Source organism: Phormidium sp. CCY1219 (assembly GCF_055795085.1).
The window spans coordinates 1-50,514 of record NZ_JAYFEQ010000894.1 but is presented as its reverse complement, the minus strand read 5'-3'; the positions used below and the strand labels follow the sequence as shown (position 1 = coordinate 50,514).

The window sequence follows — 50,514 nt, the reverse complement described above, 5'->3', positions numbered from 1 at the left end:
GAGGGTGAACCATATGGAGATATCCGCGCATTCTACCACAGGGAAAGCCTCTCGACCAAATATTCAAATAAAAAATGCACCGCATCCATTTGGCGATCGCGGCTGCTATTCATTCGCCGCGAGGGTTCTGATGTGGTGTCGGACGTTGCAATGTCAGCGTTTATATGCAAAAAACCCCCTGGACAGGGCGGCGGAAGCCATTCCCTGTCCAGTAGGTTTTTGCCCACATGGCATTGCAGCGAAATTAAGCCGATGTTTTAATCCGCGCTGAAATTACACCGGGCGATTTCTATTCCCAAAAAATATGGGATTAATATTAGTTGAAATACTCGTTAAACTTAAGAGATTTGAGGACAATTGCGGCTGACCATTAGGAGATAAAATGAAGGGGTTTGGTCAAAGCCGCAGGGTTCAAAGAAGAAGTGAACGTCGATTAAATGGGTTGGGATTACGGTTTGCATCGTCCACTACCCCGTTGGTCGTCATCATCTTGGGGAATTTGAGCTTGCGTGCAGGGCGCGTCCGCTTTCTGGCGCTGGATTGGGGTTTCAGCCAAAAGCGAGGATTTGGCATCAAACGACCCAAAAACGCGCAGATCGCGACGACTGCAACCGGGTTTCGGGTCGTCAATTTCACAATTTTCTTGATTTTTGGTTTGTTGTTGTTGAGAGAATAGTTGTAAGGGAGAATTAAAATCGCTTTTGGAAGAAAAGCGAGACTCCATTGCTTGGGCACTGGTAGCAACACCAGCAAGCAGGAAGGTGGAAAGGAGCACAGAGGTATAGAGACGCATAAAGGAACTTGTCTTTAAAAACTTCTGTTCCCTAATACGCATTTCCCTCGCGCGATCGGGATAAAGAAAATCCGAAAGCGTCAGAAATTTAAAATCCGCCAGTTAGCAAACTGTCCCTGCAAAATTTTTTCAGTAAAGAAAAAGCAGTATTTTTTTTTGATGACGAGAAAACGCAAAGATTGCGGTTCGGCGCTAATCCACGCAATCCGGGTTAATTGCGGATAAAGGTTGAGAATATATAATCCCCTAACCGGGGACTTTAACCTGCTTCCGGTTCTTTTTGCTGCGCCTCTATCCAGTCACAGTGACGATAATGCCGTTCGATCGCTTCAATATTGGGGCGATTGTCTTCCGCATCGGGAAGTGCGATCGCTCTCCCGGCAAGTTTGCCATAGCTGGTTTTCCGCAGGTTGGGGGATAACACCACTTTTAACGTCATTGGCTCGATCGCCATTTGCTGCGCCAAGAACAGCTTGTGAATATCCGCCCTTAAGACCACTCCATTGCCCACCGCATGGGTTCCATCGCCCCCCTGGGATTCCAGCCAGAGAATTTCTAGGGCATCTTCCACGTCACATCCGGTAATGGCACATCGCCCTTTATAGGCGTTTAATAACGGTTGTCGAAGCTGCAGGGGAGGCGACTTTTTCGGAATCGCTGTGAGGAGTAAAATCAAGCCGCCACCAAGCAACACCCCGACGATCGCTCCGCTGGCTAAGGTGAGGAAAAACCTTTGGTTGGATTTGGTGGGGGAGACTTGCGGCGCTTGGGCGATCGCTAAACTGCTGACCATTTGCGACTGGGATGCTTCGGCTTGTGAAAGTGCCGCTTGCAGTTGCTCCACTCGTTCTTTTTGCTGCGTTACCTCTGCTTCCAATCGCGAGAGTTCTGCTTCGTCGGCCCCATAATAGTCGTACAGGTTTTGTTCCGCTTGCTGGAGGTTTTCCCGCGCTTGGGGTAAAGTTTTTTTCAGTTTTTCTACCCGGGCGGTTAAGCGAGCATTATTAATCAATTGACTCTGCTGCACCATTGCCTCCATTAAGGCGGCTACGGCTTGATTTGCGGTTTCGGAATTGTCATCTCGATATAATACTTGCAGCATGCCGGCGGTTTCTTCACTGGGCAGTTTTAATAACAATTTTTGCCGCACTTCTTCTGGAGGAACTTGGATATAATCTGCCACGGCTTTTAGGACATTTTCTGCCAGCAACAGATTGACTAATTCTTCTGCCCGAGAAAATTGCTGTCCTTGTTTGATAATTTGGCGGGTGGTGGGGGTGAGGGAATCCTCGGTAGGGTTGGCTCTCAAGGCACCTACAGCAATATATTTTGGCTGGGGTTCGATTTGAAATGCCATGAACCCCGAGATGCCAACGGAGGCGATAAAGAGGGCGACAGCAAGCCATTTGTATCGCGCGAGGGTTTGGAGATAGGAACGGAAAAAAGAAGATTTCATGGCGATCGCAAATTGGGGGCTTAGGTTACGATGAATCTGTCAGTTTGCACGGTAATGACTCTCGGTTGGCGGTGAAATTTCCCGGCCCACACACCCACTGCAAAATTTCGGAAGCTCGGCCATTGATGACGCTGGAGAGTCGGGAGATAACGCCAAATCACGGACTCTGCCATCCGAGGCGATCGCCGCGAACTTCTTGACTATCAGCCAATGGCTTGATTTTATTCTAACCCACGGCCACTGGCGTGGATTTTAAACTGGCAACTAAGCGGACGCCGTATTCCTCTTCAAACACTTGTTTCTTTTGCTCCAAGCTCCAGAGTTCTAACACGCACTTGTCGTCGGGTTCGGTGGGTTGCAGTTTCAGGTGCAGTTCTTTTTTCTTGGCGTCGTAGTGGCATTCCACGTCGGCGATCGCGCCAATTTGGCGGCGATCGAGGGCAACGGACAATCGCAACAATGCACTCAATTGCGCCACCATTTTCCGATAGTGTTTGGGCAGATTGCGATAATTATCGTGCTTTTTCTTCGGCGCACTTTGCCGATGGTATCGCGCGAGATTGGCGATCGCTTCTACTTCTAAATCCGTATAACCGAGCAGTTCGCCGTTGCGAATTAAATAATACGAGTGCTTGTGGTGGGAAGAATGGCTGATGTGAATGCCGCAGTTATGCAAAATTGCCGCAGTCCATAGCAGTTCCCGTTCGTCTAATCCCCACTCGTGCAAAATGCCTTCAGTTTGGTCGAAAAAGCTGAGAACAAATGCGGCAACGCGCTCGGCAGATTCCAGATTTACCTGATATTTTTGCGCCAGTTTTAAGGTGCTGCGCTGACGAATGGAACTTTGAAACCGCAGGCGGTCTTCGATTAACCCGTGAGCGAGCATCCAATCCACGATCACTCCTTCGCGCAGCGATCGCTCGCAAATGGTCAGGGAGTCTATCCCCAACACGGTCATCGCTTCTTGCAAAATTAATGCCCCTGCCAAAATAATTTCCGCGCGCTTCTCGGAAATCCCGGGCACTTCTACCCGTTCCTCATAAGAAAGCTTCCGCAATTGTTGTACGATGTCTTGCAAGTTTTTTAACTTCAATTCGTACCCCGTCAGCGGTGAGGGTTCGGTGCCGAGTTGCTCGCGCGCGTCAATTGCTGCTAAAGTTTCAATCGTCCCGGAGGTGCCGACCAAACGCGGTTCTTCTTGTTGGGGAAATAAGTGGTTTTGCAGCTCTTCTACCGGACGCTCGAGCATTCCGCGAATGTAGGCTTGCAGGTATTTAAACTCGTCGTTACTGATAGGATCTGTGGTGACAAATTCGCTGGTGAGGCGCACTGCACCGACTTTGGTGCTACTCAGGGACCGGGGTTCGTGACCATCGCCTAAAATTAATTCCGTAGAACCGCCGCCAATATCGATAATAATGTGGGGTTCTTTGTTAAATTCCATGCAGGAAAGCACGCCGAGGTAAATGCGTCGCGCTTCTTCTTGACCGGAAATTAAATTAACGCGCAAATCCAATTCCCGCTCGATTTCTTTGAGAAAATCGCGCCCGTTGGGAGATTCTCTCACAGCGGAAGTGGCGACGGCGACGATGTGTTCGGCATTCAAACTGTGGGCGAGTTCCTGGAATCGACGCAGTGCAGCCATTGTCCGTGCCATGACTTCCGGTTTCAGGTTGCCGGTTTTGGTCTCGCGATCGCCGAGACGCACGGTTTCTTTCTCTTTGGCAATAATCGTAAAGGTGGGTAAGCTTGCATCGATTTGCACCACCACCATATGCAGGGAGTTGGTGCCCATATCGATAGCCGCGAGAATGCGCTGCTGCTCCCGATTTGGAGCGGGAATCCTCATTATCGGAACTGATTTAACCATTGCGATTGTTTGGGGTGCTTATCCCATTTCAGACTTCCAGACTAACGATATCTTAATTAATGGGACAATCGCGAAAAACTTTCAGTGAATCTCATGTTAACGTCACCAGAAAACCAAACCGAACCCACCTGGAAAGCGGTGCTGCGCCTGCTGCGGTGGAATAAACCGGCGGGACGCTTGATTTTAATGGTTCCTGCCCTGTGGGCTGTGTTTTTGGCCGCACGGGGAACCCCGCCAGTGCCCCTGGTGGGGGTAATTGTGTTGGGGACTTTTGCCACCAGCGCGGCGGGATGCGTGGTGAATGACCTGTGGGACCGGGATATCGACCCGCAAGTGGAACGCACCCGCGATCGCCCTCTGGCTTCCCGCAAACTTTCGATTACGACCGGCATTGTGGTGGCAATGGTGGCCCTGTGCTGTGCCGCTATTCTGGCCCTCTATCTCAATCCCCTCAGTTTTGCCCTCTGCGTGGCTGCTGTACCGGTGATTATCGGCTATCCCCTGGCAAAGCGGGCGTTTCCCGTGCCCCAACTGGTCCTCTCCATTGCTTGGGGATTTGCGGTGTTGATTAGTTGGACCGCTGCAGTTTCTCACTTAGAACCAGATACTTGGATTCTCTGGGGGGCAACGATTCTGTGGACCTTGGGGTTCGATACGGTGTATGCCATGAGCGATCGCGAGGACGATTTGCGCGTGGGGGTCAACTCTAGCGCTATATTTTTCGGCGATCGCGCCCCGGAAGCGGTGGGCTTCTTTTTCCTCGGCACGATTGCTTTCCTCGCCTGGGAAGGCGCAACCCGTCACCTCAGTTTTCCCTTCTGGATTGCCTTGGGGTGCGGCGCAATTCTTTGGGGTTGGCAATACCTGCAATTGCGCCAAGACAATCCGCCCAAACCAATTTACGGTCAAATCTTCGGCCAAAATGTTTCCATCGGCTTTCTGTTGTTGGCTGGCATGATTGGCAGTTATTTTATTTAACCAAAATTGGCGAGGGCTGGTTGTATTCGGATAAACGCCGGGGACTTAAAGTCCCCGGCTTATAGCTCAAGTCGTCTAAAGACGACTAATATTAATCGGAGGAAATAGCAGTCAAAAAATGAGTCCGCGTAGGCGGACTTAGCTTGCCAAGGCGCGATTTCAATCGCCTTTCTTGTAAAAAAATGAGTCCGCGTAGGCGGACTTAGCTTGCCAAGGCGCGATTTCAATCGCCTTTCTTGCCAAGGCGCGATTTCAATCCCCCGCTTTCTTTCCCCCCAATATTGTCAAAAAAAATGAGTCCGCGTAGGCGGACTTAGCTTGCCAAGGCGCGATTTCAATCCCCCGGTTTTCTCCAATATTGCTTGCCAAGGCGCGATTTCAATCCCCCGGTTTTTAAACCTGTACCCCTTTACCCTTTAATTTCTCCTTTCCACGTGATGATTTGCTGAGTGGAACGTTCGCCTAACGAACGAGTCACGAGTAACTCGATTTCTACCCCAACTCCGGGTTGCAAGTATTGCGATTCTATGGGTAATTGACCCAAATTTAAGGTCAAGCGATTGTAATTTTGCGTCACCAATTCCGGGGGAATTTTGCCCTCGTAGCGGGTGCGATAGTCTCGGTTGCGGCTAAACCACACGCTGGAGGTGGTGGCGCGATAGGTGATGGCGAATTCGGTGGTTACGATGTCGGAGACTTGCCCTCGGTCAATCAAACTGAGGGTTAGATTTTCGCCGTTGCTGGCAAATTCGACCAAGGTAAGCTCGGTGGCTTCGCTTTCCCGGATGAGGTTAGAAATGATGATGTTGGTTCGGTCGGTTTCCACAAATTGCTGTGCTTGCACCCAAATGTCTTCTGGGAAGAAAAGCTCGACTTTGTTATCCTCGGTTAAGCGAAAGTTGGCGCGAGTATCGGTAAAATTGTAGGTCGATCGCCCTGCTTCCCAGGTTACGCGAACCGGGCGTTCGATGCGATCGCGAAATTCGCGATATTCATCGGCAATTTTAGAACCGGGTGCTAACAGCAAGCTCGCACCTTGGCGGGTTTCCCAGCGATTGCGAGAGAGAACAACGTCTAAGCTGGCGAGTTGGGAGATGGGAACGGCGATCGCCGGGTTGTCTTCCGCTAAGGGTTCCTGGCGGTTAATTAATGTGAGCGTTCCCAGGCGTCCGTTCCCACCGCTGGCACCCCAAGAGCCATTGCGACCGTCTGACCCATCGTAGCAACGAAACTCTCGCTCTCGGCATTGCGGTTGCGAAGTGTTGAGGCTATCTTCGCACACGCGCACATCCCAATCCCGTTCGCGACAGTCGCATCCGTCGCCCCCATTGCCCCCGCGTCCCGATCGCCCGCCTTTTCCGCCGGCTGCATTCACGAAAATGTTGTTTAAATGGTCTCGATTGGTATAATATATAGTGAGAAAACCGCCTTGGCCGCCATCGCCGCCATCGCCGCCATCGCCGCCATCGCCGCCATCTGGGGCGCGCAGGTCGTAATCCACGTTGCGCGGTTGTCGGCGACAGCGGGCATCATCCCCATTGTCGCCATCCTCGCCATCCTCGCCGTCGGTCCCGGAGAGATCCAACAGGATAGAGCTTCCATCGGCGAAAAGGGTTTGGTTGTCCCCGGGACGACCATTTCTCCCATCTCGTCCGTCGAATCCGTCGGATCCATCGTCGCCAAAATCGCGGATTTCTCGACTCCAGACTAACATCGAACACTGGAGGGAGTCGGTGGGGGGCATTAAAAGCGGAACGGAAAGGAAGAATAAAAATAGGCTGAATTTAGCGAACCACGGTAGCTGCATCCCTTTTTCTCCTGGCTTTTGAAGTCAGCATTTTAGACTCTACAAGGATTGAATAGCTCAGTCGGGATGACTTTTACATCAACTTTGTGGGCGGGCGATCGCGCTTTTCCGTTCCGCCAATTTCCGGATAAAGTGTTAGTTTAACCTGGCAAAAATTTAGGGATGCGGATGTTTGCGCGGCTTACTTTAACCGCCATGCGGCGATGGGTTCAGTTTTGCCTTTGGCGGCGATTGGTTCGCGCGGTTCGACTTCTAGCTTTTCTTCCATGCATTGATAAATGCGATCGGAGAGGGTAATTTCTCCGGCTGGGGTGGCTGTTTCTAACCGTTTTGCCGTGTTGACCACATCTCCGATCGCGGTGTAAGTGCGGACGCGATCGCTGCCAAATAATCCTTCAATTACGCTTCCGTAATGCAAGGCACATCCCGCCCCTAATTGATGGGGCGCAAGCAGGGTTTCGGCTGCATTTTGCATGGCGCGGGCGGCGGCGATCGCTTGCTGGGGAGTGGCGTAAATTGCCATAATTTCATCGGCGGTTAAGGTAATTCTTAACGGTTGAAATTTAGCGGCGGCGGGTTCTACTGTGCGATAATAAGAATTAAGCACGGCGGCGACAATATCGGGAGAAGTTTCTTCGCACCAGTGGGTAAATCCGCGAATATCCATAAATAAAATGGCGCGATCGCGTCGCCGAAATCCCAATTCTTCCGGATTGATGACCGCTTGTTTCACTGCATGATTTCCCATTCCCCATTGTGCCAAATTCCGCAACAAACCAGCAGTTTCTTGCAGTTTTTTCCGTTGAGATGTCACCTGTAACGTCTGCAGTCCCAGCAACAATCCCACCACCATCGTACTTTGAATGATAAATTGATGATGGGGAATCCGGAGAATATTGATGAAACTTTCCCATCCGGTGGCCTCGGGGTAAGATTTGTAGATCAGTGCCCCATACAGGGCAATCACCATGCTAGTTCTGGTCAAACTTTCTAGGGGAATAATCCAAGTGGCGGTCTGAGATGGCTTATGAAAGCGGATGAATTGCGAGGTAGCAATCATCACAGCAAAGCACCACAAAATCAGGTGATTCGGTTCGGCAAAAAATTCCAGCCCTTCTAGGGGTAAATCGCTCAGGGTGTAAATCGATGGACCGATAAAGTTTCCCCAAAACCGATGGGGATTGGGTCGAGATAAGTACCAGGCTTGGGCAAACATTGCACCTACAATTAAATAATGCCCGGTGTGGATTAAATAGTCAGTCCAACTCATTAACGCCATTTCTGAGAGCGCGTTAAAAATCAAAAAATGCCCGCTATTCGACAACAGCTCGCTAACAAACGCACCCCAACGGGATCCGTTTAGACGTTCTTCAATAACATCTTGTGACGAATTGCGAAACAACTGTTTTAACACGGCTTTGGCGGTGAATTTTTATGGCGAATCTGCATCTCGATTTTGTGATGCTCCCCACCCCATTAAAGGGATTTGACCAACACGGAGTCTCCTTCAATTTTAACTGTATAAGTGGCTAAAGACTCTGTTGCTGGCCCTTGCAGCACTGTGCCGTCTGCACTGTATTCGGCATCGTGGCAGGGACAGATATATTTGCTCTCGCCGACATTCCATTCTACCGTACAGCCTTCGTGGGTGCAAGTGGGATTCACGGCATTTACGATCGCCGCATCTTCCGGGTTTCTGATAACCAGAACCGAACCGCCGGGAAATTCTTTATTGAGGATTGCACCGTTTTCGTCTAATTCAGTTACGGTGCCCACCGCTTCAAATCCCTCGGACTCTGAAGAATCGGTGGGCGGTGGCGGCGGTGGCGGATTGGAGCTTTCGGTTTGGGCTTGTTCGTTGGGGGAACAAGCGGCGATCGCCACGGGTAAAAAACTGGCCATGCAACCAACACTCACCCAACTCATAAACTCCCGACGATTCATTCCTTTTTCTCCGTTGCTAGAACTACGAATTTTGCCCGAAAATGCCATTTCCCTCCGGCCAACTTCCGGAGATTTTGCTCCGGCGACTTGGGGAAAGCATATCCTCTTATTCTATAATGGCTGAAGGCCAAAATGCCATAACATTTAAGCAAGCGTGCCGATTGGGCTTGCCTTACTTTGGGAAGGGGAGGCGTTCCCCGCATGTGCTGGGAAGGAGTCAAAAATGCCATACCATTTGCCAGAATTTAAACTGCTTTTTTGCCTTTGCGGTGGCGAAACCAGCCCAGCATTTGGATGCCGGTGATGAGGAGTGCGATCGCCCCTAATCCGACTAGCAAAACGTAAATTGGCTTCAAGACATCTCCTAGATATTCCCCTTGGTGAATTACCATAAACAGATGAGCGGTGTCAGGAGACATGCCAAACCAACTTTTGCCCAGGCGGTAGATAATTCCAGTTAGGGCGCTGAGCAGTAAGGGGAGGAAAAAAATCGGGGCTAGGAGGCGATGCAACTGGCGATCGCTGAATTTTTTGGCACGGTTTTTCGCGCGATCGCTTCCGCCTCGGCGCATCAGGGTCAAACCAGTGGCGATCGCGCCAATCAGTCCTAACCCAACCAATAGCACGTAAATCGGTTTGATGGGATTTCCCAAGAATTCCCCTTGGTGAATCACCATAAAAAAATTGGCGGTGTCTGGAGACATGCCAAACCAGCTTTTGCCCAGGCGATAAATGATGCCGGTGAGGGCGCTGAGCAATAAAGGAAAGAACAAAATCGGCGCAATTTTTCGGTGAATTTTGCGAAATAAAACTCGATCCATTGTTTTTTATTCCTCGATGGTTATTCGCGTTGAGGTCATCCCCGCCCTTTCAATCATGTGGGTAACTCTTCGCCAGGGGCGTCAAGTCCCACGCCTGAAGCCTTGCCGGCACCGCTTCCAGTGCCCTGCCCCCCCTTCCAGGCTATTATAAAATACTATTTTTCATTTGTCTATTGTATTGTAACCCACCCTCTGGTAAAATGTTCGCGAATATGGGGCGATTCGGGGGGGTTTGGGGAAAAGAGACAAGAAGCGGGGTTGGAGTCAAATGGGTTGCGAATTCGTCCGATTTTCGCTCGATTTTTTCTCACCTCTATTCCGCCCACTTCCGAGGGGATAAAAAACCGGGTTTCTCGCCGGCAGTGGTTGCCCCAGCTTCACTCGTTGGTTAAGAAACGCCGGCGATCGCTTCCGCCTCGGCAGTTGCGTTTCTCGGCGGTAACCTGGGAACGAGTTAAATTATTTTGCATCCGTGCTTAGGGGTAAAAAATCAGTCATGGAACGAGCAATTTCTCTGTTAGGATTGGTGACATTTGTGGCGCTGTGTTATGCGTTTTCGGTGAATCGCAAAGCGGTGCGCTGGCGCACCGTGGCATGGGGGCTTGGGTTGCAGCTTGGTTTGGGAGTTTTTATCCTCAAAACTCCCGTGGGTTTAGCCCTGTTTGAGTTTCTCGGCGAAACCGTAAACCGCTTTCTCAACTTTGCCGATGCTGGGTCGGAATTTGTGTTTGGCGAGGATTTTACCGAGCATTTTTTTGCGTTTAAAGTGATTCCTACCATTATCTTTTTCTCCGCCTGTATTAGCATTTTGTACCACTATCAGATTTTGCAGCGCTTGGTGCAGGGCATGGCATGGGGAATGATGAAAACCATGCAGACCTCTGGGGCGGAATCTCTCAGTTGTGCGGCGAATGTTTTTGTGGGAATGACCGAATCTCCTTTAATGATTAAACCCTATATTTCTAAACTGACCCAATCGGAACTTCATGCAGTAATGACCGGGGGATTTGCTACCATTGCCGGCGGGGTTTTGGCGGCGTATTTAAGCTTTGGAATTCCGGCAGAACATTTGCTGGCCGCTTCGGTGATGTCCGCACCGGCAGCATTGGCCATTTCTAAATTACTGTATCCGGAAACGGAGAAATCTGTCACCCAAGGAACGGTAAAAATGGAAGTGGAAACTACCTATGCCAATGCCATTGATGCGGCAGCATCTGGGGCGCGGGATGGGTTAAAATTGGCTCTGAATGTGGCAGCGATGCTCATCGCATTTTTGGGATTGTTGGCTTTTGTGAATGCAGTTTTAGGCGGCATCGGCAGTTGGGTAGGAGTGCCGCAACTTTCTTTGGAGTGGATTTTATCGTATTTAATGGCACCAGTGGCGTGGTTGATGGGAGTTCCTTGGGTAGATGCGGCACAGGTGGGGGTTTTGTTGGGGAAAAAGACGATTTTAAATGAGTTTATTGCTTATTTGGATTTGCAAAGTTTAATCCAAAATCAGGCAATCTCCCCACGGGCCATTGCGATCGCCACCTATGCTCTGTGCGGTTTTTCTAACATCGGCTCGATCGCCATTCAAATTGGCGGCATTGGCGCGATCGCCCCCCATCGTCAACCGGATTTAGCTCGCTTGGGCCTGCGAACCATGATTGCCGGTTCCATTGCCTGTTTCACTACCGCCTGCATCGCGGGCATCTTATTGTAAGTCATTGGTCAATCCTCACCATTCCACTCTCTTTCAATGCGTTCTAAATCCTTCGCCGCCCCCAATTCTTGAAAAATGTCATGCGCTTTCTGGTAATGCTGCTGGGCAATGTCTTCGTTACCGCGCTTCCGCGAGAGTAGCGCCAGGTCAAAATTGGTTTCGGCAATCTCCCACCTCATTCCCAATTTTTCCATTTTCCCTAAAGCTTCGGTTAAATATTGTTCCGCAGCATCGAGATTGCCTTTACCCAGTTCGATATCTTCCAATAGTGCTAATGATGTTGCCATGCCAGAGCGATCGCCCAATTCGGCGATCGGTCATCTGCCTGGGTTAATACACATTGGCACTCGGGTGTAAAGCACTTGTTACAATTCTTTTCAACTTTAGATGCATCATCGAGTTTGAGGCAAGTAATGATGCAGGTTTCCCAACGCGCCCTTGTAATTATCGCCGAAGCAACCGCAACCAGCGCCATTGGATTGGTTCATGCCGGTGCGGGTGTGGGGCCGGTGCGTCACCCCCCCCACAAACGTGGCTGATTCTCCCATTGATGAATTGCGGGGGGTGACGCACCCTACCGGTGGGGGGTTCGGATGACAATCGAGCTGAAAAGCAAAATAAACCCTGCCTATCTCAGGCTGGGTTTATTGTTAAATCAGCTAACATTACGCTTCTGATTGTGCGTGGCGCTTGCGAATCATCATTAGAGAACTGGCACCTAACAATCCGAGGATTAAAGAAGGTTCGGGTACGGAAGTGGTCACACCTTTGACGGCAAAAACCACGTCATTGTAATCCTCGTCTCCGCCACCCACGATATCTTCAAACCCCAGGAGCAAGTAGTCGCCCACAGTATATCCGAGAACGTGCGTCAGGTTGTCGGAGTTTAGATTTGGGTCAAACCCGAGGAACTGTTGGCCGCCATTTTTGCCGTTAGACTTCACGAAGAAATCAATAAAGGTGTTTCCGGCAAAATTGCCCAAGCTGGCTCCTTCACCCAGTTTCAGGGGGCCTTTGCTGTTGGAAAGAATGCTCAGGGGGGAAGAAATATCGTCAAAAATCTTGTTTTTCGTGGTTCCGCTATCTACAGAGTAAAATAGCTGATTGCGATAGCCCGCCCCTTCATTGATGAAGAAAACTTCCACATCTTGCACGCCTCCGGACCAACGCAGTTTGCTCAGGTCAGCTTGCGGCAGATTGAGGGTATTGAGGGAATTGCGCTCGTCATTCACCAGATCGTTAAATTGCGTCCAAGCGTCGAAATCTAAGCGCAACAAATCGCTGGGTGCGTTTTCGTATTGTTGGTCATACTGCTGTCTCGTCACCTGAGCTGAGGCACTTTCAGCAGTGAGTAGGGTTGCAGTGGTAGCAACCAGGGCCATTACCCCAATCGCGGATTGGCGAGCGATCGCGTTGAATGTTGAAAGGTTTTTACTTGTATGAATCGCCATGATTCTTTGGTCTCCGTTATCGACACTTTAATGGGTTGAATAAACACTGTGGCTAATTTCGCTGCGTAGCGAAATAGTCTTTGCGTCACTGCACCTCTGTTTACTTCCACTCTAGAGGCAATGTTCCAGCTTAGGCAAGAGGAAAAATCTATCTTGTTCGGATCTTTATAGTTTAGGAGAGCTGTGTAAAGAGTTTGTAAATTTCAAGGGGTTTTCTGCGGCTATGTAGCCTCAACTCATCCCCGGGCATGGGGCATGGGAGGGAAATCATCCCATCCTCGGGATAAGGATATAGGGCGATCGCGCTATGGGGGCGGTGCGTCACCCCCCCCACAAACGTGGGTTATTCTCCCATTGATGAATTGCGGGGGGTGACGCACCCGACGGTGGGGGGTTCGATCGCGGAATCTGGGGCAATCTCACTCTGGGGAGAGAGTGTCTGTGATTTCGATCGCGGTGGCGGTTGTTTGCGATCGCATTGAGGAGTATTTTACATCACGAAAAGCTGAGGTGTAAATCACGGTTTTTACTACTTTTGGGTCACGGCATCCCGGCCTAAAATCGGTCATACTATAAATAGCAAATTAATTCAGACGAAAAAAGAAAGAAGAGGAGTGAAACTCGATGCCTGTTTTATCGACGCCTTTACATCATTGGAAGCAAAAATCTCTGCACGTGATGGATGAAATTCTTCACCCATTGCGCCACTGGTTGGATGCCATTGAAGTTACCAATCCGGAAATGGCGCATTTGCTGTGCAAGTTAATTCCGGCGCAGTGTCCGTTTGAGCGGGACGTGAACTTGTTTGGCCACACTCTGTTTCACATTCCGCCCCTGTGCAAGCTCAATCCCTTTTACGAGGAACTGGTGAGTTTGCGATTCCGCGCTTTATGCTATCTCGCCGATGAATGTGGCGAAGATATTAGTGCTTACTGCTAGGAAGGGAAGCCGGGATTTTTCTTGGGAAAATTGCTGCTGAAAAAGCAGCCTACAATCAAAGTCAGAGTATGCTTTTCGGAAACCGAACCTTTGGGTGCGGTTTCTACCACTAAGGGGGGATTGACTTTCCTATTAAGTTTTGTTACATTAGGTACATAAGCACGACAAAGGTGCATTTTATAGAGATAAAGGAGGTAGCCTGAATGAACGGCAATATCCGTGTAGGCAACTTGTTTGGAATCCCATTTTATATAAATCCTTCTTGGTTTTTAGTGCTGGGCTTAGTCACCCTAAGTTACGGGGGTTGGCTGGCAGGACAATTTCCAATGGGAGGTGCAGTTCCCTGGATGTTGGGCTTTGTGGCGGCGTTGCTGCTGTTTGCTTCGGTGTTAGCCCACGAACTGGGACATAGCCTGGTGGCGATTAGCCAGGGAATCGAAGTGAAATCTATCACTTTGTTCTTATTCGGCGGTTTAGCCAGTTTAGAAAAAGAATCGAAAACCCCGGGAGAATCGTTTTGGGTGGCGATCGCCGGTCCGCTAGTCAGCTTAGCGCTGTTCGGTATATTCACCGCGATCGGAGTCGTCACCAATGTAGGCGGTCCGGTGGGCGCGATGCTGGGACTGTTAGCGTCGATTAACCTAATCCTCGCCCTGTTTAACCTGATTCCCGGTTTGCCCCTCGATGGCGGGAACATCCTCAAGTCCTTGGTATGGAAGATTACCGGCAATCCCTATAAAGGGGTAATTTTCGCCGGACGAGTGGGACAAGCGATCGGATGGTTCGCGATCGTCACTGGCGCACTTTCTATCTTGGGTCTCAGTAACTTCGGTAGCTTCTGGACGCTGTTAATCGGTTTCTTCTTGCTGCAAAATGCGGGAACTGCGGCCCAGTCTGCCACGATTCAAGACAAACTCTCTCACCTCACTGCTGCTGATGCGGTCAATCCCAATAGCCCCATCGTTTCTGAAAACCTGACCCTGCGCGAATTTGCCAACGAATACATTATCGGTCAAACCCAATGGCGCAAGTTCTTAGTCACTAACGAAGCGGGCGCTTTTATCGGGTCGATTTCGGTGGATGATTTGAAACTGGTCTCTACTTCGCAATGGCCTACTACTCAGGTGAAAGACTTGATGAAAACGGTGGAAAATACCACCACTGTCAATTCCGACCTGTCCTTGCTAGAAGTGGTCACTTTGTTGGAACAAAAAGACATTTCGCAACTGCCGGTGGTTAACGATAATGGCGTATTAGTCGGGTTGCTGGAAAAAGCCGAAATCCTTCGCCAATTGCAAAAACCTACGGAAACCAAACCGGCCTAATTCATACGGCGCGACATTAAGTCGTTAGCAGAGAAAAAAGCCTCCCTCGGGAGGCTTTTTTATTGGGGTTTTGAATGATGGAGGGAGGGGCGCAAGGCCAATGACCCCCATCGGTCAGGTCTCGCATCAGTTTCAGTTTATTTTGTCAAGTATCTGGAGTGCAAAAGAAGGTAACATTCTGGCAGCAGTTTCTCGTCAGTTGTTACTTTTTTTGTTACCTTTGCTTTTCTACAAGGGCGATCGCGCCCTTTTCGCCATGCCATCCCGGGGCGATCGCGGCAAATTTTAATGTAACGGTGCAGTTAATCCTTCGCAGGTTAATTCGGAATTCAGCACCAGGTTTCATTATCGCAAACCAAGGTATAAAAGTGGATTTGCGGCTTTTTGGCTGCATAAATTTGCAGTACCTTCGAGCGGCTCGAATGTTTTACATAAAACGAAAAAAAAGTTCAGTAGTTCTTCGGCATCCTTTCTCTACCCTACGGATGAACCTGTGGATTTCACGGAAACAAGCAGGGGCGATCGCTTGTCACTGAGATTGAGATGAGTTAAATTTAGGAAGGAACCAATAATGAGAAAATCGGCCACAATAAGCAAAAAGACTAATTCATTGGTGAGGAGATTTTGTCTAACACAGAAGCAGGGGTAACGATGAGCGTTTTAGCAGAAAACAAGCATTGACCCGGATCGAGCGCGATCGCTGTCCCGAGAAAAGCCATCACAGAAAAATTGCCCCATTTTCGTCTTTTTGAGGCAGCTCGTCTAAGGAATAATTATGAAAAGCCGTAGTTTTTTAATCGCCGCCCTAGCGGTATTGAATTTAACAATTACTCATCATAAAAAAATCCTCGCCCAACCCATCGCCCCCACCCCGGAAGATACGGGAACCCGGGTGACGCCAGAGGGGGATGAATTTCACATTCGTGGGGGAAAATTATCCGGGGATGGAGCCAATCTATTTCACAGTTTCGAGCGCTTTGGTTTAGATGCCGGACAGAGCGCGACTTTTCATTCCAACCCGACAATTTTCAACATTGTGGGACGAGTGACGGGGGGGAATGCTTCGATAATTAATGGACTCATTCAAGTCACGGGAGGAAATTCCAATTTATTCTTAGTGAATCCAGCGGGAATTGTCTTCGGACTGAATGCATCGTTAAACGTACCGGCGGACTTTTTTGCCACTTCCGCCACGGGCATTCAATTGAGTGAAGGGCACTGGTTTAACAGCATTGGCGACAATCAGTGGGCGAGTTTAGTCGGCACTCCCTCGGCATTTGTGCTACCCGACAATGCAGGAGCGATCGCCAATTTCGGCCACTTATCCGTGCAACCGGAACAAAACTTAACCCTTCTCGGCACCCAAGTCTTGAATGCCGGCACCTTATCCGCACCCGGAGGAACCATCACCCTAGCAGCGGTTCCGGGAGAACATCTGGTTCGCATTTCCCAAGAGAATCATCTGCTGAGTTTAGATGTATCTTACCCTGCGCCTCTCACCGCCTCTACCAACGCCTTCACCTCCCTGTGGTTGCCGGAATTGCTCACGGGGGGTAGTGTGAGTCACGGCGATCGCGTGGAAGTGCGGGCGGATGGCACGCTCGCCATTTCCGGTTCCGGGATTGCCCTCGACCCGCACACCGGGGATGCGATCGCCACTGGCACCCTGGATGTAGCTGGCGGTCCGGGCAGTCCGGGGGGCGGTATATCCGTGCTGGGAGAGCGCATTGCTTTGATTGGCGCGAGGGTGGATGCCTCGGGACGCAGTGGCGGTGAGGTGTTCGTGGGGGGCACTCGCCAAGGACGCGGCCCGCTGCCCAATGCCTTGCAAACCTTCGTCAGTGAGGATTCTGTGGTCAGTGCCGATGCCCGCACCGATGGCGATGGCGGCCAGATCGTGCTGTTCGCCGCCGAAAGTGCGACAATTGGCGGCACCCTCACCGCAAGGGGCGGCGCGCGTTCCGGCAATGGCGGGTTTATCGAAACCAGCGGATTGCAAGGGTTAGCGGTGAATACAGTGCCCAATGTAGGTGCGATCGCCGGGTTAGCAGGGGAATGGCTGATCGACCCCTATAATATCGAAATCGTGCCCGGGGCGGGGTCTAGCAATATTAACGGCATTTCCCCATTTGAATCCGCCGGCCATAACGCGCAATTGGGCGTAGACCTGATTCTCCAAGCATTGGACTCCGGAAATGTGACCATTGCCACCGGTACGGGAGGCCCGGAAGCGGGGAACATTACCCTCAGTACCCCGCTAAATTATAACCTGACCCTGGAAAGAACCCTGAAGCTGAACGCTCACAATAATATCGTCATCGACGAGCCGATCGCTGGCGCAACGGGCAGCGCCCCGTTAAATCTGATTCTCAACGGCAACAATGGGAACCTCGCCGGGGGTAATGGGTGGGTCAACGTGAATCGCCCGATTTCTACCTCGGGAGGCAATCTCACGATACGGGGACGGCGACTCACTGCCACAGAACCCGGTGGCGGTGGCGTGAACCTCAATAGCACGATATCCACCTTGGGCGGTAATGTTACCCTAGAGGGCGTGGCGCAAAATGGCGGGCATCGGGGCATTGTGATTACCTCCAACGGCGCGCTCGATTCCGGTGGGGGTGAAATTTATCTCTCGGGAACTGCAGCAAATTACAACGCCTTTCAAGGGGTGCGAATCGAAGGCCAGATCGCCTCTAGTGGCGGAAATGTCACGATCGTCGGCGAGTCGGTGCGATCGCAGGGGATTTTATTCAATGGGGGTAGCGTGCTAGACTCCGGCGGCGGCGATATTTCCCTGATTGCCGAAAATCAAAACTATATCGCCATCCACCTAGAAAACACCACCCTCACCTCTGAGGGAGGTCAGATAAGTTTAACCGGTAAAACCCAGGACACGGCAGAACCGGGGGTGCGCCTCGACCCCGGCATTTCCCTGGATTCCGGGGGAGGTGCGTTGGAGATGACGGGAGAAAGTGCTGGCGGTATGGGAATATCGATCGCCACTCCCCTGGACTCCCAAGGCGGCGCGATCGCTTTAACCGGCACCAGCAACGGCACGGAACCGGGGGTAGGGATTACCGGGGCGATATCCTCTAACGGGGGTGCGATCGCGATAACCGGCAGCAGCAACGGCACTCTCGACCTGGATATCCAAAGCGCGATCGATGCCGGAAGCGGCACGATAAATCTCACTGGCGATACTGTAGAGTTTTCCGGCACGAATCTCTCCCTCAGCGGCAGCACCCTGGACATTCAGCCGCTCGATCCCGCCAACGACCTCACGATTGCCAATACCGACTCTACCCCAGTAGAGTATCGCTTCGACGGCATTACCATCGGTGCAGAGACTTCTTCCGGGACGATCGCCCTCACCGGGGACATGCAGTTTAGCGGTTCGCTGCAGGTGCAGTCCCCGGAAACCGACGGCGAAATCGACTTATCCGCCAGTTCCCTCACGACAACTGGTCACGCCGTAACCGTCAGCGCCGGGGGAAACATTCGCGCTGGTGAGATGAACTCCAACGGCGGCGCGATCGCCCTAACTGCCGATGCCGATAATACCAATGGCGGAGGGGTAAATCTCACGAATGGCGCGATCGCCACCGATGGCGGCGAGTTCATCGCCACTGGGGAAAGCATTACCCTGGATAACAGCAGCATTGCCACCGACAGCGGAAATATCTCTCTCACGGGCACCGGCAGCGGCGGCATATTGCTGCAAGATAGCACCCTGAAAAATGGGGGGCGGATGACCCTGACTGGCAATTCCTTCAATTTCAACGGCACCACGCAACTCGCCGGCACGGGGGTATTGCAGATTCAGCCTCACAATCCGGACGCGGATCTGACCCTAGGCAGTATAGGCAATCGGGTTCAGTTGGATGAGGGAGAACTCAATGCCTTACAAGATGGATTCGAGCGCATTATTATCGGACATGACAGCGGGAGTGGCGCGATCGTCATTTCCGAGGCGATCGCCTTTCGCGACCCGGTAACAATTCAGTCCCCCCAAGGGGACGGGTCGATTACCGCTACGGCGGCGATTTCCGGCGAAGATAATAGTGCGATTCAGCTAAATGCCGCCACCGATGTTACCACCCAAGATATCGCCGCCAATGCCGGCATCTCGATCCGTGCGGGCAACGAACTGAGAACCGGCAATCTGGATACTTCCTCCACCGAATCCACGGGCACTGGCGGTCCGATCGCCCTGAACGGTACAAATCGCATCGTCACGGGAAATATCGCTGCCTCGGCAACATCGGGCAATGGCGGGGCAATTTCGGTGGCGAGTGAGGGTGAGGTAACGCCGGGAAATATCACCACGAACAATAATAGCATTACCCTCGATGCAGCACTCTCCCTCGATCGCAGTATCGCGATGGATGCCGGGGGCGGCAACCTGCTGTTAAACGGCACAGTGGATGGGTCTCACGAACTGTACCTTTTCACCCAGGGGACGGGGACGATTCTGCTGAATGGAGATATCGGCAGCACCACTCCCCTGCAAACCCTGTGGGCGAAAGCACCGACAACCTTAGCAGGAGATGCCAGTGCGAATTTTCTCTACTTCAACGCCCCGTTAAATGCGATCGGCGATCCGATCCTCAGTGGCAATGCGATGGACTTTACCGATACGGTGACCGGATCGGGAAATCTCACTTTACAAACGCTTTTACCCGATCGCGATATCCGCCTCGGGGACGTGAATAACCACACCCCCGCCCTAGATTTAACCGTTACCGAACTGGGGTACTTGCAAGAAGGCTTTGCTTCGATTACTATCGGACGTGCCAATGGCATCGGCCAAATTTCCGTTGCCGATATTTCCCTCAGCGATCCCTTCACCGTGAGATCGCAAACGGGAACGATTCATCTGAGCGGCGCGATCGCCGGCAGCGACAACGCATCGCTCACCTTATCCACCGACGGCGGCATTCAACTGCACGACAATATTGCAGTAACCACCGAAGGCGAGAACATTACTTTCGATGCCTCCCTAAATGGATCGCACGCCTTGCAGGTCAGTGCCGGCACCGGCACGGTGAGCTTCCTGCGCCCGGTGGGAGATACCACTCCCCTGACAGATTTAACCGTGACCGCCGACGAAATTAACCTGCACGATCCTCTCCGGGGTGAGGGACACTTGGTGCTGCAACCGAGTACCGCCAGCTTAGATGTGGCCCTGTCGGTGCAAGAGACGGGAGTGGATGGGGACAGCAGCACTTTAGACCTGACGGTGCCCGAACTGGCCCAGGTGCAAGATGGGTTTCAGTCGATTACCGTGGGGCGAGAAAACAGTATCGGCACCACGCGACTCGGCGCAACCCAAGTGAGTACGGAATTTAGCGACTCGGCGATCGTGCGCGGCGACACCCTGGCGTTAAATGGCACGATCGCCACTACGGAAGATGCTTCCCTCACCTTCACAGCAGCGAATATCCGGCTGGAAGGCGGCACAGAAGTGCGAGGCAACAATCGCGATATTATCTTTGGCGGCACCGTAAATGGCAATTACCCCCTAAGTGTGGATGCTGGCACCGGCAACCTGCGCTTCGATCGCGAAGTGGGAAATATAACCCCCCTGTGGAGCTTGCAGATTCGGGCGCAGTCTGTAGAAGCGGCCTCCACCATCGCGATCGCCGCCGGGGGAATGAATGTGACCTCTAACGGCACGATTCGCCTAGATGGTGCGATATCGGTGGCCGATGGCGGTGCGGTAAAACTCACCGGCGAGGGGGACATTCTCACCCGCGAGATTACTGCCAACCAGATTGACCTCCGCAGCATCTCCGGGGCAGTGGATACTCGCGATGGCACCCTGGATACCCGTGCCAACTCTGTCGAGGGCGCAGAAGTGGAAATCAAAGCATCGGGTAACATTTCCACCGGGGATATCCAGACCGCTTCTACCCGCGATCGCGGTGGCGCTGTTTCCGTCTCCAGCACCAGCGGCGATATTACCCTAGGCGAGATAGATACCACTGGCGAGACCGAAGGCGGTTCCCTGCGGGTGGAGACCCCGGGAAATATCGCGATCGGCGAGATTGCCACCGGTTCGCCCTCGGGCAGTGGCGGCGCGATCGCCCTCGGTTCGGAAACTACCCTAAGCGATATCATTACCACTGAGGATATAAACGCATCCGGCGCGATCGATGGCGGGTCGGTGGATATTTACGCCCAAACTCAAGTCACCAGCGGCGCGATCGATACCTCCGGAACCGCAGGCAATGGCGGCGATGTGTTTATCGATCCGGATTTGGATGTGCAAGTGAGCTGGATCGATGCCGAAGGGGGCATAGATGGCGGTAACGTGGAAATTATCACCCGTCGGCATTTCCGCGCTACCGATACCTTGACCGACGCCAGCGGCCAACCCGCCAGCATTTCTACCATCGGGGGCGATCGGGGCGGTTCGATTATCATTCGTCACGGCGGTGGCGGCGAGATTCCTTTTGTCGTCGGCGACCCCAGTGTGAATGGTACCGCCGGACGCCTTGTTTCTGGCTCAACTGCGATCGACCGCAACACCATCGGTTCCGATGCTAACGCCCCGGGAACCTTTTTATATGACTATGTAGAAGGAAATATTCAGATTCTACCGAATGTCCAACCCCCGACCCGCGATACTGCTTCTGCTGAACCGTCAGAATCGGTTCCCGAAGAACCGGCAGAACCCTCACAACCCACGGTCGAGGAACCAGTAGAACCCTCCCCTGCGGCGTCCGAAGAATCGGTAGAACCCTCACAACCCACCGTCGAGGAACCGACAGCGCCGTCACAACCCGCACAAACCACAGATCTACCCCCTACTCCCCCAACTGTAGAGGCATCGAATTCGCCGCCATCGGCAGACTCGGCGTCTCCATCTTCTCCCACAGAAGAACCGCCATCCGGGGAACCCCCACCCGCAGAAACCGCAAGTGCGGAAATGCCTTCGGAAGAAACTGTGAGTGCGGAAATGCCTTCGGAAGAAACTGTGAGTGCGGAAACGCCTTCGGAAGAAACTGTGAGTGCGGAAACCTTATCCGCAGAAACACTATTGCCAGAGAGTTTATCCGCTGAGGAATCTGTAGAAACATCCACTGAACCATCGCGATCGCTTTCCTTATCCTTGCCAGAACTCTCTGTCGGGGAACAAGAGACTGAAATGTTAGCAGCAACCGAAGCGATCGCGCCAGCTACGCCAGCAGAAAATTCCTCGCCTCCGCCCATCGCACAACCGACGCCAGCAGAAAATCCCAGCAATGGGGATGATGCTGAAGTCGAGATGCAGGCAGAAACCCACCGCGAGGCGATCGCGCCGTTGGAAAATCCCGGGCACATGCCGCAAGAGCAGGTTTTGCGGGTAGACCCCAGCGTGTATCGCGACTTGCCCAACGAGAGCGGAACCTCCGCCCCCAGCACGTCCCAAGTATCGGGGCGTGATACATCGCCGACGACCAATGGTAGAGCATCCTCGGCGTCAGATTCCACCTCTACTCCGACTTCCGAGGGTGGATCGGTTGCCCTCGATGACGCATTGGCGGAGAATAATACCGAGGGGGCAATTTGGGCGATCGAACAAAGTTGGAATTTCGAATTTCAGGAACATCTGGGAGTGACGGCGGAACTGCCGCAGCAAAGCGAGATCCTGGGGAATTTCCAGCGCAGCTTAAAAACTCTTACCGCTGACACTGGCAAGCAATCGGCAATTTTATATGTAGTTACGCGCCCCGATCGCTTGGAACTGGTGTTGGTGCCGGCGGTGGGCGACCCGATCCGCAAAACCGTCGCCGATGCGCCGCAATCGGCCTTATTTCCGGTGATTACCGAATTCCGCCAGCAGGTCACGGATCCGAAGCGACGCAATTTAACCACCTATTTATCATCGGCACAACAGTTGTATAGTTGGATGGTCGAACCCTTTGCAGGGGAATTAGAAGCGCTGCAAATCGAGACCTTGCTGATGTCTTTGGATAGCGGGTTGCGGAGTATTCCCGTGGCAGCATTGCACGATAGTGAGGAATTTTTAATTGAAAAATACAGCATCAGCTTGATTCCCACATTTAGCCTGACCTCACACAGCTATTCTTCGATGAAAAATGCGCGACTGTTGGCAATGGGGGCGTCTGAATTTGCCGATAAAGCCCCGTTACCGGCAGTGCCTTTGGAGTTAGAAGCGATCGCGCACAATATTTGGCCGGGAAAATCGTTTATCAACGAAGAATTTACTGTGGAGACGCTGGAGAAACAGCGAGAAACCGACCGATTTGAAATCATCCACCTCGCCACTCACGCGCGATTTGATTCCGGAAATGCGCGCAATTCCTACATTCAACTGTGGGACGAACGCTTAGAACTCGATGAAGTGCCAACCCTGGATTTGCACTATCCACCCGTAGATTTATTGGTATTAAGTGCTTGCAGTACCGCCCTGGGCGATCGCGAAGCGGAATTAGGGTTTGCTGGGTTAGCCGTCCACAGTGGCGTCAAGTCCGCGATCGCCTCGTTGTGGTACGTCAGCGATGAAGCGACTTTAGCCCTGATGACCGAATTTTATACCCAACTGCGACGCGCCCCGATTAAAGCCGATGCCCTGCGTCAGGCGCAGATGGCGATGATCCGAGGTACCCTGCGCTTCGAGTCCGGTCAACTGGTCAACTCCACTCGGGCGATGGATCTGCCCGATGCCCTGTCTCAATTGGGGGATTCCGAACTCTCCCATCCCTTCTACTGGGCGGGTTTTACCACCATCGGCAGTCCTTGGTAAGCGGATGTGCGACGCCGCCAATTCGCACTCGTTTCCTTGAGATGTAGGGTGGGCGAGGCTCACCCTACTGCATTATTGTTTCGGCACATCGGGAGAGCAATCGCTAATTCTGCCCCGTAACAAATAGGTCGTCATGTCCCCTTTTCCTTTCACGTGAATGGTGCCGCGTTTTTCAAACAAAAACTTGTCTTGCAACAGTTGATAGGTCACTTCGGTGACTTGAATCGCCCCGGGGATGCCGTGAGATTCCATGCGAGAGGCGACATTCACCGTATCGCCCCACAAATCGTAAATAAACTTTTTCAATCCGATCACCCCCGCTACCACCGGACCGGAATGAATGCCGATGCGGATGGTAAACGGTTCGCGAGTTTTCGTGCTGAAGGCGATAATTTCTTGCTGCATATCTAACGCCATTTGCGCGATCGCTTCTGCATGATCCGCCCGGACAATCGGCAATCCGCCCACCACCATATAGGCATCTCCAATGGTTTTAATTTTTTCCAATCCGTGACGTTCCGCAAGGCGATCGAAGGAAGAAAAAATATCGTTGAGTAAGTGAACCAAGGCGGTGGGGGAAATGCGAGAAGAAAGTTGAGTAAAGCCGACAATATCCGCAAATAAAACCGTGGCTTCGGCAAATCCATCGGCGATCGTACTGTGATTTTGCTTCAGTTTTTCCGCGATCGCCTCGGGCAAAATATTAAGCAACAACTGTTCCGACTTTTCTCGTTCGCTTTGCAGGGCAATTTCGGCTTGTTTGCGTTCGGTAATATCGCGACAGAGGGCTAAAATTAATCGGCGATTCCCCGCTTCAATTAATCCCACGCGGGTATCCACCGGAAACGTTGTGCCATCCTGACGGCGATGAATGCCTTCGATCGCGATCGGAACTCCGGGAGTCATCTTTTGCCATTCGGTTTCCATTTTTTGCCACACTTTCTCATCTGCGATATCCCGCACCGATAACTGCAGCAATTCCGCGCGAGTGTATCCCAAACTATCGCAAGCAGCGCGATTTACATCAATAATTTTACCATTAACATCGTGAATAATAAACGCATCGGCGGCTTGTTCCATCACCGCGCGAAATCGCTGTTCGCTGTCTCTGCGCGCCGCTTCCGCTTCTTTGCGGGCAGTAACGTCGCGAATTGCTGCCACTCGCAGTTCGCGTCCTTTATAAGGCAGTATCTTGGCTTCGATTTCCACCACTAAGGTAGATCCGTCTTTTCTCAATCCTAACACTTCATAGGGCATTTCATCCCCGTAAACAATCTTTTTTAACACCGTTTCTCGATGTTCTGGCACCACGAAATTCAGTCCATTGGTGCCGATAATTTCCGAAATTTCATAGCCCAACATCCGCGCTACCGCTTGATTGGCATCGATAATTTTGCCATCTTCGTGGACGAGAATCCCTTCAAAGGTTGCGCCAGATAAGCGGCGAAATCGTTCTTCGCTTTCTTGTAAGGCTTGTTGCGCGTGTTTGCGATGGGTGATATCGCGAAAAGTGCCAGTATAAAAGGTAACTTCTCGTAATTGGACTTCGGTGATTGACACTTCTACCGGAAAGCGAGAACCATCGGCGCGAATGCCGATTAATTCGCAGGGGGTGCCGGCGGCCACAATTTCTGATAAAATTAATGCCAGTTTCTCGAGGAATTCCTCCCGGGAGGAGGAAACATCGAGTCCGAAGTCAATGAGTTTGTATAGTGGTAAGTAGAGCAACTGCTGGCGCGGATAGCCAAAGATGGCTGATGCACGGGGGTTGGCGGTGATAATTTCCACAGTGGGTTGGGCGAAGGTGGCGATCGCGTCTGTGGCGGTATTCACGATCGCTTCGTTGCGCGTCACCTCCTCTTCTAGGGCATCCATCACCTGATTGTAGCGATCGGCGATTTGTCCCACCTCGGTAAAGGGTTCCACCGGCACGCGCAAGCTCAAATCCTGTGTTTTCGCCTGAAAATCCATCACGCGAAACAAATCCAAAATCTCGGTTTTCGCACGGTGTTCCGAAACGTTCAGCCCAATATGTTCGTCGGCGGGGGACACTCGGAAGGGAAAATAAAAATTGACGACCTTTAGCACTAAGTAGCTGCTGCCAAATGCCAGGACAAAACAGGCGAAGGTGCCCAAAAACTGCACCCCAAACTGCTGCAACCGGGTTAACCCCGTATTCAGCAGATCGCTTTGCCCGAACCACGCCACCGCCAAGGTGCCCCAAATCCCGCCCCCCAAGTGAACCGGAATCGCACCCACCGCATCATCGATTTTCAGTCTCACTAATACTGCATCTACCCCGAGGGCGACTGCGCCGCCAATTGCCCCAATGGTCACTGCAGATAATCCGGTTACGGCATGACAGGAGGCGGTAATCGCCACCAAACCGGCCAGAGATCCATTCACCAGCACGTCTACATCCGGAATCCCCCGCGCCCGCCAAGCAAGCGTCATTGCGCTCATCATACCCGCCACCCCTGCGAGCACCGTATCCACAATTATTCCCGCAACTTGTTCGTTTAACGCCAGGGTACTTCCCCCATTAAACCCAAACCAACCCAACCATAAAATTAACGCTCCAAGCACGGAAATTGGCAGATTAGACCCGTGAATTTTTTCCGGTTTTCCCTGTTTGGGAAATCGACCGGCACGCGGTCCAACAATTAATAATGTGGCCAAAGAAACCCATCCGCCAATGCTGTGAACCACCGTAGAACCGGCAAAATCTACAAACCCCATTTTTCCTAACCAGCCGACAAACATTCCGGTCTGCGCCCCATTCCACGCCCAATGTCCGAAAATCGGATAAATTGCCCCAGAAATCAAGCAAGCCACTGTTAAATACGCGCTAAATTTCATCCGTTCTGCCACCGCACCGGAAACAATGGTAGTTGCCGTGCCGCAAAACATGGCTTGAAACAAAAAGAATGCGGCTTGAAATGGGGCAACATCTCCATCTAAAAAAAATCCACTGCCGCCAATCCATCCTCCCAGAGAATTGCCGAACATTAAGGCGAATCCAAATGCCCAAAATAACGCGACGGATAAGCCAAAATCGGTGAAGTTTTTTACGGCAACGTTGATGCTATTTTTAGAGCGGGTAAGTCCGGATTCCAAACACATAAATCCCGCTTGCATGATAAAAACTAAGCCGGAACAGAGTAAAAGCCAGAGAATATCGATGGTTTCGTAGGTGGGAATCTCTGTAGAGGTTTGTTCGCTAAATCGTCGTTCTTCGTTGCGCGTAATTGCGCTTTGCGGCGCGGTTTTGTCCTTATCAAAAGGAACGCTTAAATCGAGCGCTGGGAAATGGTGAAAAATCCTTCCTTCGTTGGAGGAGATTTCCCTTGGGGAGAGTCTACCGGGATTTTTTTCCCAGTCTAGATTCCCCGGAGATTGCGCTTGTACCGCCGCCGGGGAATCTGACACCCACTCCCTCGCCGAGAGGGGCTGGGCGGGAAGTCTAAATTGCATAATCGCGATCGCGATCGGGGTTAGCAGAAATAACGCTATGGGGAGAATAAATCGACGAGGCATAGATTCAAGAGTGAATGATAAAGAAGGGGTGGGTAGACCAGCGCAACCCCAACGGGGGCACCCTGTCCTCTCTTTAAACGCAGAATCACTGGGGAATTCCGCGCAAAATTAAGGGGAATGGCTTGGTTACTGGCAATTTTTTTTCTGAAAATAAATTGCATTGTTTAAAGAGGTTTTTACTGGAACTGACTTTGGGCAAAGCCAAATCGGTTGCATTTGCAAAATACCTGCTAGTAATTCACTGGGGCGATCGCATTTCGCCGATGTCCGGTATGACAATCGAGCCGCGATCGCCAGTGGGCAGGTTTCGAGCCACTCCCAAATCCGTTCTAACATAGCGATCGCTCAAATCCATAGAGGCAAGATAAAATTCACACCGACAAAATTAACTCCCCCGCCTTTTTTACCCCTTAAACTCCTAGCCAAACATTCATTTTTTCACCTTTATCTTTATGCATAAACTAGGCGAAAATTGCAATCTAAATGCATTAGATTACGGAAACCTGTAAAAGTAAATCTCTCCGTTAATTTTGCTTTACATTGCATATACAAAATAAACTTACCTAGAAAAGATGGTGGCGGCTGCCCCTCCAGTCTATTTTTTCCCATCCAGAAAATTTTTTTTGCTCCGATGATATGAAATCCAACAAAAAAGGGTATCCTAACCCTTAACCGCGCCACTTGGCGTTTCCAGTGGCCTCTAGGGGAGAAAATCCCTCAGCTAACTTTAGGGGTAAGCCCGTCGGTTTTTTAATCCAGCTAACTCATTTATTCACTCAGGTATGTTATGTGGAAACCATCCCGAATTGCCCTATCTCTCGCCTTGGTTTTATGCACTGCAACCCAGGCAAAAGCCCAGGATTTTGAAGAATTTTTACAAGGCATTTTAACCCCAGAAGAAATCCAAGTTCACCAACAAGTGGGGAGCAAAAAAGCCATGCAACTGGCGCGCGAAACTTGCACGGCGCTCAACGCCGGCGATTCGGTCACCGAATTTGCTACCGAAGTGGCACAGGCGATCGCCAGCGAAGGATTGCCCCAAGAACAATTAGAAGTGCGAGCGCTTTATAGCGGAAAAATCATCGCCGTCGGCGTGGCGATGTTTTGCCCGGAACATTTAATGCAGTTGCAAGAACTGCAACCTTAAACCGCCGATGGGAGCAGGTTGATAATTTTCCTTCGATCGCCGCTTGTAGAGACGCGATTAATCGCGTCTCTACCCAGACCCTAAACCGTGGCATTAACTCAGAAAAACCCGCTCCTACATTTCCAAATTTATCGCTTCAGTTTAAACACATCCACAAACAAAGAGGTATCGTCAATAAATCGCGCTTTATCCGGAGAATCATACACCACCAGTAGGGAATTTGGCTGTCCCAAGCAAGGAAATAGGGTGAGTCCTTCCGCCATATCGGTTTGCAAGGTAAACGGAAGGTGAAACAACACTTCCAAGTCCCCGGAATCTTGTTCCACCACGGTATCTTCATCCAGATCGAATACATCTTTCAGCCGAAAAACGCTCATCGCGGCATCCAGATCCATTGTCGCTCCGCCCATAATAATCATATCTTCGCCATCCAGACAGAGTTCTCGAATTCCTAACCCATCTAAATCTAGAAAATATTTTTTATAGGGTTGCCCGTCTTCGCCAATCTCTTTCAGCGTTAATACCCCCGGTTCGCTTTCTTCTACTTCAATTTCTAATATTACTGCCCATCCGCGTAGCACCGGACCGCGCAACCCGAGAAACACTTTATTCCCTTCTACGGCAATTCCTTCTATATCTAAGCCATTTTCCTTGCTCGGAATAAAATTGGACACAAATATGCCTAGATGTTCGTCTTTTTTTAGGCTCTCGATGAGGATATTATTGTTGTCGGTTTGTTGTAGATACGCGGCGGTTACTTTGCCTTCCGAGCTATCATCTTCGGTGTAGGATTGGAACGGTTCGCCGTCGATAATCGGCACTCGAGCCAGTAAGTAGCGATTGTAGTCGCTCTTGATAGTCGCGAGTCTGTCCAGATTTTTTTCTGTGGATTTTTTGGATTTGGGTTTTTTGCGCTTGGTGCTGTGGGAGCCGGTTACCCACAGGTAGCCGTTGGAATAATCCATGCCTTCAATGTCGATTTCATCGTCCTCATTGAATAAGTTGATGTAGTTTTTTAGCTTGAATTTTGTGTGATTTGCGTAAATATAAGGGGCAACGGGAGAAAGGCGCTCGATGGTGAGAAATTCATCGGAACCCACCCACAAACTGCCATCTGGGGTCAGCGCTACGGCGGAAAGTTCTTCGAGCAAATCTTCTTTTTCACTGTCGAACTGTAGCAGTACGCGACTGAGTAAAAAATGTTCTGGCATGATGAGGTAATGGTGCTAAAAATACACAAGATAAGAGACCGATTCGTCTCTTCAAACAGGGTGCAAATTATTTTGCATCCAATTCTGGAGAAGACGGAGGCTCGGCGTTGGCGTTCCCCGATAAGAGCCTGGGAACGAGTTATTACACGAGTCATCGATCGCGGATCTATTAATATCCTATAATTTTTCCAAAGATTGACATCTACCAAAAGAAATATATTTACCCAGATTGTCCTTTTTTGGGGGCGCGATCGCTGGGGATACACAGTCCCCTACCCCTTAGCCTTTTCCTGAGCAATGGGAAGCGATCGCGCGAGTCGTTCTATTGTCTGCGTTTATCTGGCAACTTCTTGGCCAAATAATTTACTCAGCCTCAGTTGCAGAAACCGCCGGAATTTCACTACAAACATCATAAAAAGATGTGGTGGGCGCTGTGGCAAATAAATGGGACATTTCGTTTAATATTGCTTGGTAAGCCTCGTTTTGATTGGCTTCCATATCTTCAATGCTGTCCCACAAGATAACCGCAATCCCTTTATCGCTGTTCGGTTCTTGCAATAAATACGCTCCCTTGAATCCAGTGGTATAAGTGGACACCGCTTTTTCAAAAAGCTGTTTCGCTTCGTCAAATTTACCGGGTTTGAATTCCCCGATCGCCACATAAGCACATTTGCGCTTCAGAAAATCTAAAAATTCGCTCATCTCTGTGGTTCCTCCTCTAAAACAGTTAGGGTCACGATATCAATGGCAACATCCACGATGCTCGCATTTGCGATCGCAACGTCGGCACGCGCCAAATTGTCTCTGCTGACTTTTTTTAGAGTACCATTATCAGATCGCGTTTTTCCCCGGGGGTTTCTCAATTTTTCTGGGTGCGGATTTTTTCCCCTAGCGATCGCCCTTCCGCCTTTCCCCAATTGACCTCAGATAGAAACTATGCTACGATAGGTTAATTTACAATTTTGCTTTCCAAGAGCGGGGGAAATTTTGACACCGGTAACGGTTCCCTCAATCTTCCCGAATTTTAAAGTAAACGGGTCTCAGTGAATCGCCCATTTCCCCCTCGGCGATCGCCGCTGCAAATCTTCACAAATAATTAAACTTTAACCCATTGACAAACCCCCTGGGCGGCAACAGAATAGAGATAGATATAAATGCACTTCAGTATTCGGGCGGGATGGGATGAAAAATGAAAAATAAACAACAGCAAAAAGGATTTTGGCGCACTTGGATGGGTGCGGGAATGGTGGGAATGGCGATCGCCCTTGGAACCTGGGGGATTCCCACGGTGGCGATCGCCTCTCCAGGGTTTTCCCACCCCCAAATCGCGCAACTGAACTGCAACAACCCTCAAACCCAGAGCGAAATGAATGCTTGCGCGGCGCGAAACTGGCAAAGTGCCGATCGCGAACTCAATCAGGTCTATCAAACCCTGACTCCGAACCTGTCGCCTTCCCGACGACAAAAATTAGTCACCGCACAACGCCGATGGATTGAATTTCGCGATGCGGAATGCGAATTTTATAGCAGTTTAATTGCTTACGGGGGCAGCATGCAACCGATGCTGCGATCGGGTTGTATGGAAACTCTCACGGAACAACGCAGCAGCGAGCTTTACCAATATCGGCGCGGGGAAATTCCCAGGGCGATCGGGACGAACTATCAAAGCAGCGATCGGCGACTCAACACCGTCTACCAGCAGCTCATGGGGAAACTTGAAGGTTTCCTCAAGGAGCAATTAAAAGATGCGGAACTCGCCTGGATCGCCTATCGGGATGCTTTGTGCGAATTCGAGCGTACCGGTGGCGGAAATGCCGGCTACGATACTTGCATGATTCGCACCACGGAACAGCGCACGGTTCAGCTCGAAAATCATCTGTAAGATACCACGTTGTAGAATGCCTCTCCCGAGGGGAGGTGCGTGACGCCCGGTTTCGTCCCTAGCGGGTTTCCCGCAGATTTAGGGCGGGGCGTCACGCACCCTACGTGAGTTCGGTCGGTTTGTTGCCAAGCGGAGATTATACCCGCCGCAAGTCCAGGGTGAGGGGATATTCGCGACTCGGGGGTAACGATGGCACTTGTAAGGTACCGTGAGTGTGACCCTCGGGCACAAAACGGGCAGCCAGTCGCGTTTGCGCCTCTCGCTGGTTCACCGGCAAATCGGCCCATTCCTCTCCGCGCGGGTGTTGGGCATAGTAAGTGCAGCCGCCGATCGCGCGATTCGCCCAAGTATCCACGATATCGAACCGTAACGGCACGTGAGGGTCGATCGCCGGATGCAGGCAAGCGGCAATTTTCCGCGCCCGATAGCGCACCCCGGCGACAAACACTCCTGCCACTTCGGTCGATTGCAACGGTACCGGATACCCATTGCAGGTGACAATGTGCCGCCCCTCGGTGGCTCCGCGCAGCAACACCTGCAACCGTTCCATCGAGGAATCCACATAGCGGGCAGTGCCTCGGCGGGAGGCTTCTTCTCCCAGCACATACCACGGTTCGATCGCCCGCCGCAATTCGAGCTGCACCCCATCCCGGAGTATCTCCCCATACCGGGGGAAGCGAAAGTCCAAAAACGGCGCAAACCACTCTAGCTCAAAGGGATAGCCGGCATCGTGCAACTCGCGCACCACATCGCCGATATCGGCGTAGACGTAGTGCGGGAGCAAAAAGCGATCGTGTAACTGGGTTCCCCAGCGCACCAGTTTATGAGTATAAGGTTGCTGCCAGAACCGCGCCACCAACGCGCGAATCAACAATGACAGCACCAGCGCCATTTCCGGGTGCGGGGGCATTTCAAACCCGCGCAATTCCAGCAATCCCACTTGGTTGCGCGGATTTTCCACCGGATAGAGTTTATCCAGGCAAAACTCGCAGCGATGGGTATTGCCGGTGACATCGATGAGCAGGTTGCGTAACAAGCGATCGACCACTTCCGGGGGCAGGGGATTTTCCGCCCCGGGGCCACCGGCAGGGGTGGCGCGATCGCGCGTCAGTTGGGAAAAGGCAATTTCCAGCTCGTATAAGCTTTCGTGGCGCGCCTCATCCACGCGCGGGGCCTGACTGGTGGCACCCACAAACAACCCAGAGAACAAGTAAGACAAACTGGGATGATTTTGCCAGTAAGTTATCAGACTTCGCAACAGATCCGGGCGTCGCAGTAACGGACTTTCTTCCGGGGTGACGCCGCCTAGGGTAATGTGAGACCCGCCCCCGGTGCCGATGCGATCGCCTTCTGTGGTGTATTTTTCGGTTCCCAGCCGGCATTCTCTGGCGTCTTCGTAGAGCGTAGTCGTCGTGCGAACCAGTTCTTCCCAACTGTGCGCCGGATGCAGGTTCACTTCGATTACCCCCGGATCTGGGGTGATTTGGAAGCCTTGCAATCGCCGATCGCGCGGTGGCGCATAGCCTTCGATTCGCACGGGATAGCCCGTGGCGGCGGCGGTGTCTTCGATGCAGGCGATCAGGTCTAGATAGCTATCTGCCCGATTGATGGGAGGAATAAACACCTGTAGGCATCCCTCTCTCACTTGAACGCAGAGGGCCACTTGGATGCTGTTTGCGGCGGTGCGGTGCTGGCTTTGTTTCTCACTAAGGGATTCGCTTCTGGCAGCCACCCGCGCCGCCATATCTCCCAAGGGCTGTTTGCTGGCATCGGGATGCAGTGGGGCTTCGGTTTGCAGCTCCGAGTCGGGCACCCAGGACATTCTATCCAGGGGCAGGCGATATCCCGCCGGGGAGTCCCCGGGAATCAACACCAAGCGATCGCGCGGGGGTTCCCACAGGCAACTGCGCCACCCCTCTTTGCCGTTGTGGCTCACCCAAATTAAGGGTAAGGCATAGGCGGCGATTTCGCTGTCGGCGGTGTCTTCGTAGGCGGCGATCGCGCAGTCGGGGGCAACCCCTAACCGTTGTGCGATTTCCGTCAGGAACTTGGCGGCTTCGGCGTGAGAGTAGCCGTAGTCTTTGGCATCGCGAGCCATGAGGGCGCGATCGCGCCAAATCGGCAGACCATCCTTGCGCCAATAACAGCCTAACGCCCAGCGGGGTAAGGGTTCTCCGGGATACCACTTCCCTTGTCCGTAATGGAGCAATCCCCCCGGTGCGAAGCGATCGCGCAGTTGTTCCAGCAAAATTCCCGCCCGCGCGCGTTTCTCCTCACCCAGTGCCCCGGTGCGCCACTGCACGGACTCGCGATCGTCCAGGGCGATAAAGGTGGGTTCTCCCCCCATCGTCAATCGCACCTCGGCGGCGTGGAGTCGTTCGTCCACCCGCTCGCCCAACCGCTGGATTGCCTGCCATTGGCTGGAAGTATAGGGCGCGGTTCCCGGTTCTGGTGCGGCAAATCGAGAAACCCTCACGGCAAATTCCAGGGTGGACTCGCACGCAGATATCGTTCCCGCGATCGGCTCCGCATGGCGCGGATCTGCCGCACAGGCAAGGGGCACATGCCCTTCGGCGGCGAACATGCCCGAGGTGGGGTCGAGTCCGATCCATCCCGCACCGGGTAAATACACCTCGGCCCAAGCGTGCAAGTCGGCGGTATCGGTTGTGATTTTTCGGGGTTCGTCTGGTGCGGGTTCCTCCGGCACCAATTGAATCAGATATCCCGAGACAAACCGCGCCGCCAAGCCGCAATGACGGAGAATTTGCACCAATAACCACGCCGTATCCCGACAGGAACCCTCCCGTTTCTCCAGGGTTTCTTCACAAGATTGGATGCCTTCTTCTAAGCGGATTTTGTAGGCAATACACTGCTGGATTTTTTGGGCGATCGCGCCGAGAAAGGTGGTGATAAAGCTGCTTTGTGCCTTCACCGGTTCGAGCCATTGCTTTAACAGCGGCCCAGACTCTCGCACCTGCAAGCAGGGGGCGAGTTCTTTGGCGATGTCCTCTGGATAGGCAAACGGATAGCTCGCCGCGTAGTTTTCCACTAAAAAATCAAAGGGATTAATCGGCTGCAGCTCCGCGATTAAATCCACCTCAAATTTTAAAACCTCGGTCTTCTCCGGAAAATTCGCTCTCGCAAGCCAATTGCCCCAGATATCTTGTCGCCAATAGAGGGCATGATTCTCCGGTGCAATTTGCAAAGAGTAACTGTGAATGGAGGTGCGACAGTGGGGAGAAGGGCGCAGCCGCACCGTATGTGGCCCTAAAGTCACTGCCCGATCGAATCTATAGACTTTCCGATGATTTAGGGCAACTTTAATCGACATGGTAGAGGGTGATTGCTAAATAATTAAACCAGTCGGGGAACAGGAGATTCCCCGGAATAGCCTACCCGAAAATCGGGTTTAGTTTAAGGTGTGACCGCAATTCGAGCAAAAGCGATCGCTAGCGCTTACCCCCGCTCCACATTGGGGACAAAAATTCCGCCCCGACTGTCTCGCCGGCTGAGAGTCTCCCATGCTCATTTGCATGTTTCCCATTCGCATTTCCATCGGATTTGCCCGCATTTCCATGTCCCCCATTTTCATCGGTTTCATGGGTTGCATCGGTTCCATTGGTTGCATCGGTTGCATCGGTTGCATCGGTTCCATCGGTTGCATCGGTTCCATTGTCGGTTCGCTCGCTACCGAGGTGGAAGTTTGTTGCATTTGCGCGACTTCGGCACCCGCCAAGGTAGGCATACTGCTCATCGCGCTCATCCCATTCGATTGAATGGAAATGAAATGCGCTCCGCCTTCGGTATCAATTCGCAAGATAGCGCCACCCCCCATCCGATATAGAGTCGGCGGTTTGGTCCATTTTCCAGTAGAAAAACCGCTGCTGGCTTGTTGCTGCTGACCCCCACTGCCACTCATTAAGGTGACGATGGTTTGATTTCCCCGATCTTCGACAAAAATTTGCTGACCGCTACCTAGGTTGCACGTGTAAGCCACGATTGATTGCCTCCCGGCATTACATACAGTTGCTTTTTTATTTTAAAACAGGTTGTGGCAACTTTTTCGCCTTTTGATGCAGATTGAGACAATTTGAAACTAAACTTTAAATTTATTTAATATTTGTTCGCCTTTAGTTCAGATTTCGGTTACAGCAGGCGCAGTAATCTTCGCCAAATTGTCAGGAATAGCTGACAATTTGGCATGGCGATCGCTTCGCGCCAAAACCGATCGCCATTGCCAGGAATGGATCCATTTAGGCAGAAAACGGCTACCCTGTCTGCAAGGCGATCGCCCGCCGCTGGCCAAAAATCCGCTTAAACAAGTCATGTTGCGGTCACAATGTCATAAAATTTTAATATAGTGCCCGATCGCTTTTGGACAAACTCATTTAAAACCCCCGCAACAACATGTCAGTAGAACACAATATCATTTTGGATCTGACCACGGTATTGGGCGCATCTGCCCTGGGCGGATATCTCGCCAAACGGCTCAACCAACCCGTCTTGTTAGGATATTTAGCCAGCGGTTTGCTCGTCGGCCCGTTTGGTTTCAAATTGTTAAGCGAACTCGAGGAGATTAAAGCCCTAGCCGAAATCGGTGTCGCTTTTTTACTCTTCGCCCTCGGGGTGGAATTTTCCCTCGCCGAACTCAAGCGGGTTAAAGATATTGCAATTAAAGGCAGTTTGCTCGAAATTGGCTTAACCCTCTCCTTGGTGGCCCTGTTAGTGACCGCGATCGCCGGCCCAGAACGATTCACCCAAGGGATATTTCTCGGCGCAATTTTTTCCCTCTCCTCCACCGCAGTGGTGCTTAAAACCCTCACGGAACGCGGGGAAATCCACACGGTTCACGGGCAAGTCATGCTGGCCATCTTGATTGCCCAAGATTTAGCCTTAGGGCTGATGCTGGCGATTTTGCCCGCCCTGCAACAACCAGAACATCTGTTGGTTGCGATCGCGATCGCCTTACTCAAAGGAGCCATCTTTTTAACCGCCGCTTTAGCCGCCGGCAAATGGCTGGTTCCTCCCTTAATCAAAGCCGTCGCTCAAACCGACAGTAGCGAGTTATTTCTCCTCACCGTCATCGCCCTGTGTTTGGGCGTGGCATTAATTACCGCCGGATTGGGTCTATCCATTGAAATGGGAGCCTTTGTCGCGGGATTGATGATTTCGGAAATCGACCATGCAGACCAAGCGTTGGCAAAAATCCTCCCCTTGCGCGATACATTTGCCAGTTTGTTTTTTGCCTCGGTGGGTATGCTCATCGACCCCGCTATTCTCATGGAAAATTTTGGCTGGATTTTAGGCATGGTGGCCCTGGTGATGGTGGGCAAAGCCGCGATTATTTTCCCCATCGTTTTAAAATTTGGTTACTCGTTTAAAACCGCTACTATTTCTGCTTTGGGATTAAATCAAATTGGGGAATTTTCCTTTGTTTTGGCGTTGGTAGGTCTAGAACAAGGCTTTATTAGCGAGAAAATCTATCTGCTGCTGTTGGGAACCACTGCGATTACCTTGGTGCTGACGCCACTTGGGTTAAAATGCTCCCCCACCTTGGCAGAAAAGGCAATCGAAATGCCCGGGTTGGGGAATTATTTGCGCCGGTTTCGCGGGACGAAATCTCTCTCGATTCCAGAAACCATTTCCAATCATGTAGTCGTCGCCGGTTACGGGCGAGTGGGCCAAACCACGGTGAAGATTTTGCAAAATTTGGGCTATCCGATATTAGTCATTGAAAATAGCGAAGCCGCCATCCAACGACTGCGATCGCAACATATTCCCTATATTCTCGGCGATGCGGATTCAGAATTGGTGCTGAAAAAAGCCCATCTGGAAAAAGCCAAAGCTCTGGCGATCGCCCTTCCGGACCCCACCAGTACCCGATTGCTCCTCAAACGCGCTTTAACAATTGCCCCGAGTCTGGATGTGGTGGCCCGATGTCATTACAATCGCGAAATCGATTTACTCACCCAATTAGGCGCGTGGGAAGTGGTTCAACCAGAATTTGAAGCAGGTTTAGAAATCGGTGCCCATTTGCTCACCCACCTGGGCGAATCTCCATCCACCATTCACTCAGTAATGACCTCGATTCGCGGCGATCGCTATCTCAGCGTTCGTTCGGAACGTTCCATCCGCTGGAAACAACAAGACCTCAACCAGGTTTTACCGGAACTCAATAGCCAATGGATGACAATTCCGCCGGATTCCCCGTTCGATCTCCAGACTCTCGCACAAACCGATATTCGCAACCGCACCGGCGTCACGGTGATGGCGGTGCGACATAATCAGGAAATCTGCTACTATCCTAAAGGCGAAACGCGCTTGCACGCCGGGGATAAAGTATTGGCGATCGGCGAACCGCAGGAATTGGAACGCTTTAACCAGATGATGCAAGGTGGCTTTGCGGTCAAACCATAACGGTGGAATGGGGAGGGTTATGCTACCTGTTCCCTCTACGATAGTCATTAGCAATAAAACAATGAGACGATCGCTTCGGATCTATCACCTGAAAGAAGCGATCGCTTTTTTAATATTAAAACTCGTTTGACCTAACTCCTTTTCTCCCAAGCAGCAGATTGACCGATCCAAAGCTCATGGTCAATCCACTACTCGGATTAATCCTTTGTGTAAGTCATCGTAAATTTTATCTACTCTGTGTTTCTCTTGTGGGTTTAATGTATTATTCAAGACCACGGACATCAGTAAGGACTGATCCTTGCGGGTAATTCGCCGAGAGGTCAAAATTTTATCGGCGATTTGGCGAACGTCATGCTGATTTTGAGAAAGCATCATCTGCATCATTCCAGGAAAACTTTTGTAAACTCTATTTTTATTGTCCGTATTTCCCCGTAATTTTGCAGTGACTTTACCCCCCTCTCAGAACGATCGCGATCGCCGGGATTCGTGATTTCGGTCACTGTGCAAAAATCCCTCAAACCCTCATCGGGCGGGAATTTCATCTTGTAAACCCCCGATCGCGCCTCCCTCCCCTGCTTTCCCGGGCACTCTGACCCCACAAAAGGCTCCATCTCCGGATTTGCCATTTCGCAACAGGGATGAGGTTCCCCAGACATGCCCGTTTGCGATCGTCCCCCCCTGACATCTCCGGGGAGTCACGCACTCAGGCGTCACGGTTCGATCGAGATTTCTTACCTAAATTAACAGTTCCCAGCACCTGCTGGGAACTTGTCATTAAACCTTATGCCTGATTCCACAATTGCTTGATTTTGCCGGGAAGCGTCTCGCCAATTTCAGCGATTCGTTCCGGGGATAATTCCTCTTTCGTTGCTGAAAATACCGCTTTCACCACTCGTTCGGGTTCGGTATATTTCGGCATCGATCCTTCATTGGCGACCCGGAACAAAAAGCGCTCGTCTTTAATCTCTAACGGCGGACGAATGCGACTGAGAAATGCCACCAGGGGATTGGTATCTTTCCACAGTTCGGCAATTTCCATTTGCAGGCTTTTGTCATCGGTGGGCATCGCTTCTTTGTGCAGTTCTTCCCCCACGCGATCGCTCGCTTCTGTGGTCATCATATCGCGCATCACGCGATAGACAATGACGGTGATATCGCGAGCATCAAAAATATCGTACAGTTTCCCTTTCACCATCACTTTTTCCAGAAAAGGCATCTGCTCGATGGGAATCGGTGCCTTTTTGCCCTGTTTTAGGGATTCCGGTGGCTTCGCCTCCATTTTTTCTAACATTTGCCGACCTTTATCGGTTAAAGCGGCTTTTTTCAAGTGGATGGTCTCGGGTAATGGTTCTACGCCTCCTTGGGGTTCGCCGGTAAACTCAGCTGTGATATATTTTTTTTGATTGAGGTAATCGATGTTGCCCAGTAAATCTTTTTCTGTCACCTGGCGATCGGCTAAATCTTCCCGCGTCAAATTGACATCGTGGGGTTGTTGATTATCGCCGCTTTCTTTAATTTTTTTGAGGACGATATAGGCTAAGTCGTCTCGTACCTCGATTGTCATAAAAGTCTCCACGGTTTTAACTAAAATTCCCGGTGCGATCGCGCAGTTTCCTAGGGTGGAAATTCTCCCCCACCCAAGTCCTTACCCGAGAACACAATCTCGGGGCGATTCACTCCCGCTGTCGGCTCGATTCTATCCAGCCGTTCCCTGTTGCTGGAAACGAGAATCGCGATCGCCACGGTCAACTTTTAGCGTAGCAGTTGCACGTTGACACTTTATCTGTCAAAAGATAGAAATTAGTTTGGCCTGCCAAACCCTCAATGTCAACTGCAATCAGAAATCCGGCGGTCAAACCGCTGTTTTAAATCAGTTGTAGGGCTTATGGTTCTACTCCCCCGCTTCTGATACACTCTGCGATCGCTGCAACACAAAGCGATCGCCGTAGCGCAACAGAACCTCGAGGGTCTGTAAGCGATTCTCCCAACTCTGAATTTGATAGGGATTGTGCAAAGAATGCAAATTCATCCAATCCTCGAATTCCCCGCGAAACGCCCGTAACGCCTCCCGGGCAGACTGCAACGCTTCCCCCGAAGGATCCGCCGCCAGGTCATCGAGGGCTGCACCCAACTCGGCGACATTTGCCTGAAACTGAGTGAGTTGAGGTTCTCGAATCCAGAGGCGATCGCCCCCCAACAAAAAGCGCCATTCTCGCTGCAACATCTCGAAGCGCGCCGCCGCCGCCGCAAAGGGTTCGCGGTAGGGAATCGGCATATCGGAACTCGCCGGCGATCGCCCTTGGGTGCGCTGGAAAATCCCCTGCAGTTCCTCGCTCACATTTTCTACAGCAAACAACGCATATCCCCCCGCCGACACATTTCGCAACGCCTGAATCTGATCCACCGCCACAATCTCGGGCAAATCCAACAAGCGAATCGCGGGTAACACCAGCACCGACCCCAGATCCGCTTCCTCGAGCCAAGGTTGAGCCAATTTCTCCAAACGGTTGGTATCCATTGCATAGGTCATGGGCACCACCAAATCCACATGGCCCTCCCGCGCCCAAGCTTCCCAATTTTGCTGAATTTTATTCAACCGTTCGTGACGACTTAACGGAAACACCGCCACGGAAATCACCAGATCCGATCGCAAATTTCGCAACTGTTGCGACGCTTCGGCCACAAACTCATCCACTTGCGCCACCCGAAACTCGGTCCACTGCTGCCACAACTGGCGATCGTCCGGCGTAATCTCCATCGGATCGACCCCGGTTAATTGCTCGAACTCGCGCCGCGCCACCTCCCCATATCCATAGCTGCGTTCGGCGCTGGGGTCTTGAAACGGATAGCGGATGTAATCCAACTGCACCCCATCCACCTCGTAGCGGGTGACAATTTCCGACAACAACCCGAGCAAATACCGCCGCACCTCCGGATTTGCCGGATCCAAAAACGGCTTAGTTTGTCCGGGGGGAATCATCATTCCGTCCTCGGTATAGTTCGCCCAACTTGGATGAGCGCTAATCAGCGGTCCGGGATAGGTGGGAGGTTGGTTGAGCAAGGCATTGTGCCGTTGATTGCCGGCAGCAAACGTCCACACCCAAGCGTGCAACTCCATGTCGCGATCGTGCGCCAATTTCACCGCCGCCGCCAGGGGATCCCAATTGCGGGTGAGGGGATTTTGTGCCGGCGCAACTCCAGACGGATAAATCGGATAACCGGCATTGACGGTTTCAAAAAACACCGTATTAATGCCTGCGGCGGCTAAGCGATCGAAAATCTGCGCCAGTCCCCGTTCGGATCCGGCGCGGACGATCGAGGCGCGATCGAGCCAGATGGCGCGAATTTCCGGTTGCCCGAATACCCCTTCAAGGGGATAGTGGTTCCAGAGCAAATCGCGAATTTCCAACCATTGGGAACGGGCGCTGGCATAGTCTTGGCGCTGCACCAGATCGGGAAATTCTTGCAGCATCGCCTTGGCGGAGGCGATCGCTTCGGCGGTGGCGCGAAATGCCCTGGGAGTTGCCGCCACCAGACCTTCTGGCGATCGCATGTCTGCCGCGATTTCTCCCTCTTTCCTGTTTCCCCCCGTATCCACTACGGAAATCGACGATAGGGTAATCTCCCCGGGCAATTCTGCTAATCCCTCGCCGAGACTTGCCGCTGCTGGCAAGGTTTCATGCACGGAAGCGGTAATCAAGGCGCTTTCCACCCGCCCCAGGAGATGTTCTAGTTCTTGACGCATGGCGATCGCTTCCACGGAAGTAATCGGCAGGGGTCCTCTTTCTACCTCTAATCCGGGCGAAGCCACTTGTTCCGCCGGATCCGCCACCGCCGCCCCCTCGGAATTCACCGCCACTTGCCCCCCAATCGGTGGTGTCGCCGGCGCTTGCGCCACCGGGGGCGATGGCGGCGGGGTTTGGGTTTGCGGGGGTGTCGCCGGTTCTTGCGCCACCGGGGGCGATGGTGGCGGGGTTTGGGTTTGCGGGGGTGTCGCCTCCGGAAGTTCTGGGGTTACGGTATCTTCCGGTAAATAAGGCAGGGTATCCTCGCGCGGTGGATTGGCAGGGGCGGGTGCCGGTGCCGGGGATGCCGCCGGGGGAGGTGGCGGTGGCGCGGGTGCCGGTGTCGCGGGTGCCGCCGTAGTCGGTGGCGGTGGCGCGGGTGCCGGTGTCGCGGGTGCCTCTGGGGTGGGCGGCGGTTCTGCTGTGGTGGTTTGGCGTTGCGCCGCCGACTCGCGCAGTTGCTCTGCGGCGGTGGGGGTTTCTCGGGCCGGATTCTCTGGCGCGGGCGGAGTTGGCGTGGGGGATGGGGAGGCGGGGGCTTCGTTGTCGGTAATGCGGACCCGGGTGTTGCTTGGGTTTTGCCGTCGCGATCGCAAAATTGCCGCGCGCAACCAGGCGCTATCGTAGGCGACATCGGCATGATTGCCCCATTCCCAGCCGAAAAATGTGGTGCGATCGCTGACAATCACCGCCGCCGGTCCCGGGGTCGGTCCCCAGGTGGTCATTACCTGCGTGTTAAAGCCTTTCGGCGCGATTCTCCCCCCGGGAAGCGTCCGACTCTCTACATTTTCCGGTATCCAATTCGCAGGACAAAGCATCTCGCTGCGACAAGGAATCGGTTGCATGGTTAGGGGTTCGCCCAAGGGCGCTTCCCAGTAGGCACCCACAATTGAGGTTAACGCTTGCCGCACTCCATCCGGGGAATCCACCCCCAGCGGTCCGGTGACGATCGCCCGCACCCCCTGACTCATCACGGTTTCTAGTTGCAGCACTTGCTCCGAGGTCCATTGTCTGATGTTGGGCAGCACTAACAGGGTAATGTCATTCTCCCGCACCGTTTGCGCCATTGCATCGATTTCGACCACGGTGTAGGAAATGCCGGCTGCTCTGAGTCTTTGGTCGATCGCCTGCCACTGTGCCGCGTTATCCTCACTGCGAACCACTCCCACATGCAAGGAGGCGTTTTCCGGCAGGGGTTGGGCGCTTTGTTTCAGGGGTTGCGGCGCTGTAGGGTTTGCCGGATCTGCGGCGGGCGTCTGGGCGCTGACGCCGGTGAAGGCGGCTGGAGTTACCAAAACTACGCTGCTGATGAGGGTTGCCAGCATCGCGGTCCGGCTGTAGCAAGACCATCTCGACAATTTGGGGGTCATTCGATCGGCTTGCATTGCTGGGTTTACCCCTGGTTTTCCCGGGGGCCACGATGGAGAGGTTTGAAAGCAGCGATCGCTCATCACGCTTACCTTGGCCGAATAAAATGCTAAGGGCTTATTCTATCAGTTTTTTTCGGCAATTTTCACTTTCCCTATTTTTTTTGGGGGCTTTTTCTTTCTCCCTCTCTCTATGTCTTTGTGGCTGTTTCCCTCTCCAGCGTCGCTTCCCTGGCGCTCTGGTTCTCGGCTTTCTTGCCCCCTCGCTCTCATACTGCACCCACCGCCAAGGTGACGCCGAATTCCCTCTTTAGGCGTCGCTCTTTTTCCCTCACCCATTTGGCGGCGATGGTTTACTCCGTTAAAGCATTTCATCTCACAAGTGAGTAGGGTGGGCAGGGCTTCTCGATCTAAGTTGCTCCCAGCAAACAGCCCAATTGCCCTGCCCACCAAAAACCCCTCGATAGTGAGTAGGGTGGGCAGGGCTTCTCGATCTAAGTTGCTCCCAGCAAACAGCCCAATTGCCCTGCCCACCAAAAAGCTACTTCAACTTTTTCTATATTTATACCAATTGCCTAAAACCTCGATAGAAATCCGATGATGGATTAAGGAAATTGGTGCAATGGAAGGATTAAATTTATATCGAGATATCCTGGAAGAAACAATCTGTTATGGCAAATTTTTGCAGCGGTGCGTGACCCCCCGAATTCCATTGTTTGATGTTCCCACCGATTGGGAACGGGGGGTCACGCACCCTACGAAACAAAGGCTTTTGCTTGTTTGGATTTGGTTTCCTCAAATTCTCTTTTATTTTATCGACAAAAGTAATTTTTTATCAAAAAAATAAATTAAAATTGCAATTGTTTGGTTTTAAAACCGAGTTATTTATAACTTCCAGTGGGTAAATTGTCCGATTTTCTGCGGTTATCATACCCACTGGAAAAGCAGCGCCTTCTTGAAGGTTTTAACGCCGATGAATTGCGGCTTCTGTGAGGCAAAAACTGCCGATTAATTGCCTAATTAAAAGGAGCTGAACTCAGGTAGAGTTCGGGGGAAACGCCTGCAAACGCGCTGCGCCTCCGGTGCGCCGGGGAGCACTAGGGTTGCTCGATGGTTTCGTTCACGGGGAAGCGATCGAGAAGCTGAATCGCACGATAGGCATTAGTTTTTAACTCTTCGTAGATATGGGGAACGTGGGGAACCTGAGACAAGAAATCCAGAGTCCGACGCAAAATCCGCACGATATCTCCTTCATCCAACGTCGTATGGGCACACAGTTCGCTCCATTCCACCCCTAACGCCCATTCTTCCACCAATCCAATCAACTCCCGTTCCAACCAAATGGGCAAAGTCACATCATGTCGATGCTGGATTTGAAACAGTTTCCGACGCAACCCTTGCAGTTGCGAGAGTGCGTTTTTCACCGGTGGGGAAACTTGATAGCTGGTCCAAGTATCGGGACGGGACACTTCGGTGACTAAAGCGGCACAGGCAGCCGCAAACTGATGCGGACCGAGGCCATTGAGGGACCCACTCATCAGTGCCAGACCCAACCACAATTCGTTATCCCCGCGAATGGCAGCGGCGCTTTCGCCGATTTCGGTCACGTCAAAACTGGGGGTGGTTTCTTCTGCCTCTTCTTCTGCTTCGGGGGGATTTTCCACCATTCGCAAGCAGCCCACTTGTAGCAAGATATGAATCAGCGCCAGAAAATCATCCCAGTGGGAAGAAAGCTGGCGATCGAGTCCGCTGCGAATTTTCTCGATCTGGCTATCGAGTTTCTGGCAGCGTTTTTCCAGTTTTAGCAAGCTGCCGGGGTCGCCGTATTTATTCAGCGGATGGGTTTTCAGTTTCTCTTGCACGGCAGCAAGGCGTTGGGCTTGGGCTTCCACTTCTGGGGCGTAAAACGACTCGAGGGAGTCGGGAATCGCTTGCGCGATCGCCGCCGTTTCTTCGTTCCCTTTGCGCGACTGTCCGGGTTTGAGAATCAGTTCCACGGGCGGTTCGGGCACCTCCCATTTCCCCCACTGGGGCAACACCTCGTGCAGGGCCACCACATCGCTACTCGAGGCCACATACCACCGATTATTCTTCCCCAAACAAATCAAATTCGGCGATTGTCCCGATCCGGGCACTTTGCCGATTAACACCGCTAGAATCGGCTCTTTGGCGGAAATGTGGCGACCTTTGAGACTGAGCATCTGTCCCGGTTCGCTGGTGGGCAGGGCTTGCGCCGCGATCGCCGCATTGGTTTCCAAGGCTTGCACTTCTAAGGTCTTCAGCAGCCGTTTTTCCGCTTTCAGCCGCTCTCGTAACTTCTGATACCCCTTGCACAGATCCTCGTCTACTTCGGCCAATTTCGTCTCCATCTGCTGCCGCTTTTGCTCGAGTTCCTCCAGTTCTTCTAATTTCGGCTGCAGGTGCATGGTGGCAATATACTGCCCAAAGCTGGATTCTACCAGTTCTTTCGTTTCTTCCAAGCTGTGGGTTTGCAGCAAGTTGAGGACCATCCCATAGGTGGGGGTAAACTGGCTGACGAGGGGATCGGGTCCGACGGTGGCTAAATATGCGGCTTCTCTCGCGCCTTCAAACCGGGTCTGCACGGTCACTACATGCCCCCGTTCGTCCATCCCGCGTCTGCCCGCGCGACCGGACATTTGCAAAAATTCGGAGGCTTTCAGCAGTCGGTGCCCGTCATCGGTGCGCTTGGATAAACTGGAAATCACTGTGGTGCGTGCGGGCATGTTAATCCCGGCGGCAAGGGTCTCGGTGGCAAATACCACTTTAATCAATCCTTGCTGAAATAACTCTTCCACAAATCCCTTCCAGGTGGGTAAAATGCCGGCATGATGGGCGGCAATTCCCTGCAACAAGGGTTTCACCTGTCCCACTCGCTCCGCTTCGGGATTTTTCCGCAAAAATTCTTCCACTTTTTGCCGCAAGACCCGCGCTTCGCCTGGGTTGACTAGATTGAGTTCGCTGACTTCTTCCACGGCGCGATCGCATCCTCGGCGCGAGAAAATAAAATAAATCGCCGGCAGCATATCCCGCTCGCGCAAATGAGTCAAAACGCTCCCTAGATTGGGCACGTCCCGATTCTTTCCCCCTCTCCCTTTGCTCGGATTCCTCAGCAGGCGCGGGTTGATTTTGTTTTGCTTGCGGTTGAGTAGGGGAAATAACCCTTTGGAATTGCAAAAGTAAAAACCCAAGGGCACCGGTCGGTAGTTGGAGTAAATCAGCTCTGTCGGGCCATGTACTTGCTCGATCCAGTCGGTGAGTTGCGAGGCGTTGGCTACGGTGGCGGAAAGCGCCACCAGTTGGATTTCTGGCGGACAGTAAATGATGGATTCTTCCCATACCGTCCCTCGGGCGCGATCGTTCATGTAGTGGCACTCGTCGAGTACCACCGCTTCTACCCCGGTTAAGGAGGTGCCTACCGCACCAATTGAGGTGCCGTAGAGCATGTTGCGAAAAATTTCGGTGGTCATCACCAGGATGGGGGCATCGCGATCGATCGACATATCCCCAGTGAGCAATCCGACGTTGTGGGAGCCGAATAATTCCCGAAAGTCTCGCAATTTCTGGTTCGATAGGGCTTTGAGTGGCGTCGTGTAGAAAATTCGCCCGCCACCCTGCAAGGCTCGGTGAATGGTATATTCGCCGATTAGGGTTTTCCCAGATCCGGTGGGGGCACAGACGACGACGGATCGTCCAGCTTCTAAGGCGGCGATCGCCTGTAGCTGGAATTCATCTAACTCAAAGGGAAATAGGCTTTTTAGATTTTGTTCTAACAACTTAGGTGAAACAGTCACACACTTACACTCTCGATTGATTTTGTTGGCTGATTCTGTGGCACTCTGGCGACTTGAAGGTTTTCCCTCCCGCACGCTTGCGTCCCACGAAGGTCGATCGCACCGTTGCATTTATAATTGTGACATTTTTGCCGGAAGGGGTTCGCTGGCGCTGTGCGCCCAAGATTCCTTCTGTTTCTCAGTTGGCTTGCCGATTGAGTGACACAAAGGTTTGATTAAACAAAATTGTTTCGATCTATCATAGCAATTCTGTCCCGGTTGAGACGCTGTGCCGCTCTCCTCGTCTGGAAACGTTTCTCCCGGTTTCCTCCCACGCCTCTCTCGTTTCCCTACCTCGTTTTTTGCCTCCACTCCACGCTTTGCATGGATCCTGTGTCTGCGTCATGGATGCTTGACATCTATCGGCGTGGATGAAAAAAATGCTTTTTTCTCTTCTTCCCCTCACCCTTCCTTTGCCGATCGCTACTGTTTCCCCGCCCTAGGATTTACAATTTTCGCAGCAGTTCGGGGAGTAGCTCTCCGGGCACTTTGGCCAGGGCCAGATTTTGTCCGGCAATGCCAAATTCTCGATAAAAGGTGCGGATAGTTTGCACCACGTAGTGCAAGGCGGTTTGATGCAGTTGCGGTTGCTGTTGCCATCCTTGTAGGGCTTGCAGGTGATGGTGCAAGGCGGCTTCTAAATGTTGCGATCGCTCTTTTTCTTCGGTGACGGTGCCGGTTTCGCTCACCAGTTGGTAATGAGCAATTCCGAGATTATTGTGGGCGGCAAAGCGATCGAATGCCAGCATGGGGGCGCGGCCCTCTCCCACCCGGGATGCTTGCACCAGGGTCTCGACGATCGCCAATGCTGCATCATAGGCGGCGATCGCTTCGCGCAAAAACTCCCCTCGCAACCCCGGATCCGCTTTCGAGTGGTTCGCTAAATGCCAATAGGCGGTGCCTAAATTATTCTGCGTCGCCGCACAGGCGGCGGGCATCTCTTTGGCATTTCGATAAATTAACGCAATTTCGTAAGCCGCTACGGCAAGCATCAAATAATCGGCGGGTCTCTCGTACTGCGCTAAATTCCAATATGCCGTACCGAGATTGTTTTGAATCATCCCATATTCCCGGGGTTGCTCTTCCCGGGAATGATGGCGCAAGGCTTCGCTATACGCCCCGATCGCTTGGTGCAAATTCGCCACCGGTTCGCAATGTTGCGCTAAATTCCAATATGCCGTTCCTAAATTATTCTGCGTCGCTGCATAGGCTCTGGCATTCGCCGGGGGGTCGCTTTCTAATGCGCCTTTGCGACAGTTTAATGCTTCATTATAAGCGGCAATCGATCGCTGCAAATTCTCTACGCGCGAGCCATATCGAGCCATCTCCCCATAAACCGCTCCTAAGTTATTCTGAATTCTCCCCCAACTTTCACTTTGCTTTTGCCCCGCTAACGGGTTTAACCCGCGCCGATACACTTCAATTGCCCGCTCTAAATCGGCGATTTTCTCTTCACTATTCTCGCCACTTCTCGCGCGCATCCAATAAAAATTCCCGAGGTCATTGGTCAAATCGGCCCACAATGGATTGTCCGGTTCGAGCAGTGCTAGCACGCGATCGTAGGCGAGAATGGCAATTTCCAGGTATTGTGAGTTATATTCACGACTTGCACTTGGACTCACCTCACTTTTGCCCTTGCCTTCCCCACTCGGGGTGAGTAACTCGCGATAAAAATTGCCTAACTTAAAATAAGTATCCGCCAGTTCTACTGCCGATGCGGATTGTGCGTGCAATTGCTTTAAGCGATCGAGCAGTTGCAAGGGCACCGAGAAGGTCTCGGATTTTTTAGAAATATCATTGACATTTTCACTCGTTTGTGATAAACAAGTCTCTCGCACCCACTGGATTAATTTTGCTGGGGGAGCTGATGCCACACTCGGAGTCGGAATCTCAGGTGGAGCCTCCTCGGACTCGCCAGGAGACGCAGGTTGCCCTATGGGAAGCAGTAACGAGGCGATCGCGGGTTTCTCGGCGGGGGATGGCGCAGATCCCGGCGATGCTTCTAACTCGGCAACCTCCCGATTTTCGGATCCCGCTTCCGGGCCGGAATGAGCGATCGCCGTTTCCCCGTCTTCTTTCTCTTTTGCTGTTTTCGGTGCCTCCACCCGTTGCGGCATCGGAATCACCCGCCTCGGCGCGCGATCGCTTTCTCGTCTCTCGTCAATCGGCGTGGGGTCTCCCTCAAATTCAAATACCCCGGTCCGACAGCGCCAAAACTCCGGGGCGGATTGTTGGATCGTATGGCACCAGGGACGCGGTACCCACAGCAGCAAACTGCATTCGCCAATCCGAGGTACCGAAGTTTCCACTAACCGCAGCTCGATTTCGCGCAACTGATTCAGAAAAAACCATTGCACGCTCGTTGAATGGCGGGTTAAGTGTTCGATACCGAGAATCTGAAACACCGGCATGGGCGATCGCTCGGTGGGCGGCGGATTGCGCTCTAACCATTCCGCGATCGCCGCGTACGGATTGGGATCCGCGAGGTCTAACTGGATGCTCACCACTCCCGGATACCTGCGCGATCGCAACGGCGTCACCACAAACTCTCCCTCCGGAGACGATCCACCGCGATCGCCCACCTCGGTTTCTAACCGCCTCGCCAGTTGGTTCCGCAAGCGCATGTCATCGCAAACCGCCAAAAAAATTTGACGGCGCAAACCCAGACTCAGCGCCAGTTTGAGCTGCTTGTAGTTTTGCCGATTTAAACCCAATCCTTTTTCGGGAAAAATATCCGTTACCAACATGCTACCAGCATTGCAAGCCGAGGCTACCTACAAAAAACGAGGGCGATGCGACGATCCTTGGACAATATGATGCACAACTCCTTTTTCTTGTTTGGGATAGCAGCTTCAGGAGTTCTCCTCTGTGGGGGTTTCCGCCTCTTTTTTCTCCCGCCAGTGCCTTTCTGTGGTTTCGCGATCGCTCCATGACCCCAAAAAACCAGGTGCCCCTCTACTTAAAGCACCTGGTTACTGACTTATCACTGTCAGAATTTGGGCAAAATTACCCTTTTTGCTGGCTCTAGCTCATCCCACCAGACACCGACACCGCCAACACAATTAAGCCGCTCACCAACAGCAGGGCAAACACCGCCTGCACGAGATAGTTCCGTTGTTGCTTCTTGTTGGGAGGCTTGGCAGTGTACATCTTCGGCTCTTTCGCAAAATTATTCAGCAATCCACCATCTTCCGTATAGGGCATGTTATTAAACCTTACTGCGTTTTTACCTACTTTTACTCTACCAAATAATTGCCACTTTTTATCACTGTATGGCTATAGAATTTATGAATTAATTTTGGTAGAGAGAGTTGCAGATTGACAATCAGGTTAAAGCGGCTCGGAAAATGATGGCTAGGGTTGACAGGCGGATGGGGATTGGGTATAATGAACCCTAGGGGGCAGGCAGGGCGCAAAAGCAATGCTTAAATTGCTTAAAAGCGCTGCCTGCCCCATCGAATTTCCGTTACCTT

33 protein-coding genes are annotated in these 50,514 nt (G+C 52.1%); 11 read left to right on the top strand and 22 right to left on the bottom strand.

The window, feature by feature from the left end; all coding sequences use genetic code 11:
- Nucleotides 1-271, top strand: a 271-nt coding sequence (locus tag AC0QH1_RS29520) for a hypothetical protein (protein WP_324635023.1), incomplete at its 5' end; no start/stop codon positions are given.
- A 177-nt stretch (nt 272-448) separates the two neighbouring features.
- On the opposite strand, the gene patX is transcribed toward AC0QH1_RS29520, so the two are convergent.
- The 3 genes from patX to AC0QH1_RS29505 form a co-directional block, all read right to left on the bottom strand.
- Entirely contained in the window at nt 449-793 is a 345-nt protein-coding gene (gene patX, locus AC0QH1_RS29515) for a heterocyst-inhibiting protein PatX (RefSeq protein WP_324635022.1), read from the bottom strand.
- Nucleotides 794-1,052: 259 nt separating this feature from the next.
- Entirely contained in the window at nt 1,053-2,249 is a 1,197-nt protein-coding gene (locus AC0QH1_RS29510) for a hypothetical protein (protein ID WP_324635021.1), read from the bottom strand.
- A 226-nt stretch (nt 2,250-2,475) separates the two neighbouring features.
- Entirely contained in the window at nt 2,476-4,119 is a 1,644-nt protein-coding gene (locus AC0QH1_RS29505; RefSeq protein ID WP_324635020.1) for a Ppx/GppA phosphatase family protein, read from the bottom strand.
- A 93-nt stretch (nt 4,120-4,212) separates the two neighbouring features.
- Here AC0QH1_RS29505 and AC0QH1_RS29500 point away from each other — a divergent pair, with 93 nt between their 5' ends.
- Nucleotides 4,213-5,097 (top strand): 4-hydroxybenzoate solanesyltransferase, encoded by an 885-nt coding sequence (locus AC0QH1_RS29500; RefSeq protein WP_324635019.1) that lies wholly within the window; start codon nt 4,213-4,215, stop codon nt 5,095-5,097.
- A 409-nt stretch (nt 5,098-5,506) separates the two neighbouring features.
- On the opposite strand, the gene AC0QH1_RS29495 is transcribed toward AC0QH1_RS29500, so the two are convergent.
- The 4 genes from AC0QH1_RS29495 to AC0QH1_RS29480 all read right to left on the bottom strand — a co-directional run bounded on the left by AC0QH1_RS29495 (nt 5,507) and on the right by AC0QH1_RS29480 (nt 9,669).
- Nucleotides 5,507-6,904: a hypothetical protein gene (locus AC0QH1_RS29495; protein ID WP_324635018.1), complete on the bottom strand. Its 1,398-nt coding sequence runs from the start codon at nt 6,902-6,904 to the stop codon at nt 5,507-5,509.
- A 181-nt stretch (nt 6,905-7,085) separates the two neighbouring features.
- Nucleotides 7,086-8,318 (bottom strand): adenylate/guanylate cyclase domain-containing protein, encoded by a 1,233-nt coding sequence (locus tag AC0QH1_RS29490; protein WP_324635017.1) that lies wholly within the window; start codon nt 8,316-8,318, stop codon nt 7,086-7,088.
- A 62-nt stretch (nt 8,319-8,380) separates the two neighbouring features.
- Nucleotides 8,381-8,848, bottom strand: a complete 468-nt coding sequence (locus AC0QH1_RS29485; protein ID WP_324635016.1) for a QcrA and Rieske domain-containing protein — start codon at nt 8,846-8,848, stop codon at nt 8,381-8,383.
- Between the two features lie 245 nt (nt 8,849-9,093).
- On the bottom strand, nt 9,094-9,669 hold the full coding sequence (locus AC0QH1_RS29480; protein ID WP_324635015.1) for a PepSY domain-containing protein: 576 nt from the start codon (nt 9,667-9,669) through the stop codon (nt 9,094-9,096).
- 496 nt (nt 9,670-10,165) lie between these two features.
- Here AC0QH1_RS29480 and AC0QH1_RS29475 point away from each other — a divergent pair, with 496 nt between their 5' ends.
- On the top strand, nt 10,166-11,374 hold the full coding sequence (locus AC0QH1_RS29475; protein WP_324635014.1) for a NupC/NupG family nucleoside CNT transporter: 1,209 nt from the start codon (nt 10,166-10,168) through the stop codon (nt 11,372-11,374).
- Nucleotides 11,375-11,382: 8 nt separating this feature from the next.
- Here the strand turns inward: AC0QH1_RS29475 and AC0QH1_RS29470 are convergent, their stop codons facing one another.
- Nucleotides 11,383-11,661 carry a hypothetical protein gene (locus AC0QH1_RS29470; protein WP_324635012.1) on the bottom strand — a complete coding sequence of 93 codons (279 nt, stop codon included), beginning with the start codon at nt 11,659-11,661 and terminating at the stop codon, nt 11,383-11,385.
- A gap of 126 nt (nt 11,662-11,787) precedes the next feature.
- Between AC0QH1_RS29470 and AC0QH1_RS29465 the strand changes: the two genes are divergently transcribed.
- Nucleotides 11,788-11,913, top strand: coding sequence for a hypothetical protein (locus AC0QH1_RS29465; protein ID WP_324635011.1), 126 nt, complete (start codon nt 11,788-11,790; stop codon nt 11,911-11,913).
- Nucleotides 11,914-12,039: 126 nt separating this feature from the next.
- Here the strand turns inward: AC0QH1_RS29465 and AC0QH1_RS29460 are convergent, their stop codons facing one another.
- Complete coding sequence (locus AC0QH1_RS29460; RefSeq protein ID WP_324635010.1) at nt 12,040-12,825, bottom strand: DUF4114 domain-containing protein; 786 nt, start codon at nt 12,823-12,825, stop codon at nt 12,040-12,042.
- 338 nt (nt 12,826-13,163) lie between these two features.
- Here AC0QH1_RS29460 and AC0QH1_RS29455 point away from each other — a divergent pair, with 338 nt between their 5' ends.
- The 3 genes from AC0QH1_RS29455 to AC0QH1_RS29445 all read left to right on the top strand — a co-directional run bounded on the left by AC0QH1_RS29455 (nt 13,164) and on the right by AC0QH1_RS29445 (nt 15,089).
- Nucleotides 13,164-13,307: a hypothetical protein gene (locus AC0QH1_RS29455; RefSeq protein ID WP_324635009.1), complete on the top strand. Its 144-nt coding sequence runs from the start codon at nt 13,164-13,166 to the stop codon at nt 13,305-13,307.
- 196 nt (nt 13,308-13,503) lie between these two features.
- Nucleotides 13,504-13,764, top strand: a complete 261-nt coding sequence (locus AC0QH1_RS29450; RefSeq protein ID WP_324635024.1) for a Mo-dependent nitrogenase C-terminal domain-containing protein — start codon at nt 13,504-13,506, stop codon at nt 13,762-13,764.
- A gap of 203 nt (nt 13,765-13,967) precedes the next feature.
- The gene (locus tag AC0QH1_RS29445) at nt 13,968-15,089 is read left to right on the top strand and encodes a site-2 protease family protein (protein WP_324635008.1); all 1,122 of its coding nucleotides are present in this window, start codon (nt 13,968-13,970) and stop codon (nt 15,087-15,089) included.
- A gap of 214 nt (nt 15,090-15,303) precedes the next feature.
- Here the strand turns inward: AC0QH1_RS29445 and AC0QH1_RS29440 are convergent, their stop codons facing one another.
- A complete protein-coding gene (locus AC0QH1_RS29440; protein WP_324635007.1) occupies nt 15,304-15,435 on the bottom strand; it encodes a hypothetical protein in 132 nt (43 codons plus the stop codon).
- A gap of 429 nt (nt 15,436-15,864) precedes the next feature.
- Here AC0QH1_RS29440 and AC0QH1_RS29435 point away from each other — a divergent pair, with 429 nt between their 5' ends.
- Entirely contained in the window at nt 15,865-23,844 is a 7,980-nt protein-coding gene (locus tag AC0QH1_RS29435) for a CHAT domain-containing protein (RefSeq protein ID WP_324635006.1), read from the top strand.
- A gap of 72 nt (nt 23,845-23,916) precedes the next feature.
- Here AC0QH1_RS29435 and amt read toward each other — a convergent pair whose 3' ends face one another.
- The gene (gene amt / locus AC0QH1_RS29430) at nt 23,917-27,381 is read right to left on the bottom strand and encodes an ammonium transporter (protein WP_324635005.1); all 3,465 of its coding nucleotides are present in this window, start codon (nt 27,379-27,381) and stop codon (nt 23,917-23,919) included.
- Between the two features lie 787 nt (nt 27,382-28,168).
- On the opposite strand from amt, the gene AC0QH1_RS29425 reads away from it, so the two are divergent.
- Entirely contained in the window at nt 28,169-28,528 is a 360-nt protein-coding gene (locus AC0QH1_RS29425; protein WP_324635004.1) for a DUF732 domain-containing protein, read from the top strand.
- Nucleotides 28,529-28,656: 128 nt separating this feature from the next.
- Here the strand turns inward: AC0QH1_RS29425 and AC0QH1_RS29420 are convergent, their stop codons facing one another.
- Nucleotides 28,657-29,739, bottom strand: coding sequence for a DUF3616 domain-containing protein (locus AC0QH1_RS29420; protein WP_324635003.1), 1,083 nt, complete (start codon nt 29,737-29,739; stop codon nt 28,657-28,659).
- 363 nt (nt 29,740-30,102) lie between these two features.
- Nucleotides 30,103-30,441 (bottom strand): antibiotic biosynthesis monooxygenase, encoded by a 339-nt coding sequence (locus AC0QH1_RS29415; RefSeq protein ID WP_324635002.1) that lies wholly within the window; start codon nt 30,439-30,441, stop codon nt 30,103-30,105.
- Between the two features lie 487 nt (nt 30,442-30,928).
- Between AC0QH1_RS29415 and AC0QH1_RS29410 the strand changes: the two genes are divergently transcribed.
- Nucleotides 30,929-31,621: a lysozyme inhibitor LprI family protein gene (locus AC0QH1_RS29410; protein WP_324635001.1), complete on the top strand. Its 693-nt coding sequence runs from the start codon at nt 30,929-30,931 to the stop codon at nt 31,619-31,621.
- Nucleotides 31,622-31,757: 136 nt separating this feature from the next.
- Here AC0QH1_RS29410 and AC0QH1_RS29405 read toward each other — a convergent pair whose 3' ends face one another.
- From AC0QH1_RS29405 to AC0QH1_RS29395, 3 genes are all read right to left on the bottom strand, one after another.
- Nucleotides 31,758-34,952 (bottom strand): transglutaminase family protein, encoded by a 3,195-nt coding sequence (locus AC0QH1_RS29405; protein WP_324635000.1) that lies wholly within the window; start codon nt 34,950-34,952, stop codon nt 31,758-31,760.
- A 78-nt stretch (nt 34,953-35,030) separates the two neighbouring features.
- Nucleotides 35,031-35,618, bottom strand: a complete 588-nt coding sequence (locus AC0QH1_RS29400) for a zinc ribbon domain-containing protein (protein WP_324634999.1) — start codon at nt 35,616-35,618, stop codon at nt 35,031-35,033.
- Between the two features lie 138 nt (nt 35,619-35,756).
- Nucleotides 35,757-35,948, bottom strand: a complete 192-nt coding sequence (locus AC0QH1_RS29395) for a hypothetical protein (RefSeq protein ID WP_324634998.1) — start codon at nt 35,946-35,948, stop codon at nt 35,757-35,759.
- A gap of 80 nt (nt 35,949-36,028) precedes the next feature.
- On the opposite strand from AC0QH1_RS29395, the gene AC0QH1_RS29390 reads away from it, so the two are divergent.
- Entirely contained in the window at nt 36,029-38,038 is a 2,010-nt protein-coding gene (locus AC0QH1_RS29390; RefSeq protein ID WP_324634997.1) for a monovalent cation:proton antiporter family protein, read from the top strand.
- A gap of 180 nt (nt 38,039-38,218) precedes the next feature.
- Here AC0QH1_RS29390 and AC0QH1_RS29385 read toward each other — a convergent pair whose 3' ends face one another.
- The 6 genes from AC0QH1_RS29385 to psb34 form a co-directional block, all read right to left on the bottom strand.
- Entirely contained in the window at nt 38,219-38,413 is a 195-nt protein-coding gene (locus AC0QH1_RS29385; RefSeq protein ID WP_324634996.1) for a hypothetical protein, read from the bottom strand.
- A gap of 406 nt (nt 38,414-38,819) precedes the next feature.
- Nucleotides 38,820-39,602, bottom strand: coding sequence for a DUF2267 domain-containing protein (locus tag AC0QH1_RS29380; RefSeq protein ID WP_324634995.1), 783 nt, complete (start codon nt 39,600-39,602; stop codon nt 38,820-38,822).
- 327 nt (nt 39,603-39,929) lie between these two features.
- Complete coding sequence (locus AC0QH1_RS29375) at nt 39,930-43,208, bottom strand: family 10 glycosylhydrolase (RefSeq protein WP_324634994.1); 3,279 nt, start codon at nt 43,206-43,208, stop codon at nt 39,930-39,932.
- A 1,079-nt stretch (nt 43,209-44,287) separates the two neighbouring features.
- Nucleotides 44,288-47,002: a DEAD/DEAH box helicase gene (locus tag AC0QH1_RS29370; RefSeq protein ID WP_324634993.1), complete on the bottom strand. Its 2,715-nt coding sequence runs from the start codon at nt 47,000-47,002 to the stop codon at nt 44,288-44,290.
- A 485-nt stretch (nt 47,003-47,487) separates the two neighbouring features.
- Complete coding sequence (locus tag AC0QH1_RS29365; RefSeq protein ID WP_324634992.1) at nt 47,488-49,788, bottom strand: tetratricopeptide repeat protein; 2,301 nt, start codon at nt 49,786-49,788, stop codon at nt 47,488-47,490.
- Nucleotides 49,789-50,065: 277 nt separating this feature from the next.
- Nucleotides 50,066-50,245 (bottom strand): photosystem II assembly protein Psb34, encoded by a 180-nt coding sequence (gene psb34 / locus AC0QH1_RS29360; protein ID WP_324634991.1) that lies wholly within the window; start codon nt 50,243-50,245, stop codon nt 50,066-50,068.
- Nucleotides 50,246-50,514: the final 269 nt, after the last annotated feature.

Bases quoted from the DNA above. Each gene is read 5' to 3' on its own strand.
- patX (WP_324635022.1), bottom strand. From the start codon at position 793: ATGCGTCTCTATACCTCTGTGCTCCTTTCCACCTTCCTGCTTGCTGGT.
- AC0QH1_RS29510 (WP_324635021.1), bottom strand. From the start codon at position 2,249: ATGAAATCTTCTTTTTTCCGTTCCTATCTCCAAACCCTCGCGCGATAC.
- AC0QH1_RS29505 (WP_324635020.1), bottom strand. From the start codon at position 4,119: ATGGTTAAATCAGTTCCGATAATGAGGATTCCCGCTCCAAATCGGGAG.
- AC0QH1_RS29500 (WP_324635019.1), top strand. From the start codon at position 4,213: ATGTTAACGTCACCAGAAAACCAAACCGAACCCACCTGGAAAGCGGTG.
- AC0QH1_RS29495 (WP_324635018.1), bottom strand. From the start codon at position 6,904: ATGCAGCTACCGTGGTTCGCTAAATTCAGCCTATTTTTATTCTTCCTT.
- AC0QH1_RS29485 (WP_324635016.1), bottom strand. From the start codon at position 8,848: ATGAATCGTCGGGAGTTTATGAGTTGGGTGAGTGTTGGTTGCATGGCC.
- AC0QH1_RS29480 (WP_324635015.1), bottom strand. From the start codon at position 9,669: ATGGATCGAGTTTTATTTCGCAAAATTCACCGAAAAATTGCGCCGATT.
- AC0QH1_RS29475 (WP_324635014.1), top strand. From the start codon at position 10,166: ATGGAACGAGCAATTTCTCTGTTAGGATTGGTGACATTTGTGGCGCTG.
- AC0QH1_RS29470 (WP_324635012.1), bottom strand. From the start codon at position 11,661: ATGGCAACATCATTAGCACTATTGGAAGATATCGAACTGGGTAAAGGC.
- AC0QH1_RS29465 (WP_324635011.1), top strand. From the start codon at position 11,788: ATGATGCAGGTTTCCCAACGCGCCCTTGTAATTATCGCCGAAGCAACC.
- AC0QH1_RS29460 (WP_324635010.1), bottom strand. From the start codon at position 12,825: ATGGCGATTCATACAAGTAAAAACCTTTCAACATTCAACGCGATCGCT.
- AC0QH1_RS29450 (WP_324635024.1), top strand. From the start codon at position 13,504: ATGGATGAAATTCTTCACCCATTGCGCCACTGGTTGGATGCCATTGAA.
- AC0QH1_RS29445 (WP_324635008.1), top strand. From the start codon at position 13,968: ATGAACGGCAATATCCGTGTAGGCAACTTGTTTGGAATCCCATTTTAT.
- AC0QH1_RS29440 (WP_324635007.1), bottom strand. From the start codon at position 15,435: ATGAAACCTGGTGCTGAATTCCGAATTAACCTGCGAAGGATTAACTGC.
- AC0QH1_RS29435 (WP_324635006.1), top strand. From the start codon at position 15,865: ATGAAAAGCCGTAGTTTTTTAATCGCCGCCCTAGCGGTATTGAATTTA.
- amt (WP_324635005.1), bottom strand. From the start codon at position 27,381: ATGCCTCGTCGATTTATTCTCCCCATAGCGTTATTTCTGCTAACCCCG.
- AC0QH1_RS29425 (WP_324635004.1), top strand. From the start codon at position 28,169: ATGTGGAAACCATCCCGAATTGCCCTATCTCTCGCCTTGGTTTTATGC.
- AC0QH1_RS29420 (WP_324635003.1), bottom strand. From the start codon at position 29,739: ATGCCAGAACATTTTTTACTCAGTCGCGTACTGCTACAGTTCGACAGT.
- AC0QH1_RS29415 (WP_324635002.1), bottom strand. From the start codon at position 30,441: ATGAGCGAATTTTTAGATTTTCTGAAGCGCAAATGTGCTTATGTGGCG.
- AC0QH1_RS29410 (WP_324635001.1), top strand. From the start codon at position 30,929: ATGAAAAATAAACAACAGCAAAAAGGATTTTGGCGCACTTGGATGGGT.
- AC0QH1_RS29405 (WP_324635000.1), bottom strand. From the start codon at position 34,952: ATGTCGATTAAAGTTGCCCTAAATCATCGGAAAGTCTATAGATTCGAT.
- AC0QH1_RS29395 (WP_324634998.1), bottom strand. From the start codon at position 35,948: ATGACTTGTTTAAGCGGATTTTTGGCCAGCGGCGGGCGATCGCCTTGC.
- AC0QH1_RS29390 (WP_324634997.1), top strand. From the start codon at position 36,029: ATGTCAGTAGAACACAATATCATTTTGGATCTGACCACGGTATTGGGC.
- AC0QH1_RS29385 (WP_324634996.1), bottom strand. From the start codon at position 38,413: ATGATGCTTTCTCAAAATCAGCATGACGTTCGCCAAATCGCCGATAAA.
- AC0QH1_RS29380 (WP_324634995.1), bottom strand. From the start codon at position 39,602: ATGACAATCGAGGTACGAGACGACTTAGCCTATATCGTCCTCAAAAAA.
- AC0QH1_RS29375 (WP_324634994.1), bottom strand. From the start codon at position 43,208: ATGCAAGCCGATCGAATGACCCCCAAATTGTCGAGATGGTCTTGCTAC.
- AC0QH1_RS29365 (WP_324634992.1), bottom strand. From the start codon at position 49,788: ATGTTGGTAACGGATATTTTTCCCGAAAAAGGATTGGGTTTAAATCGG.
- psb34 (WP_324634991.1), bottom strand. From the start codon at position 50,245: ATGCCCTATACGGAAGATGGTGGATTGCTGAATAATTTTGCGAAAGAG.